The 56,629-nt window shown below is 71.3% G+C and carries 52 protein-coding genes (2 of these 52 cut by a window edge); 21 read left to right on the top strand and 31 right to left on the bottom strand.

The genetic code is table 11. The annotated features are described in order from the left end of the window. Positions 1–472, bottom strand: the 5' portion of a protein-coding gene (locus IE124_RS24860; RefSeq protein WP_189510313.1) for a hypothetical protein. Its footprint begins 287 nt before the window's first position; 472 of the gene's 759 nt are visible here — the first part of the coding sequence; its start codon is at positions 470–472; its stop codon lies beyond the left edge, outside the window. Between the two features lie 294 nt (positions 473–766). On the opposite strand from IE124_RS24860, the gene IE124_RS24855 reads away from it, so the two are divergent. From IE124_RS24855 to IE124_RS24845, 3 genes are read left to right on the top strand one after another with little or no spacing between them, the layout of a single operon-like run. Next, positions 767–2,050: a magnesium transporter MgtE N-terminal domain-containing protein gene (locus IE124_RS24855; RefSeq protein WP_189510311.1), complete on the top strand. Its 1,284-nt coding sequence runs from the start codon at positions 767–769 to the stop codon at positions 2,048–2,050. Further along, positions 2,040–2,603 carry a DUF1003 domain-containing protein gene (locus IE124_RS24850; protein WP_189510309.1) on the top strand — a complete coding sequence of 188 codons (564 nt, stop codon included), beginning with the start codon at positions 2,040–2,042 and terminating at the stop codon, positions 2,601–2,603. The genes IE124_RS24855 and IE124_RS24850 overlap by 11 nt, the downstream gene beginning before the upstream one ends. Positions 2,604–2,647: 44 nt before the next feature. Beyond that, on the top strand, positions 2,648–3,781 hold the full coding sequence (locus IE124_RS24845; protein ID WP_189510307.1) for an Mrp/NBP35 family ATP-binding protein: 1,134 nt from the start codon (positions 2,648–2,650) through the stop codon (positions 3,779–3,781). 150 nt (positions 3,782–3,931) lie between these two features. Here the strand turns inward: IE124_RS24845 and IE124_RS24840 are convergent, their stop codons facing one another. The 5 genes from IE124_RS24840 to sigE form a co-directional block, all read right to left on the bottom strand. Continuing rightward, entirely contained in the window at positions 3,932–4,558 is a 627-nt protein-coding gene (locus tag IE124_RS24840; RefSeq protein ID WP_189510305.1) for a hypothetical protein, read from the bottom strand. A gap of 74 nt (positions 4,559–4,632) precedes the next feature. Beyond that, positions 4,633–5,073 (bottom strand): sec-independent translocase, encoded by a 441-nt coding sequence (locus IE124_RS24835; RefSeq protein WP_189510302.1) that lies wholly within the window; start codon positions 5,071–5,073, stop codon positions 4,633–4,635. A 91-nt stretch (positions 5,074–5,164) separates the two neighbouring features. Further along, positions 5,165–7,003, bottom strand: a complete 1,839-nt coding sequence (locus IE124_RS24830; protein WP_189510300.1) for a S1C family serine protease — start codon at positions 7,001–7,003, stop codon at positions 5,165–5,167. Positions 7,004–7,080: 77 nt separating this feature from the next. Next, entirely contained in the window at positions 7,081–8,004 is a 924-nt protein-coding gene (locus IE124_RS24825) for an anti-sigma factor family protein (RefSeq protein WP_189510298.1), read from the bottom strand. Continuing rightward, a complete protein-coding gene (gene sigE, locus IE124_RS24820; protein WP_189510296.1) occupies positions 8,001–8,759 on the bottom strand; it encodes an RNA polymerase sigma factor SigE in 759 nt (252 codons plus the stop codon). Before sigE ends, IE124_RS24825 begins: the two co-directional genes overlap by 4 nt. A 142-nt stretch (positions 8,760–8,901) precedes the next feature. On the opposite strand from sigE, the gene IE124_RS24815 reads away from it, so the two are divergent. Then, positions 8,902–9,567 (top strand): O-methyltransferase, encoded by a 666-nt coding sequence (locus tag IE124_RS24815; protein ID WP_150266352.1) that lies wholly within the window; start codon positions 8,902–8,904, stop codon positions 9,565–9,567. Positions 9,568–9,723: 156 nt separating this feature from the next. On the opposite strand, the gene IE124_RS24810 is transcribed toward IE124_RS24815, so the two are convergent. Further along, positions 9,724–9,891 (bottom strand): DUF3117 domain-containing protein, encoded by a 168-nt coding sequence (locus tag IE124_RS24810; protein ID WP_017239934.1) that lies wholly within the window; start codon positions 9,889–9,891, stop codon positions 9,724–9,726. Between the two features lie 311 nt (positions 9,892–10,202). On the opposite strand from IE124_RS24810, the gene chcB reads away from it, so the two are divergent. Continuing rightward, entirely contained in the window at positions 10,203–11,006 is an 804-nt protein-coding gene (gene chcB / locus IE124_RS24805; protein WP_189510294.1) for a 2-cyclohexenylcarbonyl CoA isomerase, read from the top strand. A gap of 34 nt (positions 11,007–11,040) precedes the next feature. On the opposite strand, the gene IE124_RS24800 is transcribed toward chcB, so the two are convergent. Together IE124_RS24800 and IE124_RS24795 are read right to left on the bottom strand one after the other, a co-directional pair. Then, the gene (locus tag IE124_RS24800; RefSeq protein ID WP_189510291.1) at positions 11,041–11,628 is read right to left on the bottom strand and encodes a DNA-3-methyladenine glycosylase I; all 588 of its coding nucleotides are present in this window, start codon (positions 11,626–11,628) and stop codon (positions 11,041–11,043) included. After that, on the bottom strand, positions 11,625–11,951 hold the full coding sequence (locus tag IE124_RS24795) for a hypothetical protein (protein ID WP_189510290.1): 327 nt from the start codon (positions 11,949–11,951) through the stop codon (positions 11,625–11,627). The genes IE124_RS24800 and IE124_RS24795 overlap by 4 nt, the downstream gene beginning before the upstream one ends. A 102-nt stretch (positions 11,952–12,053) precedes the next feature. Here IE124_RS24795 and folP point away from each other — a divergent pair, with 102 nt between their 5' ends. Then, positions 12,054–12,914, top strand: a complete 861-nt coding sequence (gene folP, locus IE124_RS24790; RefSeq protein ID WP_189510289.1) for a dihydropteroate synthase — start codon at positions 12,054–12,056, stop codon at positions 12,912–12,914. Positions 12,915–13,024: 110 nt separating this feature from the next. Here the strand turns inward: folP and IE124_RS24785 are convergent, their stop codons facing one another. Both IE124_RS24785 and dapE read right to left on the bottom strand, forming a co-directional pair. Beyond that, complete coding sequence (locus IE124_RS24785; protein WP_189510288.1) at positions 13,025–13,774, bottom strand: LOG family protein; 750 nt, start codon at positions 13,772–13,774, stop codon at positions 13,025–13,027. An 84-nt stretch (positions 13,775–13,858) separates the two neighbouring features. Further along, on the bottom strand, positions 13,859–14,953 hold the full coding sequence (gene dapE / locus IE124_RS24780) for a succinyl-diaminopimelate desuccinylase (protein WP_189510287.1): 1,095 nt from the start codon (positions 14,951–14,953) through the stop codon (positions 13,859–13,861). Between the two features lie 29 nt (positions 14,954–14,982). Between dapE and IE124_RS24775 the strand changes: the two genes are divergently transcribed. Both IE124_RS24775 and IE124_RS24770 read left to right on the top strand, forming a co-directional pair. After that, complete coding sequence (locus IE124_RS24775; RefSeq protein ID WP_189510286.1) at positions 14,983–15,984, top strand: VldE C-terminal domain-containing protein; 1,002 nt, start codon at positions 14,983–14,985, stop codon at positions 15,982–15,984. Positions 15,985–16,286: 302 nt separating this feature from the next. After that, entirely contained in the window at positions 16,287–16,739 is a 453-nt protein-coding gene (locus IE124_RS24770; protein WP_189510285.1) for an ATP-binding protein, read from the top strand. Positions 16,740–16,842: 103 nt separating this feature from the next. Here the strand turns inward: IE124_RS24770 and IE124_RS24765 are convergent, their stop codons facing one another. Beyond that, the gene (locus tag IE124_RS24765) at positions 16,843–17,937 is read right to left on the bottom strand and encodes a bifunctional succinyldiaminopimelate transaminase/glutamate-prephenate aminotransferase (RefSeq protein ID WP_189510284.1); all 1,095 of its coding nucleotides are present in this window, start codon (positions 17,935–17,937) and stop codon (positions 16,843–16,845) included. Between the two features lie 86 nt (positions 17,938–18,023). Continuing rightward, entirely contained in the window at positions 18,024–18,344 is a 321-nt protein-coding gene (fdxA, locus tag IE124_RS24760; RefSeq protein ID WP_015035968.1) for a ferredoxin, read from the bottom strand. Between the two features lie 112 nt (positions 18,345–18,456). Between fdxA and IE124_RS24755 the strand changes: the two genes are divergently transcribed. From IE124_RS24755 to IE124_RS24730, 6 genes are all read left to right on the top strand, one after another. Continuing rightward, the gene (locus IE124_RS24755; protein ID WP_189510283.1) at positions 18,457–19,458 is read left to right on the top strand and encodes a GNAT family N-acetyltransferase; all 1,002 of its coding nucleotides are present in this window, start codon (positions 18,457–18,459) and stop codon (positions 19,456–19,458) included. Between the two features lie 7 nt (positions 19,459–19,465). Continuing rightward, positions 19,466–20,350, top strand: a complete 885-nt coding sequence (locus IE124_RS24750; RefSeq protein WP_189510281.1) for a transglutaminase-like and tetratricopeptide repeat-containing protein — start codon at positions 19,466–19,468, stop codon at positions 20,348–20,350. A gap of 123 nt (positions 20,351–20,473) precedes the next feature. Then, on the top strand, positions 20,474–22,033 hold the full coding sequence (locus IE124_RS24745; RefSeq protein WP_189510279.1) for a serine/threonine-protein kinase: 1,560 nt from the start codon (positions 20,474–20,476) through the stop codon (positions 22,031–22,033). After that, positions 22,030–23,601 (top strand): serine/threonine-protein kinase, encoded by a 1,572-nt coding sequence (locus IE124_RS24740; RefSeq protein ID WP_229832800.1) that lies wholly within the window; start codon positions 22,030–22,032, stop codon positions 23,599–23,601. Before IE124_RS24745 ends, IE124_RS24740 begins: the two co-directional genes overlap by 4 nt. 139 nt (positions 23,602–23,740) lie before the next feature. After that, positions 23,741–24,103, top strand: coding sequence for a DUF1304 domain-containing protein (locus tag IE124_RS24735; RefSeq protein ID WP_189510277.1), 363 nt, complete (start codon positions 23,741–23,743; stop codon positions 24,101–24,103). A gap of 112 nt (positions 24,104–24,215) precedes the next feature. Beyond that, positions 24,216–24,440: a hypothetical protein gene (locus IE124_RS24730; RefSeq protein ID WP_189510275.1), complete on the top strand. Its 225-nt coding sequence runs from the start codon at positions 24,216–24,218 to the stop codon at positions 24,438–24,440. A 97-nt stretch (positions 24,441–24,537) separates the two neighbouring features. Here IE124_RS24730 and IE124_RS24725 read toward each other — a convergent pair whose 3' ends face one another. The 4 genes from IE124_RS24725 to IE124_RS24710 form a co-directional block, all read right to left on the bottom strand. Further along, positions 24,538–26,754 (bottom strand): peptidoglycan binding domain-containing protein, encoded by a 2,217-nt coding sequence (locus IE124_RS24725; RefSeq protein WP_189510274.1) that lies wholly within the window; start codon positions 26,752–26,754, stop codon positions 24,538–24,540. A 175-nt stretch (positions 26,755–26,929) separates the two neighbouring features. Next, positions 26,930–27,367 carry a DUF6113 family protein gene (locus tag IE124_RS24720; protein WP_189510272.1) on the bottom strand — a complete coding sequence of 146 codons (438 nt, stop codon included), beginning with the start codon at positions 27,365–27,367 and terminating at the stop codon, positions 26,930–26,932. Further along, positions 27,364–28,254: an N-acetyl-1-D-myo-inositol-2-amino-2-deoxy-alpha-D-glucopyranoside deacetylase gene (gene mshB, locus IE124_RS24715; RefSeq protein WP_189510270.1), complete on the bottom strand. Its 891-nt coding sequence runs from the start codon at positions 28,252–28,254 to the stop codon at positions 27,364–27,366. Before mshB ends, IE124_RS24720 begins: the two co-directional genes overlap by 4 nt. Positions 28,255–28,290: 36 nt before the next feature. Next, a complete protein-coding gene (locus tag IE124_RS24710; RefSeq protein WP_046911704.1) occupies positions 28,291–28,485 on the bottom strand; it encodes a hypothetical protein in 195 nt (64 codons plus the stop codon). A 169-nt stretch (positions 28,486–28,654) separates the two neighbouring features. Between IE124_RS24710 and IE124_RS24705 the strand changes: the two genes are divergently transcribed. Next, positions 28,655–30,814 (top strand): S9 family peptidase, encoded by a 2,160-nt coding sequence (locus IE124_RS24705; protein ID WP_189510268.1) that lies wholly within the window; start codon positions 28,655–28,657, stop codon positions 30,812–30,814. A 1-nt stretch (position 30,815) separates the two neighbouring features. Here IE124_RS24705 and IE124_RS24700 read toward each other — a convergent pair whose 3' ends face one another. The 11 genes from IE124_RS24700 to IE124_RS24650 form a co-directional block, all read right to left on the bottom strand. Next, on the bottom strand, positions 30,816–31,757 hold the full coding sequence (locus tag IE124_RS24700) for a hypothetical protein (RefSeq protein WP_189510266.1): 942 nt from the start codon (positions 31,755–31,757) through the stop codon (positions 30,816–30,818). A 191-nt stretch (positions 31,758–31,948) separates the two neighbouring features. Next, positions 31,949–33,073: an ABC transporter ATP-binding protein gene (locus tag IE124_RS24695; protein WP_189510264.1), complete on the bottom strand. Its 1,125-nt coding sequence runs from the start codon at positions 33,071–33,073 to the stop codon at positions 31,949–31,951. Next, positions 33,066–34,049 (bottom strand): ABC transporter ATP-binding protein, encoded by a 984-nt coding sequence (locus IE124_RS24690; protein ID WP_189510262.1) that lies wholly within the window; start codon positions 34,047–34,049, stop codon positions 33,066–33,068. Before IE124_RS24690 ends, IE124_RS24695 begins: the two co-directional genes overlap by 8 nt. 6 nt (positions 34,050–34,055) lie before the next feature. Beyond that, on the bottom strand, positions 34,056–35,054 hold the full coding sequence (locus IE124_RS24685) for an ABC transporter permease (RefSeq protein WP_189510260.1): 999 nt from the start codon (positions 35,052–35,054) through the stop codon (positions 34,056–34,058). Further along, complete coding sequence (locus IE124_RS24680; RefSeq protein WP_189510258.1) at positions 35,047–35,970, bottom strand: ABC transporter permease; 924 nt, start codon at positions 35,968–35,970, stop codon at positions 35,047–35,049. Before IE124_RS24680 ends, IE124_RS24685 begins: the two co-directional genes overlap by 8 nt. Positions 35,971–36,126: 156 nt before the next feature. After that, positions 36,127–37,752 (bottom strand): peptide ABC transporter substrate-binding protein, encoded by a 1,626-nt coding sequence (locus tag IE124_RS24675; RefSeq protein ID WP_189510256.1) that lies wholly within the window; start codon positions 37,750–37,752, stop codon positions 36,127–36,129. Positions 37,753–37,923: 171 nt separating this feature from the next. Next, positions 37,924–39,012: an ABC transporter ATP-binding protein gene (locus IE124_RS24670; RefSeq protein WP_189510254.1), complete on the bottom strand. Its 1,089-nt coding sequence runs from the start codon at positions 39,010–39,012 to the stop codon at positions 37,924–37,926. Next, a complete protein-coding gene (locus IE124_RS24665) occupies positions 39,005–40,063 on the bottom strand; it encodes an ABC transporter ATP-binding protein (RefSeq protein ID WP_189510252.1) in 1,059 nt (352 codons plus the stop codon). The genes IE124_RS24670 and IE124_RS24665 overlap by 8 nt, the downstream gene beginning before the upstream one ends. Before the next feature lie 17 nt (positions 40,064–40,080). Next, a complete protein-coding gene (locus IE124_RS24660) occupies positions 40,081–41,031 on the bottom strand; it encodes an ABC transporter permease (RefSeq protein WP_189510251.1) in 951 nt (316 codons plus the stop codon). After that, a complete protein-coding gene (locus IE124_RS24655) occupies positions 41,024–41,950 on the bottom strand; it encodes an ABC transporter permease (protein WP_189510249.1) in 927 nt (308 codons plus the stop codon). The genes IE124_RS24660 and IE124_RS24655 overlap by 8 nt, the downstream gene beginning before the upstream one ends. A gap of 91 nt (positions 41,951–42,041) precedes the next feature. After that, positions 42,042–43,682: a peptide ABC transporter substrate-binding protein gene (locus tag IE124_RS24650; protein ID WP_189510246.1), complete on the bottom strand. Its 1,641-nt coding sequence runs from the start codon at positions 43,680–43,682 to the stop codon at positions 42,042–42,044. A gap of 599 nt (positions 43,683–44,281) precedes the next feature. Between IE124_RS24650 and IE124_RS24645 the strand changes: the two genes are divergently transcribed. Continuing rightward, positions 44,282–44,866, top strand: a complete 585-nt coding sequence (locus IE124_RS24645) for a hypothetical protein (RefSeq protein ID WP_189510244.1) — start codon at positions 44,282–44,284, stop codon at positions 44,864–44,866. Positions 44,867–45,136: 270 nt separating this feature from the next. On the opposite strand, the gene typA is transcribed toward IE124_RS24645, so the two are convergent. Next, positions 45,137–47,038 (bottom strand): translational GTPase TypA, encoded by a 1,902-nt coding sequence (gene typA, locus IE124_RS24640; RefSeq protein ID WP_189510242.1) that lies wholly within the window; start codon positions 47,036–47,038, stop codon positions 45,137–45,139. 314 nt (positions 47,039–47,352) lie between these two features. Continuing rightward, positions 47,353–49,776, bottom strand: coding sequence for an ABC transporter family substrate-binding protein (locus tag IE124_RS24635; protein WP_189510240.1), 2,424 nt, complete (start codon positions 49,774–49,776; stop codon positions 47,353–47,355). A gap of 248 nt (positions 49,777–50,024) precedes the next feature. Between IE124_RS24635 and IE124_RS24630 the strand changes: the two genes are divergently transcribed. The 4 genes from IE124_RS24630 (at position 50,025) to IE124_RS24615 (ending at position 53,852) form a co-directional block, all read left to right on the top strand. Then, a complete protein-coding gene (locus IE124_RS24630; RefSeq protein WP_189510238.1) occupies positions 50,025–50,252 on the top strand; it encodes an Rv0250c family protein in 228 nt (75 codons plus the stop codon). Between the two features lie 92 nt (positions 50,253–50,344). After that, complete coding sequence (sdhC, locus tag IE124_RS24625; protein WP_189510236.1) at positions 50,345–51,166, top strand: succinate dehydrogenase subunit SdhC; 822 nt, start codon at positions 50,345–50,347, stop codon at positions 51,164–51,166. A gap of 17 nt (positions 51,167–51,183) precedes the next feature. Then, positions 51,184–53,079, top strand: coding sequence for a fumarate reductase/succinate dehydrogenase flavoprotein subunit (locus IE124_RS24620; RefSeq protein WP_189510235.1), 1,896 nt, complete (start codon positions 51,184–51,186; stop codon positions 53,077–53,079). Then, entirely contained in the window at positions 53,076–53,852 is a 777-nt protein-coding gene (locus IE124_RS24615) for a succinate dehydrogenase/fumarate reductase iron-sulfur subunit (RefSeq protein ID WP_189510233.1), read from the top strand. Before IE124_RS24620 ends, IE124_RS24615 begins: the two co-directional genes overlap by 4 nt. Before the next feature lie 61 nt (positions 53,853–53,913). Here IE124_RS24615 and IE124_RS24610 read toward each other — a convergent pair whose 3' ends face one another. Then, entirely contained in the window at positions 53,914–54,933 is a 1,020-nt protein-coding gene (locus tag IE124_RS24610; protein ID WP_229832795.1) for a glycoside hydrolase family 18 protein, read from the bottom strand. A 183-nt stretch (positions 54,934–55,116) separates the two neighbouring features. On the opposite strand from IE124_RS24610, the gene IE124_RS24605 reads away from it, so the two are divergent. Then, positions 55,117–56,629, top strand: the 5' portion of a protein-coding gene (locus IE124_RS24605) for a TPM domain-containing protein (protein WP_189510231.1). 605 nt of this gene lie beyond the right edge of the window; only the first 1,513 of its 2,118 coding nucleotides appear in the window; its start codon is at positions 55,117–55,119; its stop codon lies off the right edge, out of view.

Below are 56,629 nucleotides of genomic sequence, written 5' to 3'. Positions count from 1 at the left end.
TGAAGCCGCGGAACTGCTTGTACGAGGGGTCGCCCTGCGGCACCTTCACGTACATGTCGTCGAGCTTGTCGGCGGCCTCGGTGTCCGCCTCGGAGGGCTCCTCGGTCGCCTTGTCGTCGTGCGCCCAGAAGTCCGCGTCCGCCTTCAGGTAGAGCGCGTCGCCGATCCGCAGCAGCTCGAAGGTGCTGTTCTTCGTCGTGACCGAGCCGGCGGCGCCCTCCTGCTTGAGCCGCATGTTGAGCTTGAAGGTGCCGCCCTTGCTGACGAGCGTCCCCGAGAGCCGTACGGCCTTCGCCGCGTCGGCGGCCGACTGCGCCTTCTGCTCGATCTCGGGCGCGGAGAGCTTCCCGACCCCGTTGGTCCCCTCGTCCGGATCGGCGCCGCAGGCGGTGAGTCCGACCGTCAGTCCGGCGCAGAGCGCCAGGGGCGCGACGGCCCTGCGGATACGCGACGACGGGGTACGAACAGCCATCTGCGCTGCCTCTCGTGTCGTGGGGGGCATGCCGGGCCATGGCCCGTACGGGGTGCCGTGGGACGGCTGCGGGCCGGATCGGCGGAATGGCCGGGTCCGGTTCCGGGCCGAGGAGGGGGGACGGCAGACCGCAGCGTACCCGGGCCGGGTGACGGGCCCCGCAGGCAGCCGTACGGAGCCCTTGCCGAAGCGGGTCGGAACGGCACGGGCTAGCCTGAACCAGGCAAAGCTCCGCGAGAACCGGCAGAGCTCTTGCCACGACTCGAATCGTGCGGCACCGAGGAGGCGCGTGGCATGGCGGCAGGCGCCCCCCGGATCTTCGTCTCCCATCTCGCGGGAGTCCCCGTCTTCGACCCGGTCGGCGACCAGGTCGGCCGGGTCAGTGACCTGGTGGCGATGCTCCGCGTCGGCCGCAGACCGCCCCGGCTGCTCGGCATGGTCGTGGAGGTGCTGAGCCGCCGCCGCGTCTTCGTCCCCATGACCCGCATCACCGGCGTCGAGTCCGGCCAGGTCATCACCACGGGCGTGGTCAACATGCGCCGCTTCGAGCAGCGGCCCACCGAGCGGCTCGTCCTCGGCGAGCTCCTCGACCGGCGCGTCCGGCTCGTGGGGGCCGACGGGCGGGAGGGCGAGGAGGTCACCGTCCTCGACGTCGCCATCCAGCAGCTGCCCGCCCGCCGCGACTGGGAGATCGACAAGGTCTTCGTCCGCAAGGGCAAGGGCGGGGTGCTGAGCCGCAAGGGCGAGACGCTGACCGTCGAGTGGTCGGCCGTCACCGGCTTCTCCCTGGAGGAGGAGGGACAGGGCGCGGAGAGCCTCGTCGCCACCTTCGAGAAGCTGCGCCCCGCCGACCTCGCCAACGTCCTGCACCACCTCTCCCCCAAGCGGCGCGCCGAGGTGGCCGCGGCCCTCGACGACGACCGGCTCGCCGACGTCCTCGAAGAGCTGCCCGAGGACGACCAGATCGAGATCCTCGGCAAGCTGAAGGAGGAGCGGGCCGCCGACGTCCTGGAGGCGATGGACCCGGACGACGCGGCCGACCTGCTGTCCGAGCTGCCCGAGGAGGACCAGGAGCGGCTCCTCACCCTGATGCAGCCGGACGAGGCCGCCGACGTGCGCCGGCTCCTGTCGTACGAGGAGCGCACGGCCGGCGGTCTGATGACGACCGAGCCGATCGTGCTGCGCCCGGACGCCACGGTCGCGGACGCGCTGGCCCGGGTGCGCCAGCAGGACCTGTCGCCGGCGCTGGCCGCGCAGGTGTACGTGTGCCGGCCGCCGGACGAGACGCCGACCGGGAAGTACCTGGGCACGGTGCACTTCCAGCGGTTGCTGCGGGACCCGCCGTTCACGCTGGTCAGTTCGCTCGTGGACAGCGATCTGCCGCCGCTGGGCCCGGACACCCCGCTGCCCGCCGTGACCAGCTATCTCGCCGCGTACAACATGGTCGCCGCGCCCGTCGTGGACGAGAGCGGTTCGCTGCTCGGCGCGGTCACCGTCGACGACGTCCTCGACCACCTGCTGCCGGACGACTGGCGGGAGACCGAGTTCCACGAGGAGGGGACCGCGCATGGCCGCTGAGCGGGGGCAGGAGCGGGAGCGGGACCGGGAGCGGCCGATGGCCCGCATCCGGCTCGACCTGCCGCGCGAGCGCCGGGCCAGGCTCCTGCCGGAGTACGACCCGGAGGCCTTCGGGCGGACGTCGGAGCGGATCGCCCGGTTCCTGGGGACGGGGCGCTTCCTGGTCTGGATGACCCTCACGGTCGTCGTCTGGATCGGGTGGAACATCTTCGCGCCCGCGTCGCTGCGGTTCGACGAGTACCCGTTCATCTTCCTGACCCTCGCCCTGTCCCTCCAGGCCTCGTACGCGGCGCCGCTGATCCTGCTCGCCCAGAACCGGCAGGACGACCGGGACCGGGTCAATCTGGAGCAGGACCGGAAGCAGAACGAGCGGTCGATCGCGGACACCGAGTACCTGACCCGCGAGGTCGCGGCGCTCCGCATGGGCCTCGGCGAGGTCGCGACGCGCGACTGGATCCGCTCGGAGCTCCAGGACCTGATCAAGGAGCTGGAGGAGCGCCGGGATCTATTCCCGTCCGGCGAAGGACACGGAAGTGACGTACCCGACCGTTGACAGCCCTTTCATGGGCCGGTGGTCGGCGCCGTACCATCGTCGGTATGGCTATGGAAGACGCGGTGCTCGAAGCACTGGCGACGGTGAACGACCCCGAGATCAACAAACCGATCACTGAGCTCGGCATGGTCAAGTCGGTGGAGATCGAACCGGACGGCAAGGTCGCCGTCACGGTCTACCTCACCGTCTCCGGCTGCCCGATGCGGGACACGATCACGCAGCGCGTGACCGAGGCCGTCTCCCGGGTGGAGGGCGTCACCGGTGTCGACGTCACGCTCGACGTGATGAGCGACGAGCAGCGCAAGGAGCTGGCCGCGGCGCTGCGCGGGACCGGTGCGGAGCGCGAGGTGCCGTTCGCGAAGCCGGGCTCGCTGACCCGGGTGTACGCGGTCGCCTCCGGCAAGGGCGGCGTCGGCAAGTCCTCCGTGACCGTGAACCTGGCCGCGGCGATGGCGGCGGACGGTCTGAAGGTCGGTGTCGTCGACGCCGACATCTACGGGCACAGCGTGCCCCGCATGCTGGGCGCGGACGGCCGTCCGACCCAGGTCGAGAACATGATCATGCCGCCGTCGGCGAACGGCGTGAAGGTCATCTCCATCGGCATGTTCACCCCGGGCAACGCCCCGGTGGTGTGGCGCGGCCCGATGCTGCACCGCGCGCTCCAGCAGTTCCTCGCGGACGTGTACTGGGGCGACCTGGACGTCCTCCTGCTCGACCTGCCCCCGGGCACCGGCGACATCGCGATCTCGGTCGCGCAGCTCGTGCCGAACGCGGAGATCCTGGTCGTCACGACCCCGCAGCAGGCCGCCGCGGAGGTCGCCGAGCGCGCCGGTTCGATCGCCGTTCAGACGCACCAGAAGATCGTCGGCGTCGTGGAGAACATGGCGGGCCTGCCGTGCCCGCACTGCGACGAGATGGTCGACGTCTTCGGCACGGGCGGCGGCCAGCGCGTCGCGGACGGCCTGACCCAGACCACCGGCGCGACCGTCCCCGTGCTCGGCTCGATCCCGATCGACGTGCGGCTGCGCGAGGGCGGCGACGAGGGCAAGCCCGTCGTCCTGTCCGACCCGGACTCCCCGGCCGGCGCGGCCCTGCGCGCCATCGCGGGCAAGCTCGGCGGCCGCCAGCGCGGCCTGTCGGGCATGAGCCTCGGCATCACCCCGCGCAACAAGTTCTGACGTAGGACACGACGAAGGGGCGTCCCTGATGGGGGCGCCCCTTCGTCATGCCGTCAGGCGTACGTCCTGCCGATTCCGTCAGGTGTACGTCTGACGGTGTGGTCAGGCGTACGTGTGACGGTGTGGTCAGGCGTACGTCTGACGGTGTGGTCAGGCGTACGTCTCCAGGTCCTTGATCTGGGAGAAGCCCAGACCGTACGCGCTCATCCCCCGCCCGTACGCCCCCAGGTGCACCCCCGCGGCCGACCCGGCGAGCACCCAGCCGAACTCCGACTCGCGGTAGTGGAAGGGCATCGGGACCCCGTCCACCGGCAGCGACAGCGTCGACCAGGCGGGCCCGTCGAGGTCGTCGGCGAGCTCGAAGGCCGTCTCGGTCTGCTGGTCCAGCCAGTTGTCCCGCAGTCCGTGGTCGAGCGAGGCGGGCCAGGTGTGGACCAGGAGACCCGAGCCGGCCAGCCAGGCCGCCGAGGAGACCGTGGTGGCGTCCAGAACGCCCGTGCCGTCCCCCGTCCGCCGGACGGGGCTCGCGGCCACGGTCACGACGACGGCGAACCGCTCCTTCTCCGCGGCGGTCGCGTCCGACTTTATGGACGGCGTGTCACCGTGCCCGGTCGACCCGTGCTGCACGCTGCCGTCCGCCGCCGTACCGACCTGCATCAGCCAGCGCGGGCCGGTGAACGCCTCGTCGAGGCCGTACCAGGCGAACGGTGCCCGCAGATATCCCTCGGGGGTACGCCGCGCCGTCGGTACGCCCTCCACCCGACTCGTGGTCTCCAACTCGGCCGCCTCCTCGTTCCGTCAACAGAGGGAGGATAGCCACCAGGACGCGTCGGGTCGGTGACAGCCCGTCGTCAGGTCGCGTCGGAGTCGTACGGCGGACGCTCTGCGGTGTCTGTTTTGTCCTGCTTCTTGAGGAGGTCCGGGGTCCCGGCAGCAGTACCGTTGACCGTCGCGGGCGCCGACTCCCGGTTGTGGACCGCGTCCGCGACCTCGTTCATCTCCTTCTTGAGGTCGAAGGTGCCCCGCAGCTCCTTGAGCTCCCTGAGGTCCTCGTTGCCCTCCATCTGCTTGCGCAGGAAGGTCTTGGGGTTGAGGTCCTCGAACTCGAAGTCCTTGAACTCCGGTCCCAGCTCGCTGCGGATGTCCTCCTTCGCGCTGTCCGAGAACTCCCGTACCTTCCGGATGAAGCGCGAGACGTCCTGGATGACCTTCGGGAGCTTGTCAGGCCCGAAGACGAGCACGGCGAGGACCACGAGGGCCACCAGCTCGAGTGCGCCTATGTCGCTGAACACCTAGTAGCTCCTTCACGCCGGTCCAGGGCCCGGTCCACGGTACCCGCCCAAACTGTCGGACGGGTACCTCCCGGTGTCCGCCATATGGCACTCAGGTGCCCTGCGACGATCCGAGTGTCAGCGTCTTGGTCAGCTCTTTGCCACCGCGGGTGAGGGTGAGCCGCAGTTTGTCACCGGGGCGGTGGGCGCGGATCTTCACGATCAACTCCTCGCCGTTGTGCACGCGCTGGCCGTCGACCTTGGTGATGACGTCGCCGGGGCGGAGGCCCGCCGCGGCGGCCGGGCCGCCGGGGGTGACGGAGGCGGCGCCGTCCTTGCCCTTCTCGCCGACGCGGGCTCCGTCGCCGTTGAACTGCATGTCGAGGCTCACACCGATGACGGGGTGGGTGGCCTTGCCGGTGTTGATGAGCTCCTCGGCCACCCGCTTGCCCTGGTTGATCGGTATGGCGAAGCCGAGGCCGATCGAGCCGGGCTGGCCGGCGCTGCCGCCGTCGCCGTCACCGGAGCCGCCGGCAGCGCGGATCGCGCTGTTGATGCCGATGACCCGGCCCTTGGAGTCGAGCAGCGGGCCGCCGGAGTTGCCGGGGTTGATGGGGGCGTCGGTCTGGAGGGCGTCGACGTAGCTGATGTCGGTGCCGTCGCCCTTCTCGCCGCCGGCGGTGATCGGGCGCTCCTTGGCGCTGATGATGCCGGAGGTCACGGTGTTGGAGAGGTCGAAGGGTGCGCCGATGGCGACGACGGGGTCGCCGACGCGGACGTTCTCGGAGTTGCCGAGGGGCAGCGCCTTGAGGCCGGAGACGCCGGTGACCTGGACGACGGCGAGGTCGTAGCCGGTGTCCTTGCCGACGATCTTCGCGCGGGCGGTCTCCCCGCTGGAGAAGGTCACGGTGATGTCCCCGGACGACTCGGCCGCGTCGACCACGTGGTTGTTGGTGAGGATGTGGCCCTTGGTGTCCAGGACGAAGCCGGTGCCGGTGCCGGAGGAGCCGCCGCCGCTGACGTGCAGGGTGACGACGCCGGGCAGCGCGGCGGCGGCGATGCCGGCCACGCTCTCGGGGGCGCGGTCGGTGTCCCCGCCGTCGGCCTGGGGCAGCTCGACCGTGGTGAGCCCGCCGTTCCGCTCGACGTAGGCGCCGATGCCGCCGCCGATGACGCCGGTGACGAGTGCGAAGACCAGGGCTCCGGTGAGCGCGAGGCCCTTCCGGGACTTCTTCACGGGCGCCGGGGCGAGCCCGACGCCGCCGACGGCCCCGCCCCAGGGGTCGTACTGCATCCACGGGGCGTTCCCCCCGTGCTGCGGCGGTACGGGGGGCACGGCGGCCTGCTGCGGGGGTACCGGGGGCACGGGGCCCTGCGGCTGGGCCTGCGGCGGTACGGGGGCCTGGGGCGGCACGGAGGCCGCCGGGTGCTGCACGGGCGGCGCGGGCGCCCACGGGCCGGGCTCGCCGTAGGGCGGCGTCCGGTACTCGTCGGGCGCGTGCAGGGGCTGGGGGGCGGGCTGGCCGACCGCTTCCGGGGCGGCCTGGGACACGTCGGCCACGGGGGCTTCGGCGACGGGGGCTTCGGCGACGGGGGCTTCGGCGACGAAGGCCTCGGTGACAGAGGCTCCGGCGACAGAGGCTCCGGTCACGGGCTCGGCGGCCGGCTCGTCCTTCGTCAGCAGGACGGTCGGCGCGGGCTCGGCGGCGGTCACGGTCCCCGGCTCCGGCACCTCGGTGCGGGGCGCGTCGGAGATCTCCGTCGTGTCGGCGCCGGCGCCGGACTCGGCTGCGGCTCTCATGACCTCGGCCTCGGCCTGCGGCTGGGGCGCGGGCAGGGGGAAGTCACCGTCGCCGTCGTCACCGCTGTCGGCCGGGGGCGGCGAGGGTATCCGCGCCGCCTCCGGTGCCGTCGAAGGCCGGCTCCACCAGTTCGGCTTCCCGTCGTTCATGCTCTCCCCGCAACCCGCTGACCCGTCCGCGCCCCTGGCTCGGGCGCCCCTGTCCCTGGATTCAACCAGGTCGCGGGTCAGCGGTGGGAGCCGAGCGGTGCGTTCGTCGGGCTCGCCGCCGGGCTGGGACCGGGGGCGACCGCCAGATCGAGGGCCGGGCCCGTCGGTCGTATGAACGGCGAGAGCGCGAAGAACGACTGCATGGCCTGGTTCTGGAGGCGCACCGCCACCAGCGGAGCCGTGCCGGGGCGGGCCGCCTCCGAGGGGACAGTGCCCGCGGGAGCCCGGTCGGCGGGGGTGGCGGTACGGGCCGCGAGCGGTGTCAGCGGCTCCCCGGCGACGGACTGGGCGCCCGACCGCTCCCCGGAGCGCGTACCGCGTGTGGCGCCGGTGGTGCCCGCGGCGCCGCCCGTGGCCGTGGCGCGCATCGGGGTGACCGCGCTGCCCGTGCCCTGGCCGCCGCGTCCGCTCGCGCTGACCGAGGTCTCGACCGGCATCGTGCCGCCGAGGGCGATCGCCGCGAACGAGACCGCGCTGGCGGCCGCGAAGGCGAAGCGCCGGCCGCGCCCGGACGTGCCGGAGGCGCGGTCGCCGACGTCGTGGATGCGGAAGCCGGTGCCGGTGTGCGGGGAGTTCGGGGTGACGACCGCCGCGGTGGCGAAGCCGTCGGACTTCAGCGCCGCCGCGTCGAGGAGCTCTTCGAGGGGCCCTCGCGGCGCTCCGGGTCCACCGGAGCCGCCCGAAGGCTCACCTGGTCCCCCGGGGAGCCCCTGGAGCCTGGCGAGGAAGCCCTCCGAGGGCGGTGGGGGCGCCGCGGAGGCGAAGACGCTCTTCACGGTGCGCTGCGCATCGGCCTCGGCCTTGCAGCGCGCGCAGGTCACGAGGTGCGCGAGCACCCGCTCCCGGGCGTCGTGGCCGAGCTCGCCGTCGACGAGCGCCGCGAGCCGGTCCCCGAGGTGGTGCTCCGCGGGGGGCTGCGACGAGGGTCGTGTGCCGCTCACGCTGTCCCCGCCTCCCAACCCACGGAGGCGAACGCACGCTCCGCCCGGGCCTCGGGCGAGCGGTGCTTGAGTGCCTTGCGCAGATGGGAGCGCCCGCGGTGGATCCGGCTGCGGACGGTGCCGAGCTTCACGCCGAGGGTCGCGGCGATCTCCTCGTACGACAGTCCTTCGATGTCGCAGAGGACGACGGCGGCGCGGAACTCGGGCGCGAGGGTGTCGAGGGCATGCTGCACGTCGGCGTCGAAGTGGGTGTCGTTGAACACCTGCTGCGGTGACGGCTCACGGCTGGGCAGCCGCTCGGCGGCGTCGTCGGCGAGCGCGTCGAATCGGATGCGCTGCTTGCGACGGACCATGTCGAGGAAGAGATTGGTGGTGATGCGGTGGAGCCAGCCCTCGAAGGTGCCCGGCGTGTAGGTCGACAGCGAGCGGAAGACGCGGACGAAGACCTCCTGGGTGAGGTCCTCGGCGTCGTGCTGGTTGCCGGTGAGGCGGTAGGCGAGGCGGTAGACCCGGCCACTGTGCGTGCTGACGATCTCCTCCCAGGTGGGCGGAGTCCACGCCTGCGATTCCGCATCCGATGCGAAGGTCGCGGTGGTGGGAGCGGAGTCGGTGGAGCGGCTTCGGTCAGCGGTGTCGGTCACGGATTTCGGCTCACCCGCCGACCTGAGAAGACGCCGAAGCACTCCTCCCCGATCCACAGGCGCAGCCGCACCTCCCCTGTCGGCTCTGGTGGTGTCCAGTGGAGCCCCTACCATAGCCACCTCGCCCGTTAGCTCCGGATAAGAATCTTTACGCGAATTTGGGACCGGCTCGCCCGGCTGCCGCCGGCCGCGTCCCACCCCTGGTGAACGCGCGGTCCCATCTGCGGGTTCCCGCTGACAGCGGATACAGTCACCGTTGCGTCAACTACGGGGACAGGAGAGGGCCATTACCGCCAACCGGCAGACGGGCTGGTCGTTCGCCGACGCCTTCGTCGCCGAGGACGAAGCTCTGCGCTGGGCCCGGGACCGGGCCCGGGAGGCAGGGCTGCCCTCGGTGTCGCCCGGCACCGGTGGCGCGCTGCGCCTGCTCGCGGCGACGGCGGACGCCAAGGCGGTGGCGGAGATCGGTACCGGCACGGGCGTGTCGGGCATCTACCTGCTGCTGGGCATGCGGCCGGACGGGGTCCTGACGACGGTGGACCTCCAGCCGGAGCGCCAGCAGCTCGCGAAGACGGCGTTCCGCGCGGCGGGCTTCGCCGGCAACCGGGCCCGGTTCATCCCCGGCCGCGCCCTCGATGTCCTGCCGCGGCTCGCGGACGGCGGATACGACCTCGTCTTCTGCGACGGCGACCGCCTGGAGTACCTGGACTACCTCGCTGAATCGTTGCGCCTGCTGCGACCTGGGGGGCTGGTCTGCTTCGAGGGCGTCTTCGCGGACGGCCGGACGGTCGACTCGGCGGCCCAGCCGGCGGAGGTCCTGCGGGTCCGCGAGCTGCTGCGCGCGGTGCGGGAGAGCCAGGAGCTGCTGCCCTCCCTGCTGCCGGTGGGCGACGGCCTGCTCTGCGCCGTACGCCGCGGCTGACGTTCGGCGTTCGTCCCCCTCGGACACATCCACCCCGGACACCCCCGGACACATCCACCCCGGACACTCCCCCGGACACACCCACCCCGGACACACCGCTGCCCCGGCACGGTCGGGACCGTCCGGGGCAGTGGCGAGGAATCGTCGAGGGTCAGGTCAGCCGACGACCTTCTTCAGGGCGTCGCCCAGCGCCTCGGCCTCACCCGGGGTCAGCTCGACGACAAGCCGACCGCCGCCTTCGAGCGGAACGCGCATGACGATGCCCCGCCCCTCCTTGGTCACCTCGAGCGGGCCGTCACCCGTCCGCGGCTTCATGGCCGCCATGCTTGTTCCCCTTCCTGAAACCAGCTCATCGTCAGCCGGGCAGCTCTTTGATGCAGAGCACGCTTCACGGCTTCGAACACATTGCTTCCAGGTCATTATCCCGCATCGCAGGACCCGATGACCAACATCGATCTGCATCGCTTCCGCAACGCGCTCTCTCAAAACCCCATATTTCGGCGATCCGGCTGCGATACTGCGCCGCTTCGGATCCCGCCGACGGTCGGATTTCTTTGACGCAGCTCACATGTGCGGTGCGGGTGATCTCCGCCATGCTGGGCAGGTCAACCACGCAAAGAGGCGAAGGGAACCCCATGGCCGACACGGTGCTGTACGAGGTGAGCGACGGGCTCGCCACCATCACGCTCAACCGGCCCGAGGCCATGAACGCGATGAATGTGGCGGCGAAGGTCGCTCTCCGGGACGCCGCGGAAACGGCCGCGGCGGACACCGCCGTACGGGCCGTCCTGCTCACGGCGGCGGGCGACCGGGCGTTCTGCGTCGGCCAGGACCTGAAGGAGCACGTCGGTCTGCTCATGGCGGACCGGGAGTCCGGCACGCGCGAGACCATGAACACGGTCCGCGACCACTACAACCCGATCGTCAGGGCCCTCACCGGCATGCGGAAGCCGGTCGTGGCGGGCGTGAACGGCGTCGCGGCGGGTGCGGGCTTCGGCTTCGCGCTCGCGGCGGACTACCGGGTCGTCGCGGACACGGCCGCCTTCAACACGTCCTTCGCGGGCGTCGCGCTCACCTCGGACTCGGGCATGTCCTGGACGCTGCCCCGGCTGATCGGCGCGAGCCGGGCGTCGGACCTGCTGCTCTTCCCGCGCTCGATCACCGCCCAGGAGGCGTACGAGCTCGGCATCGCGAACCGCCTGGTCCCGGCCGCCGACCTCGCCGCCGAGGCCGAGAAGGTGGCCCGCACCCTCGCGGAGGGCCCGACGGTGGCCTACGCGGCGCTCAAGGAGTCCCTGGCCTACGGCGCGGACCACTCCCTCGCCGAGTCCCTGGAGAAGGAGGACGAACTCCAGTCCCTCGCGGGCGCCTCGGAGGACCACACGATCGCGGTCAGCGCCTTCATCGCCAAGGAGAAGCCGAAGTACCTGGGTCGATAGGGCAGGCTCCCGGGCCTGCCCGGTGGCCCGGGGACTACTTCCCGCCCCGGGCCACGCAGCCTTCCACGTGGTCGTCGACGAGGCCGCAGGCCTGCATCAGGGCGTAGGCCGTGGTGGGGCCGACGAAGCGGATGCCGCGCTTCTTGAGGGCCTTGGCGAGGGCCGTGGACTCGTCCGTGACCGCCGGGACCTCGGAGACCGAGCGCGGGGCCGGGCGGGCCGCGGGGTCGGGGGCGTACGACCAGATCAGGGTGTCGAGCTCGCCGGGGGACCAGGTGGCGAGCAGCTTGGCGTTGGCCAGGGTCGCGTCGACCTTGGCGCGGTTGCGGATGATGCCCTCGTCGGCGAGGAGCCGCTCCCGGTCGGACTCGCCGAAGCCGGCGACGGAGGCGATGCGGAAGCCGTCGAAGGCGCGCCGGAAGCCCTCACGGCGGCGCAGGATCGTGATCCAGGACAGGCCCGACTGGAAGGCCTCCAGACAGAGCCGCTCGAAGAGCTCGTCGTCGCCGTGGACCGGGCGGCCCCACTCCTCGTCGTGGTACGCCACGTAGTCCTCGGTCGACAGGCCCCAGGGGCAGCGCGGTCGCCCGTCCGGGCCGGGGACGGCCCCGCCCGCCGTCACGACTGCTCGTCCTCTCCGTCACCGCGGCCGGCGGCGCCCGCGAGCGCGCCCTCCAGCTCGGCGATCCGCGCGTCCCGCTCGGCGAGCTCGGCGCCGAGGCGGACCAGGACGTCGTCCACGTCCGCCATCCGGTAGCCGCGGACCGCGACGGGCAGGCGGAGCGCCTCGACGTCGGCGCGGTCGACCGGGCGGGCCACCGGGAGGGGGTCGACGAGCTGCTCGGGCGCCACCTCCGGCAGCACCTCGCTGTCGCCTCCGCCGACCACCGCCAGAGTCACCGCGGCCACGACCACGACCATCGTGATGAGCAGAAACCAGAACACCTGCGCGCCTCTTCCCGGAGTGGAATTCGTCCCGTGCCGATCGTGCCATGCGCCACTGACGGTTAGGGTCGCAGCGAACGTACGCGAGGGAGGACAAAAGGGATGCTGCGCTTGGGACGGCGTGAATTCGGGCCGCACGAGCCGGTGATCATGGCGATCGTGAACCGGACCCCGGATTCTTTCTACGACCAGGGCGCCACCTTCCGCGACGAGCCGGCGCTCGACCGCGTGGAGCAGGCCGTGGCCGAGGGTGCGGCGATCATCGACATCGGCGGGGTGAAGGCGGGCCCCGGCGAGGAGGTCACGGCCGAGGAGGAGGCCCGGCGGACGGTCGGCTTCGTCGCCGAGGTCCGCAGGCGCCACCCCGACGTGGTGATCAGCGTGGACACCTGGCGGGCGGATGTCGGCGCGGCGGTCTGCGAGGCCGGGGCGGACGTCCTGAACGACGCGTGGGGCGGGGTCGACCCCGGGCTCGCGGAGGTCGCCGCGAAGTACGGCGCGGGGCTCGTCTGCACGCACGCGGGCGGCGCGGAGCCGCGGACCAGGCCGCACCGGGTCGAGTACGAGGACGTGATGGCCGACATCCTGCGCGTCACGGTCGGGCTCGCGGAGCGTGCGGCGGCGCTGGGCGTCCGGCGCGACGCGATCATGATCGACCCGGGGCACGACTTCGGGAAGAACACCCGGCACAGCCTGGAGGCGACGCGGCGGCTCGGCGAGATGGCGGAGACGGGGTGGCCGGTGCTGGTGTCCCTGTCGAACAAGGACTTCGTCGGGGAGACGCTGGACCGGCCGGTGAAGGAACGGGTCCTCGGGACGCTGGCGACGACGGCGGTCTCCGCGTGGCTGGGTGCGCAGGTGTACCGGGTGCACGAGGTCGCGGAGACCCGCCAGGTCCTGGACATGGTGGCGTCCATCGCCGGGCACCGGGCGCCTGCCGTGGCCCGGCGCGGGCTGGCGTAGTCGGGGGAGGGCGGGAGGGGGCGGGGCGCCTGCGGCGGGCCTTTCCCCCGCCCCTTCTAGGCCGGGGGCTCAGCCCCCGGCCTCCGCGCCTCACACGCCGGCGGGGCTGATCACTTCCCCGTCTCCTTCGTCACCAGGGCCACCGCCTCGTCCACGTCGTCCGTCACGTGGAAGAGGAGGAGGTCGCGCTCGCTCGCCTTCCCGCCCGCGACGACCGAGTCGCGGAGCCAGTCGACGAGCCCCTTCCAGTACTCCGTACCGAAGAGGACGATCGGGAAGCGGGTGACCTTGCGGGTCTGGACCAGGGTCAGCGCCTCGAAGAGCTCGTCGAGGGTGCCGAGTCCGCCGGGCAGGACGACGAATCCCTGCGCGTACTTCACGAACATCGTCTTGCGGACGAAGAAGTAGCGGAAGTTCACGCCGATGTCGACGTGCTGGTTGAGCCCCTGCTCGAAGGGGAGCTCGATGCCGAGGCCCACGGAGACGCCCTTGGCCTCCCTGGCGCCCTTGTTGGCCGCCTCCATGGCGCCGGGGCCGCCGCCCGTGATGACCGCGAAGCCGGCCTCGACGAGCGCCCGGCCGATCCGGACCCCCGCCTCGTACTCGGGCGAGTCCGGCTGCGTGCGGGCCGAGCCGAAGACGCTGATCGCGCTCGGCAGTTCGGCGAGGGCTCCGAAGCCCTCGACGAACTCGGACTGGATGCGCATGACCCTCCAGGGGTCCGTGTGCACCCACTCCGAGTCGCCCTCGGTGTCGAGCAGCCGCTGGTCCGTGGTGCCCGGCTGGACCTGGTCCCTGCGCCTCAGCACCGGCCCCAGACGCTGCTCCTCGGGCTTCGCCATTCCCTCGGGAATGCCCATGGCCTGCTCCCTCCGCCGATCCACTGATCTTCTGGTCCGGTCAGAGTAGGACGACAGAGGTGACGAAACGCGAAATTACGGAAGTCAGGCAGTCAGCCAGTCGCGGAGACGCGCCTCGCACTGGTGGATCTTGTCGACGACGACGTGCTCGTCGCGCTTGTGCGCGTAGAAGGCATCGCCCGGGCCGTAGTTGACGGCCGGCACGCCCAGGGCGCTGAAGCGGGACACGTCGGTCCAGCCGAACTTGGGGTGCGCGCTGCCGCCGACGGCCTTCATGAAGGCCTCGGCGGCCGGGTGGGAGAGGCCGGGCAGGGCGCCGGGGCTCTCGTCGTCGACGACGAGCTCCGCGATGTCGCAGTCGGCGAAGACCTCGCGGACGTGCGCCAGGGCCTCGGCCGGGGAGCGGTCGGGGGCGTAGCGGTAGTTGACCGTGACGGTGCAGGCGTCGGGGATGACGTTGGTGGCGACGCCGCCCTGGATCGCGACCGCGTTGAGGCCCTCGTGGTACTCCAGGCCGTCGATGACCGGCTTGCGCGGCTCGTAGGCGGCGAGGCGGGCGAGGATCGGGGCGACGGCGTGGATCGCGTTGGAGCCCATCCAGGAGCGCGCGGAGTGGGCCCGCTCGCCGGCGGTGTGCAGGATGACCCGCAGGGTGCCCTGGCAGCCGCCCTCGACCTGGCAGTCGGAGGGCTCCAGGAGGACGGCGAAGTCGCCCTCCAGCCACTCGGGGTGGGCGGCGGCGACCTTGCCGAGGCCGTTGAGGTCGGCGGCGACCTCTTCGTTGTCGTAGAAGACGAAGGTGAGGTCGCGGTTGGGCTCGGGCACGGTGGCGGCGATGCGGAGCTGGACGGCGACGCCGGACTTCATGTCCGTCGTGCCGCAGCCCCACAGGACGCCGTTCTCGTCGAGCCGCGAGGGGAGGTTGTCGGCGATCGGCACGGTGTCGATGTGGCCGGCGAGGATGATCCGCTCGCCGCGGCCGAGGTTCGTGCGGGCGACGACGTTGTTGCCGATGCGGTCGACGGTGAGGTGCGGCAGGGCACGCAGGGTCTGCTCGATGACGTCCGCGAGCGGCTGCTCCGTCCCGCTGACGGACGGGAAGTCGACGAGGGTGGCGGTGAGCGCGGCCCCGTCCTGGGAGAGGTCCAGCCGGGTCTCATGCGGAGTGATGTCAGCCATGTGCCGACCCTAACCCGGCCTCCAGTACGGTGGGCCCCGTGTCCGAGCCCACCCGCACCGTCCGTCGCGGCCGCCCCGCCCGCCGCGGCCGTCTCGCCCGCTCCGCGGCCGCCTTCGCCGCGCTCCTCGGCCTGGCCTCGTACGTGACCTTCCACCAGGTGACCGGGAGCCGGGGCACGCCGCGGTGCAGTGTCGGCAGTGGCGAGAACCGGTACGAGTTCACACCGGACCAGGCGTCGAACGCGGCGACGATCTCGGCGGTCGGCACCGCCCGGGGGCTCCCGGAGCGCGCGGTGACGATCGCGCTCGCGACGGCGCTCCAGGAGTCGGCGCTGCGGAACATCGAGCACGGCGACCGGGACTCGCTCGGCCTGTTCCAGCAGCGGCCCTCGATGGGCTGGGGAACGCCGGCGCAGATCATGGACCCGGTGTACTCGGCGGGGAAGTTCTACGAGGGCCTGGAGAAGGTCCCGGGCTACTCGCGGCTGCCGCTGACGGTGGCGGCGCAGAAGGTGCAGAAGAGCGGTTTCCCGACGGCGTACGCGAAGCACGAGCCGGACGCGACCCTGCTCTCGGCGGCGCTGACCGGCCGGGCGCCGGCGGCGCTGATCTGTACGGCGAGCGACGTGGAGGGCCTGCCGCCGGGCGATCCGGTGAAGGTGCGTACGGAGCTGGTGCGGGCCTTCGGCGAGGCGGCGGCGCCGAAGGTGGTCACGGGCGGGTCGAGCGCGGGCCGGTCGGCCACGGAGCCGCCGGTGCTCGTCGTGCCGGTCCGGGCGACGGCCGACGGGGGCGCGGCGCCCGGGGCCGGCGCGGACGAGCGGCGCGGCTGGGAGCTGGCGCAGTGGGCGGTGGCGCGGGCGGACGAGCTGCGCGTCGCGGAGGTCGCGTACGGGGGCCGCGTCTGGCGCGCGAGCGAACCGTCGGGCGGCTGGGAGAAGTCCTCGACGGCCTTGGCCGGCGCGGCTTCCGAGGCCGGCTCGGGCGCGGCCGCGGAGGCGGAACCGGTCCGCATCCGGCTCGCGCGGTAGCGATCACCCGTACGGTCGTTCACCCTCCCGTGGCATGCACCCGGAGGAAATTCCGGGAAATTCGCGCGCTCTTCGAGCGGGTATTTCCCTGCCCTTCACCGACACCTCAACTCCCTTGCAGGGCAAGGGAAGTGACGGTTCAGCAGGCACCCTCACAATGACGCGTTCGTCCGTTTTCCTCCCCACCCGACAATACGACGCATTACCAATCCTTTACCTTCGACCGCCGCAACCTCTCCCACCCCGGGGCCGGTTGTCACTGCGTCCGAACACCACTCGTCGCACCACGTCGAAGGAGCACCATGTCCCTCCCCCTGACCCGTCGGATCGCCCGCGCCGCCCTCCTCATCGCGGCCGGCGCAGCCCCCGTGGTCGGTGCGGCCGGTTCCGCGAGCGCCCTGGACCACGGCATCGCGCCGACCAACGCCCTCGGCGGCGTCACCGCCCTGGACGCCGCCGGTGCGGGCACGGCCGTCGACGGCGCCTCGCAGGCCACCACCGGCGTCGTCGGCGCGACCGGCAGCGAGGCCGTCGGCACGGCCGTCCCGGCCGCCGGGAAGACCGTCGGCGCGGCCGGCAAGACCGCCACCCCGGCCGCCCAGAAGGTCACCGGCGACGCCGCCGGCAGCGCGGGCGAGGTCGTCGGCAAGACCGCCGGCGCCGCCGGCGAGAGCGCCCAGGGCCCGGCCGCCGGCGCCCTGGGCGGCGGCCTCCCGGCCGCCCCGTCCCTGGGCGGCCTGCCGCTCGGCGGCTGACCTCCGCACGGAGACACACGGAAGGGCCCGGGGAGCTTCACCGCTCCCCGGGCCCTTCCACGTGCACGCCCTTCGGGCGACGACGGGAATGTGACGACACCCCCTAGCCGAGGCGCTTGACCGCCGCCTCGACGCGCTCGTCCGTCGCCGTGAAGGCCACCCGCACGAACCGCTCCCCGGCCTCGCCGTAGAAGTCACCGGGAGCCACCAGGATGCCCTTGTCCGCCAGGTAGGCCACGGTCTCCCAGCACGGCTCGTCCCGGGTCACCCACAGGTACAGGCTCGCCTCGCTGTGCTCGACCCGGAAACCGTGCGCCTCCAGGGCCGCCCGCAGCGCCGCCCGCCGGGCCGCGTACCGCTCACGCTGCTCGGCCACGTGCGCGTCGTCGCCGAGCGCCGCGACCGTCGCCGCCTGCACCGGGGCCGCGGTCATCATGCCGCCGTGCTTGCGGATCAGCAGCAGCTCGCCGAGGACCGCCGGGTCGCCCGCGATGAACGCGGCGCGGTAGCCGGCCAGGTTGGAGCGCTTGGAGAGGGAGTGGACGGCGACGACCCCCTCGTACGAACCCCCGCAGACGTCCGGGTGCAGGACGGAGACCGGCTCGGCCTCCCAGCCCAGCTCCAGGTAGCACTCGTCGGAGAAGACGAGGACGCCGTGCTCGCGCGCCCAGGCCACGATCCGGGTCAGCTCGTCCTTGCCCAGGACCTTGCCGGTCGGGTTGGACGGGGAGTTCAGCCAGAGCAGCTTCAGACCCGCCGGGTCGAGCTCCGTCGGGTCGTCGTAGACGACCGGCTCGGCGCCGCAGAGCCGCGCGCCGACCTCGTACGTCGGGTAGGCCAGGCGGGGGTACGCCACCTTGTCCCCGGCGCCGAGACCCAGCTGCGTCGGCAGCCAGGCGACGAGCTCCTTGGAGCCGACCACCGGCAGCACGTTCTCGTGGGCGAAGTCCACCGCTCCGAGACGCCGTTCGCACCAGTCGGTGAGCGCGTCCCGCAGCTCCTTCGTCCCCCACACCGTGGGATAGCCCGGCGAGTCCGCCGCCGCGACCAGGGCGTCCTGGATCAGCGCGGGGACCGGGTCGACGGGCGTGCCGACCGAGAGGTCCACGATTCCGTCCGGGTGCGCCAGGGCCGTCTTCTTGTACGGCTCCAGCTTGTCCCAGGGGAAGACGGGCAGGCGCGAAGAGACTGCGCTCACGGGTTGGCTCTCACTTCCTCGTACGTACGGGAAAACGCCTCGGTCCCGTACAGCGACCGACGCCGTACGGGACCGGAAGCGGTCGATCAGCCGTTCTGCGGCGGCAGGGCGGCGATGAAGGGGTGGTCACGCTCGATCTCGCCGAGCTTGGAGGCACCACCGGGCGAACCGAGCTCGTCGAAGAACTCGACGTTCGCCTTGTAGTAGTCCTTCCACTCCTCCGGAGTGTCGTCCTCGTAGAAGATCGCCTCAACCGGGCAGACCGGCTCACAGGCCCCGCAGTCGACGCATTCGTCCGGGTGGATGTACAAGGACCGCTTGCCCTCGTAGATGCAGTCGACGGGGCACTCCTCGATGCACGCCTTGTCCTTCACGTCGACACAAGGCTGCGCGATGACGTAGGTCACGCTGTCGTTCCTCCTCGATAGGGCTGGTCTGCGCGGGAGCGCGGCGTCGTCGATGCCCGCACCTAGTATCTCCGTTCTTGGGGGCGATCCGAACAGGAGGGGCGGAGAAGCTGTGGAAATGACCGGCGGAGGACTTCTCGAGGTCCGAATCACCAGCGCTGACGTGGGAAAACGTGTCTCCGTTCGGTACGTGACAGACTCGAGCGCCGGTGGAGCGACATTCACCGACGCGGTCGGAGTGCTCACATCGTGGCACTCCGGTGTGGCGGTGATCACACGAAAGAGCGGGGAAACCGTCCGGATCGCGGAAACCTCGCTCGTCGCGGGGAAGGTCGTGCCCCCCGCACCGGCCCGCCGCAGGGGCCCCTCCGCCACCTTCCCCGAGCTGGCCCGGGCCACCGCCCGCGCCTGGCAACCGGTCGAGAGCGAGCCGCTCGGCGAGTGGACCCTGCGGGCCGCCGGCGGCTTCACCCGCCGCGCCAACTCCGCGCTGCCGCTCGGCGATCCCGGACTCCCCGTGGCGGACGCCCTGACCCGCGTACGCGAGTGGTACGCGGCCCGGAACCTCCCCGCGTACGTCCAGACGGCGACCGGCGCCGAGGGCACGCAGGAGCTGCTGGGCGCGGCGCTCGACCGGCACGGCTGGCGGCGCGAGGTCTCCGCGGAGGTCCGGATCGCGGCGCTCGCCCCGATCGGCGACCAGGACGCCGACGTCTCCGCCGTACGCCTGTCCCGCACGCTCGACGAGCCGTGGCTCGGCCGCTACCAGCGCACCGGAGAGCCGAACCCGGCGGTACGGCCCGTCCTCACCTCCGGCCCGAGTGTGTGGTTCGCGTCCGTGGCGGGCACGGGAGAGGTACCGGCGGCCATCGGGCGCTGCGTCGTCGACGGCCGCTGGGCGGGCTTCATGGCCGTCGAGGTCGACCCCGCCCTCCGACGGCAGGGCCTGGCGACGACCGTCATGACGGCACTCGCCCGGCAGGCGCTCGACGAGGGCGCGTCGGCGGCCTGGCTCCAGGTGGAGGCGGACAACGACGGCGCCCGGGCGTTGTACGACGGGATGGGCTTCGCGGTCCACCACCACTACCACCACTACCGATGGGCGGAGGCGTGACGGAGGCGTGACCGAGCACGGAGCCGGGTCCGACGGACCGGACGCACGGGCGGGCGACGAACCGCCGGAGGACGAACCCGACTGGCGTCGGGAGTTCGCGGAAGAGGCCCGGGCCGAGCGGCCCGACCTCGCCCGGCTCTGTCTGCTCGTCGGAGCGGTGGCCGACCCGACCGTCACCCGGCACGTCATCGACGAGGCCGAGATCGAACTCGACCGGCTCGCCGGACTCATCCCCTACGCCACCCGCAGCACCGGCGCCTGGGCCGTCGAGCTCGCCGCGCTCCTCGGCCACCGCGAGGGCTTCGAGGGTGTGCCCGCCGACTACCAGCGCCTGGAGTCCTCGCTCCTGCACGAGGTGCTGCGTCGCCGCCGGGGCCTGCCGATCCTGCTCTCCGTCGTCTGGATGGAGGTCGCCCGCCGGGCCGGTGCCCCCGTGTACGGGCTCGGTCTCCCGGGCCACTTCGTCGTCGGCTTCGGCGACCCCGCCGACCTGAACCTCGCCGACCCCTTCTCCGGCGGCCGGCCCCTGACGGGCGCGGACGCGGAGCTGCTCGTGGCGAGCGCGACGGGCGAGTCCTTCGACCGCTCCATGCTCCGGCCGGCCGAGCCCGGCGCGATCGTGCTGCGCGTCCTCAACAACATCCGCGCCTGGGCGGCCCCCCGCCCCGAGCGCTCCGACGTGGGCCTGTGGGCCGTGGAGCTCGCGCTGCTGCTCCCCTCCCACCCGGCGCGCCTGCGCTACGAGCGCGCGGAGCTGCTCGTCCAGCGCGGCGAGTTCCTCGCGGGGGCGGCGGAGATGGAGGCGTACGCGCGGGTGATGGACGCGGTGGACCCGGAGTCGGCGACGACGATCCGCCGGCGGGCCCAGGCGGCGAGGGCCCGACTGAACTGAACACGGACCCCCGGTGCCGAACGGGCCCCGCCCGCAGGTGTCTTGCGGATCACGCCGGGATTCCGGAGTGATCCACGGCCACCCCGACTAGGATCCCTTCCCGTTCACGGGGGAGGTGATCACGTGCGTCCGTCGACGCCGAACGACCCGCCACGGGTGGGGCCGTTCCGTACGGTCGCGGTGCTCGGGCAGGGCGGCATGGGCCGGGTCCTGCTCGGGGTCGCGGCGAACGGCAGCCTCGTCGCCGTCAAGCAGGTGCACGCCGAGCTGGCCGACGACGAGGGCTTCCGGTCCCGGTTCCGCCGCGAGGTCGACGCCTCGCGGCGGGTGTCCGGCGCCTACACGGCGCCCGTGGTCGACGCCGACCCGGACGCCCCGACGCCCTGGCTCGCCTCGCTCTTCCTCCCCGGGCTGCCGCTGAGCGACGTCCTCGCGGACGGCTCCCTGCCCGAGGAGGCCGTACGGCAGCTGGCCGCCGGCCTCACCCAGGCGCTCGCCGACATCCACCGCGTGGGCCTCGTCCACCGGGACCTCAAGCCGTCGAACGTGATGCTCACCGACGACGGCGTCCGCGTCATCGACTTCGGCATCGCGCGGGCCGGCGACCACCTGACGAAGCTCACGCACACGGGCGCGTTGATCGGCTCCCCCGCGTTCATGGCTCCCGAGCAGATCACCGGCGGGACGCCGACGCCCGCCGCCGACGTCTTCGCGCTCGGCGCCACGCTCGTCGTGGCCTGTACGGGGAGGACGCCGTTCCACGGCACCTCGGCCCCCGCCCTGATGTACAGCATCGCCCACGAGGATCCCGACCTCGACGCCGTACCGCCGGGGCTGCGCGAGCTCCTCGGGGCGTGCCTCGCCAAGGACCCGGCGGCCCGCCCCTCTCCACAGGACCTGCTCGCCCTCATCGGCCCGGTGGCGCCGTCGGCCCGCCCTTGGCCGGAGGCCGTACACCGCCGGATCGCGGACCGGTCGGCGGAGCTCAACCGTCTGGTGGGCGAGGCGCCGGCGCCGCCGCCCCCTCCGTCTCCCCTTCCGCGGGTACGGAGCCGGGGCCGCCGGCGCTGGACGGTCGCGGCCGTGACCGCCGGGGTGCTCGCGGTCACCGGGGCGCTGTTCGCGGTGAACGGCTGGGCGGCCGACGTGTATTACGCGTTCGTCGACGAGCCCGTGCCGACGCCGGGGAACGTCCCGCTGAGCCAGGTGGCGGACGCGTACACGGGGACCATCCCCTCCTGCGAGGACATGCTCCCGAAGATGAGGACGCCGACCGGATTCACCCAGCAGCCGGTCCAGGACGGGGGTCCCGCCGCCACCCGGGACGACGGCAGCAGGCGGAACCAGTGCACCTGGCACACCCGCTCCGGCGACCAGATCGTCGTGGTCTGGGAGGTCTACCGGAGCAAGCCCGGCGGCCCCACCGGAGCCGAGCTCGCGAAGGAGCACTACGAGGGCATGTACATGCGCGGCTCGACCCACCGGGTCTCCACGCTCGACTTCGTCGAGGAGGCCCTCTGGTACAAGCCCGACGGCCACTGCGTGCTGTACGCCCGGGACGTCAACCTGGAGCTCTTCGTCCAGGTCAAGGGCCCGAACTACCCCTTGGGCACATGTGAGGCCCTGACCGAGACGAGCGCGGGACAGGCCGTCGCGCTGATGAAGCCCGAGGTGGCACGGTGACCAGGCGACTGAGCTCCACCGACCCCCGCGAGGCCGGTCCCTACCGGCTCCTCGCCGAACTCGGCCGGGGCGGCATGGGCCGCGTCTACCTCGGCGCCGCGCCCGACGGGCGGCTCGCCGCCGTGAAGCAGGTGCACGCCCGGTTCGCCCACGACGAGGGCTTCCGCGCCCGGTTCCGGCGCGAGGTCGACGCCTCGCGGAAGGTGTCCGGCGCCTGTACGGCGGCCGTGCTGGCCGCCGACGCCGACGCGCCCGTCCCCTGGCTCGCCTCCGTCTTCGTCGCCGGACCCTCGCTCGGGGCCGCGGTGGAACGGTCCGGCAGCCTGCCCGTCGAGACGGTGCGGCGCCTCGCCGTTCAGCTCGCGACGGCCCTGGACGAGATCCACCGGGCCGGGGTCGTCCACCGCGACCTGAAGCCGGAGAACGTCCTGCTCTCGGGGGACGGCGCCCGGGTCATCGACTTCGGGATCGCCCGGATCGCCGAGGCGGGGAACGTCACCGAGCTCACGGGTACCGGCCTGGTGGTGGGCTCCCCCGCCTTCATGTCGCCCGAGCAGGCCGAGGGGAAGGAGCTCACCCCGGCGAGCGACGTGTTCTCGCTCGGCTCGGTGCTGGCTCTCGCGGCGACGGGTACGAGCCCGTTCGCGGCCCCCTCGACCCTCCAGGCCCTCTACAACGTCGTCCACACGGAACCCGACCTCGCCGCCGTACCGCCGGAACTGGTCGGCCTGCTGGCCCGGTGCCTTTCCAAGGATCCGACGGCCCGCCCCGCCCCCGCCGAACTCCTCGCCGCGCTCGGCCCGGCGGCCCCGACCACCCGGCCGTGGCCGCCCGCCGTCCACGCGATGATCGACGACCAGCAGCGCTCCGTCGACCACCTGCTGGCCGGCCACGGAGACGACCCCGAACGCACGGTGGTCGTCCCGCCCGGCAGGGGCAGGGCCGCGACCCCGACGGCGGTCGTCACCCGCGTCACCCCCACCGCGCCCGGGCGGCGCCGCCGGGGCCCGATCGCCGTGGCCGCAGCAGTCGCCCTGTGCGTCCTCGGCGCCGGCGCGTGGTGGTCCCTGAAGGACAGCGAGCTGGTGACCGGCCCCCCGGACGCCTACCTGGCCATGCCGGTCTGCGCGGAGGTCGCCCCGAAGATCGCGCTCCCGGGACGGAACCCGACCCGGGACACGTACACCGAGTACTCGGACTCGGCGACGACCAGCTGCTCCTGGAACGACAAGGACGAGACCCAGCGGGACGGCTGGAGCTTCTACTCCCACGCCATGATCCGCTGGGAACTGCGCCGCAGCGCGGGCACGGACGAGAACGCGACGGAACGCCAGGAGGACGAGTTCGCGGACGACGCGGAGGGCGGACGCGAGACGAGCCTCCCCTTCGCCGACGAGGCCTTCTGGAGCGGCCCGAGCAGCAGCGACACGAACTGCGTGCTCAACGCCCGCAAGGGGAACCTGATCGTGGCCGTGGTCCTGGGCGGCGAGCGCCACCCGGCCGACACGTGCGAACAGGAGGCACGGACGATCGCCCGGGCAGCCTTCACGGCGATGCCGAACGCGTGAGCGCCGGGCGGGGCGGCCAGGGCGGGCGTCTCCCGCCACCGCGTCGCGGGCCGTCTTCTCCGCCACCGCGTCGCGGGTCGCCTCGCCCCGCCTCCGCGTCGCGCGCCGCCGCCCGCCGTTCCCGCGACACAATGCGCCCATGGAACTGACCGCCGACATCCTCGTCGCTCTGATCGCCCTCCTCCACCTCTACATCCTGGTGATGGAGATGTTCCTTTGGGAGAAGGAGACCGGGCGCGGCTTCTCCGGCTTCGATGCCGAGATGGCCCGCGCCACCGCCCCCATGGCCGCCAACCAGGGTCTCTACAACGGCTTTCTCGCCGCCGGGCTCGTCTGGGGGCTCATCGCCGACGACCCCACCGGCTACCGCGTCAAGATCTTCTTCCTGTCCTGCGTCGTCATCGCGGGCATCTACGGCGCCGCCACCGCCAACCGCCGCATCCTCTTCGCCCAGGCCCTGCCCGGCGCGCTCGCCCTCTCCGCCGTCGTCGTCGCGGGCTGACACCGCCACCTCCCTGCGTGCCGGTCGCGTCGTCGCGTGTGGCCCCCCGTCGGGGTTAACGTGATCCACTCCGCTGTGTGACCGACACCACACACAGAGCGAAAGGTTGGCGATGCACACCCCTCACGGCCCCGGCGCCTTCGTCGCCCACAAGGGCACCGACGTCTACGGCCCCGGCAAGGTCATCGGCGTGGACGGCGCGCACCGGCGGGTGCGGTTCACGCGCTTCGTGGCGACGGTCCTCGCGGGCGACCTCCGCTCGGCGTCCCCCGCCGAGACTCAGGAGATCCAGGCCTGGCTGCGGGCCAGGAAGCAGCGGTACGGGGGCGACTGGTGATCACGCCGGGCGTCTCCCGCGCCGGCGGGCCGGATGCGTGACACCCCCGCCCGACGGTCGTCGGACGGGGGTGTGGTGACACGGTCGCGCGGTGGCGTCAGCCGTTGCCGGACAGGTCGATCGTCTTCGTGCGCTCGGCCTTCGTCTTGCCCAGCAGGGCGTCGCGCATCACGAAGGCCACGTCGTCGGCGGAGACCTGGTGCTTCGTGCCGTCGCCCTTGGTGATCATGATGCCGTCGAAGGCTCCGTCGAGGAGCCGCTCGATCGCCTTCTTGTCGTAGACCTCGACCAGACGGCCGTCGATGGCCTTCATGGAGAGGATCTGCGGCAGCGACCTCGCGGGGCCGAACTGGATCTCCTTGCCGCCCGCCTTGATGGTGATGCGGTCGGACATCGCCGGCTGGGCGAACTCCCTCATCGCCCGGTCCAGCTCGGCCTTCGAGACCGAGGGCTTGAGCGAGGTGACGGGGAGTTCGACGACCTTGCCCTGGCCCGTCTCGACCTGGGCGCGGAAGGCGTCCCGCACGGAGATCATCGAGCGCTGGATGTCCATGCCGTTGCCGGGCTTGCCCTCGATGGGGGTGACCTTGTTCGGCGCGAAGCGGATCGTCGCCTCGGTCGCGGAGGCGGAGGCGCCCGCCAGGTCCCGGAGGGCGACGGCGAGCTTCTCCTCGTCGACCGGGAAGACCGGCTTGGCGACCCGCTGCTCGCCGAAGAGGGAGCCGATGACGGAGACCGGGTTGTAGTCGCTGCCGGCGGCGGCGCGGACGGTCTCCTGGCTGTCGAGGGCCAGGCCCGCCTTCTCGGGCGGCATCTGGACCTTCTTGCCGCCGACGCTGAGCTGGAGCGGCGCGGCGGCGCGCTTGCCGAGGGTGGCCTCCAGCTTGTTGACGGCCTCCTCCTTCGTGCCGCCGCCGATGTCCACGCCGAGCACCGTGGTGCCCTTGGGGACGTCGGAGTGGTTGAGGAGCAGTCCGGCGCCGTAGGCGATGCCCGCGAGGCCGACGACGCCCACGGCGGCGAGGACCAGCTTGGAGCGGCCCTTCTTCGCCTGGGCGCGGCTCGGCGCGGGGGCGGGGCGGGGAGCGGCGGGCGCGGGGGCCGGGGTCTCCTCGATGCGCGGCGTGAGGTTCGGGCGGGCCGCCGACGGCGGGACGACCGGGATGCCGCTCGTGAGGGTGTCGCCGGACACGTGGCCACCGCCGTCGGCTGCCACGCCCTGACCGGGTGCCATGCCCTGGCCGCCGGGGGTCTGCGGGCGCATCGGTCCCGGCGCGGGGCGCTGCCCCGGCCCCTGCCTCGGCCCCTGGGCGGGGTTCGGGGCGGGCGGCTGCGGGGTCAGGATCGCCGTGTCGTCCGACATGCGCGGGGCGCCGCCGGGGACTCCGGGCGTCCCGGGTACGCGAGGTGCGCCCGGGAAGGGCGTGGCCGGCGGGGTCGGCGCCGGGCCGCCCAGCGAGGCGGTGCCGGTGACGGGGCCGGTGGTGGGGCCGGACGGGCCGCCGTACGCGGGCGCGCCCCCCGAGGGCGTCCCGTCGTACAGGGGCGTGCCCGCCGCCGGGGTCCCGTCGTACATCGGGGTCCCGGCCGCGGGCGTGCCGTCGTAGATCGGCATGCCGCCCGTGGGCGGGCCGTCGTAGCCGGGCGTTCCCTCGTACCTGGGCGTACCGCCGACCGGGGTGCCGCTCTCGTACAGCGGGTTGCCTGCGCCGGGGTGCGCCGTCACCGGGCGGCTCGACGGGGTCGCGCCGACCGTCGGGACACCGGAGGTGGCGGAGCCGGCGAAGCCCGTGCCGGGGGCCTCCGGCGCCGGGGTGAGCGGGCCGGGGGTCGCCGCCGGGGCGGCGGGCGGGGCCGGGGCCGGCGCGGGGGCGGGGGACGCCTTGCGCGGGGCGAACCAGTCGCTCGTCTCCTTGCCCTTCGGCGCCTCCTCGGCGCTCACCGGCTCCGGAGCGGCGACCGGCTCGGGCGTCGGCGTCGGCACCGGCTCGGCGACGGGCACGGGCGCGGCCACGGGCTCCGGTGCCTTCTCCGCCGCGGGCGCCTCGGTGACCGGCTTGCGGACGACGACCGGCGGGATCGGACGCGAACCCGGGATGTTGATCCGGATCCGGGTCGTCAGCGTCGTCTCGGTCTTGGGCTCCTCCGGCGGCGCGGGCGCGGCGGGGCTGTCCTCCGACGCGTCCTGCGAGGGGTGGAGCGACGGATACTGGCGGGATCCGTACGGCGGTGTACCCGACGGGTACGCGGCTCCACCGCGCCCCTGGGCGCCGGAGGACGAACTGTCAGTCTCTCGACCAGTTTCACGACTCAAAGCAGGATCTCCCGGTTGGCTCCACCGCCCGCTCTTGCAGATGCTCGTGTAACCCGGGCGGTTCGGCGGCGCGCACCACCATACTGGGCAGCGCCGCCGCATACCCGACCCCTGGGTGACGGACGACGGGCAATCCGGCCGAAGTCAGGGCGTCCGCGGTCTCAAGTCGTCCTGTTCACGGGGTCGGTCGCGGGAGCCGGGACAACGTGGCGCAGATCACAGCGATCGCCATGCCGCCGAAGAGGAACAGCAGCTCTCCGCCGCCTCCGCCGAACACCCCGTCACCCTCCGGGCGTCCGAAGCTGAGCACGATGACGGCGACGAGCCAGCCGACGCCCGCGGCGACGACGCCGACCTGGGTGCCGGTGGCGCGGAGCCCTCCGTAGAAGACGGCGGCGGTGGCGAGGAGCGCGAGGAGCAGGCCCGCGGGGAACCACGCGGCCTGGACGAGGCCTCCGGCGGTGCCGACGAGGGCCCCGAGGACCACCAGGGCGCCGTACCAGGCGTATCGGGCGCCTCGGGAGGTCGGGAGGGCGGCCGGCGCCGGAACGGGGGCGGGAGTCCGGGGGGAGCCGCCCGAGGAGGCCCGGGAGGCGCGGGAGGCGGCGCTCACGCGGTCACCCCCGCGAAGAGGTCCGTCTCACGGACGCCGGCGGGGGCGCCCGGGGTGCCCTGGACGAGCTCGTAGTACTCGGTGGTGAAGATCGGCTGACCGAGGTCGTTGGAGAGCGCGAAGAACGGGCCGTCGACCGCGACTTGGGTGGCGTGTGCGGCCATCGCCGCGCTCTTGCGGGCCGTGTGCTCCGGGCCGGCGTCGATCTCGGTGGTGATCCGGTCCTCGTCGACGACTCCGGGCACGTCGTCGATCTCGGCGACGGCGGGGAAGGCGGAGCCCTCGGCGCGCAGGCGGGCGAAGCCGGCCTCGGCGACGGGGCGGGGAACGCGGTTCCAGTAGATCTTGGCGATCGTGTGGGCGGGTCCGAGGTCGGGGCGGTAGCCCGGGTCGGCGGCGAGTTCGGCGGCGCGGGTGGCGACCCGGTGGGCCTGGATGTGGTCGGGGTGGCCGTAGCCGCCGTCGGGGTCGTAGGTGACGAGGACCTGGGGGCGGGTCTCGCGGATCACCTCGACGAGGTGGGGGGCGGCGGTGTCGACGTCCGTGTTCCAGAACGCGTTCTCGCGCTTGTTCTGCTCGGCGCCCATCATTCCGGAGTCGCGGAAGCGGCCGGGGCCACCGAGGAAGCGGTGGTCGGTGACGCCCAGCTCGCTCATCGCGGCGGCGAGTTCGCCGACGCGGTGGGGGCCGAGCCGGTCCTCGCGGTCGGGGGCCAGGTGGGCGAGGGCGGGCGGGATGACCTCGCCCTCCTCGCCGAGCGTGCAGGTGACCAGCGTGACAAGGGCGCCCTCGGCCGCGTACCTGGCCATGGTGGCGCCGTTGTTGATCGACTCGTCGTCCGGGTGCGCGTGCACGAGGAGCAGACGACGGGCGGGAAGATCGGTCATGGCCCCAGCCTACGAGACCCGTCGCGACCTACGGGGTCAGAACTTCAGGCCGCCGATCATGCTCGCCACGTTCGTCGTGAGCGTGCTGATGGACGGGGCGATGGAGGAGCTCGCCAGATAGAAGCCGAGGAGTGCGCAGATCGCCGCGTGCCCTGCCTTCAGTCCTGATTTCCGGATCAGCAGGAAGACGACGATCGCCAGCAGCACCACCACCGAAATCGAGAGTGCCACGGCGGTCCACCTCCACACTTCTTCGGTCGGATATTCGAACGGTTCGGTCCATGAGCATGTGCCAGTCGGGTACATACCCACCTAGCGCTACGGATCATAACTATCCGTGCCATCGCATCGATCGGCGGACAGGGGCACGAGGGGGGCGCACGGCGCTAGTTTCAGCCGCATGACCTCGCCTCGACAGCAGCCGGCCGCACCCCGGGCCGCGCTCTCCTTCCCCCGCCAGCAGGCCCGGACCCAGCGCTTCACGCTGGGTGTTCCGCGCGGTTTCTCGGTCTCCCCCGACGGGGCGCGCGTGGTGTTCGTGAGATCCGCCTCCGGGGCCGACCGCTCGCACAAGCTGTGGGTTCTGGACCTTCCTCCGGACGGCGCGCCGGTGGAGCGGGTGGCCGCCGATCCCGGGACGCTGCTCGCGGGAGCGGCGGAGGAGCTGTCTCCGGAGGAGCGGGCTCGGCGGGAGCGGAGCCGTGAGGGCTCGGGCGGGATCGTGACGTACGCGGTGGACGCGGCCGTGGAACTGGCGGCGTTCGCCCTGTCGGGGCGGCTCTTCACGGCGGAGCTGCGGGCGGGGACGGCGCGGGAGCTTCCGGTGCCGGGGCCGGTGATCGACCCCCGTCCCTCGCCGGACGGGCGGCTCGTCGCGTACGTGGCGGAGGGTGCGCTGCGGGTGGTCGGAGCGGATGGTTCCGCTGATCGGGAGCTCGCCGTTCCGGAAGACGGGCACGTCTCCTACGGATTGGCCGAATTCATCGCATCGGAGGAGATGGGAAGGGACCGCGGTTTCTGGTGGTCCCCCGACTCGGACCGGCTGCTCGTCGCCCGCGCGGACGACCGGGCCGTACGCCGCTGGTGGATCGCCGACCCGGCGCACCCGGAGCGGGCTCCGCAGGAGGTCGCGTACCCGGGGACGGGGACGGACAACGCCGAGGTGCGGCTCTTCCTCGTCGGTCTCGACGGGGCGCGTACGGAGGTGACGTGGGACCGGGAGCGGTATCCGTACCTCGCGCGCGTGCACTGGTCGGCGGCCGGGGCTCCGCTGCTCCTCGTCCAGGCGCGGGACCAGCGGTCCCAGCGGAACCTGGCGGTGGACACGGAGTCCGGGGAGACCTCGACCGTGCGGGCGGAGAAGGACCCGGCGTGGCTGGAACTGCTGCCCGGGGTCCCTGCATGGGCTCCGGACGGGCGGCTCGTCCGGGTCACGGACGAGAGCGGGGCGCGGGCCCTCGCCGTCGGGGAGCGGCTCCTCACGGACGGGACGCTGCACGTCAGGGCGGTGCTCGGCTTCGGGGAGGACGAGGTCCTCGTATCGGCTTCGGCGGGTGCGACGGCGGAGGCGCCGGAGACGGGCGAGATCCATGTGTACCGGGTGACCGACGGGGGCGTGGAGCGGCTCTCCGAGGGTGCCGGGGTGCACCGGGCGGTGCGTTCGGGTCCGGTGACGGTGCTGGTCTCGGCGCGGCCGGACGCGCCCGGGAGCGTGGCGCGGGTGCTGCGGGACGGCGAGGAAGTCGCCGTGGTGGGCTCGTACGCGCAGGAGCCCGTGATCTCCGCCCGGGTGCGGCTGATGGAGGCGGGTGCCCGGCGGATCCCGTGCGCGGTGCTGCTGCCCACGGGGTACGCGGAGGGGGACGGGCCGCTTCCGGTGCTGCTCGATCCGTACGGCGGTCCGCACGGGCAGCGCGTGCTCGCCGCGCAGCAGGCCCATCTGACGTCCCAGTGGTTCGCCGACCAGGGCTTCGCGGTGATCGTGGCGGACGGGCGCGGGATGCCCGGCCGCTCCCCCGCCTGGGAGAAGGCGCTCCTGCGCGACCTGTCGCCGACGCTCGACGACCAGGTGGAGGCGCTGCACGCGCTGGCCGGGCAATTCCCGCTGGACCTGGACCGGGTGGCGATCCGCGGCTGGTCCTACGGCGGCTACCTCGCCGCCCGGGCGGTGCTCCAGCGGCCGGACGTCTTCCACGCGGCGGTCGCCGGGGCGCCGGTGACGGACTGGCGGCTGTACGACACGCACTACACGGAGCGGTACCTCGGCACTCCGCAGGACGATCCGGAGGTGTACGCGGCGCAGTCGCTGCTCGGCGACGACGGCCTGACGGAGCCGGAGGAGCCGGCGCGTCCGATGATGGTCGTCCACGGTCTCGCCGACGACAACGTGGTGTTCGCGCACGCGTTGCGGCTCTCCTCGGCGCTGCTCGCGGCGGGCCGGCCGCACGAGGTGCTGCCGCTGTCCGGGGTCACGCACATGACACCGCAGGAGCAGGTGGCGGAGAACCTGCTCCTGCTCCAGGTGGACTTCCTGAAGAGGGCGCTCGGCATGGTGCCGTGAGTCACCAGCCGGGCGGCGGCGGGTACGGCGGGGCCGGGGGCGGACCGTACGAACCGTAGGGGGCGGGCGCGGCGACCGGGACGCCGCGCCCGGCGAGGAGGGCGAGCACCGTGAGACCGCCGAGCACCCCGAAGACGGCGGTGAGGACGTACATCTGCTCGACGGTGCGGGCCTCCGCGAGGTGCTGGATCAACTCGAAGCGGAGGACCCTCGCGAGGAGGGCGACGCCGGTCGCCGTCAGGAACGCCCCGGCGAGCAGTCCGAAGGCCCGGGTGTGGCGGGCGCGGGCGAAGGCGGAGACGGCGGCGGTGCCGTAGAGCGCGACGAGGATCACCGCCACCCAGCCGGGCGGGGGTGCGAGGGCCGGTCCCATGAGGGACCGGCCGCCGAGGAACCGGTCGACGGTGATCTCCGGGGGCAGTTGGACGGCCGTGTCCGCCTCCCACAGGACGACGCCGACGGCGCCGACGAGGAGCAGGACCCCGGCGGTGACGGCCGGGCCCGTGCGCGGAGGGGTGGGGAGCTGCTCGTGCGGGCCGTCGGCCCGGCGGCGGCCCGCGGCGGCGGTGGCGACGAGCCCGACGGCGAGGGCCAGGTCGAGGAGGGCGGTGACGAGCGCGCCGCTTCCCGGTGCCCAGAGACCAGGCAGGCGCAGGGCGAGCGTGACGGCGCCGGTGGCGACGAGCGCGGAGGCCGCGTGGCGGGAGCGCAGGGCGGCGACGGCGGTGGCGACGGAGACGACGAGGAGCAGGGGGTCGGCCAGGGAGGTGGCGACCCGTCCCCTCAGGAAGTACTGGGAGCCCGGGTCCCCGGTCCAGGACCACGCGAGGTCGGCGGGTGAGCCGAGCGCGGCGAGGTCCTCCAGGATCCACACGGCGGCTATGAGGGCGAGCGCGGCGCAGAGCGCGGCGCCCGTGAGTCGTGCCGGTCGTGTCACAGTCACGGACCCGATACTCACGGTCGCGGCCGAACGAAACAAGCGGTTCCGCATGGGCGGGGGTGACGGGGGGTGCGTGACGAGCCGGCCGGGGCGGCATGGTGCGCCCCGGCCGGCTCACGGCACCCGCACGGCCGTACGTGGACGATCGTGCCGTGTCCGCATATCGGCGCCGAGTCGGCCGGATTGCCCGGGGGTTAAAGCGACTTGGGACCTGCTCCGCCGTTCGCCTCCATGCCTTCCCCGCCGTTGCCTCCGTTGCCGCCCGGGCCTTCCCCGCCGTTCCCGGTGTCCTCCTCCGTGGGGACCACGTGCTTCTCCTCGGCGAAGTGGCAGGCCGAGTCGTGCTTGGCCGGGCTGTCCGTGAGCCGGTAGACCGCGGGGACGGCCAGCAGGGGGACCTCCAGGGTGCAGCGCTCCTGTGCCTTCCAGCAGCGGGTGCGGAAGCGGCAACCGGAGGGGATGTTGGCCGGGGAGGGGACGTCGCCGGTGAGGATGATGCGCTCACGGTGGGCGCGCGCCTCCGGGTCGGGGACGGGGACGGCCGAGAGCAGGGCCTGTGTGTAGGGGTGGGTGGGGTGGTCGTAGATCTGGGCGTCGGTGCCGATCTCGACGATCCGGCCGAGGTACATGACGCCGACCCGGTCGGAGATGTGCCGCACGATCGAGAGGTCGTGGGCGATGAACACGTACGAGAGGGAGAACTCGGTCTGGAGGTTCTCCAGGAGGTTGACGACCTGGGCCTGGACGGAGACGTCGAGGGCGGAGACGGGCTCGTCGGCGACGATGATCTCGGGCTGGAGCGCGAGGCCGCGGGCGATGCCGATGCGCTGGCGCTGGCCGCCCGAGAACTGGTGCGGATAACGGTTGATGTACTCGGGGTTGAGGCCGACGACGTCCAGGAGGTCCTGGACCTTGCGGCGCCGGTCGCCCTTGGGCGCGACCTCGGGGTGGATCTCGTACGGCTCGCCGATGATGTCGCCGACCGTCATGCGCGGGTTGAGCGAGGTGTACGGGTCCTGGAAGACCATCTGGATGTTGCGGCGGACGGCCTTGAGGGCGCGCGGGGACAGCTTGGTGATGTCGTCGCCCTTGTAGCGGATCGATCCGGACGTCGGCCGCTCCAGGTTGACCAGCATCTTCGCGACGGTCGACTTGCCGCAGCCGGACTCGCCGACGATGCCGAGGGTCTCGCCGGCGGCGAGGTCGAAGTCGACGCCGTCGACGGCCTTGACCGCGCCGACCTGCTTCTTGAAGAGGATGCCCTGGGTCAGCGGGTAGTGCTTGTGGAGGTCCCGGACTTCGAGAATCGCCTCAGCCATGGAGGCACTCCTTCCAGAAGTGGCAGGCGCTGGAGCGCTTCACCGGGGACTCGGTCACGTCGTACAGCGGGGGCTCCTCGATGCGGCACCGGTCCCGGGCGAGCGGGCAGCGCGGGTTGAAGGCGCAGCCGGGCGGGATGGCCAGGAGGTTGGGCGGGAGGCCCTTGATCGCGTAGAGCTCCTGGCCCTTCTGGTCGAGGCGCGGGATGGAGTCGAGCAGGCCTCGGGTGTAGGGGTGGGCGGGCGCCTTGTAGATCTCGTGGACGGGGGCCTGTTCGACGATCTTGCCCGCGTACATGACGGCGATCTTGTCGGCGACGTCGGCGACGACTCCGAGGTCGTGGGTGATGAGGATGAGCCCCATGTTGAGCTCGCGCTGGAGCTCGGCGAGGAGGTCCATGACCTGGGCCTGGACGGTGACGTCCAGGGCGGTGGTGGGCTCGTCGGCGATGATCAGTTCGGGTTCGAGGGCGAGCGCCATCGCGATCATGATGCGCTGGCGCATGCCGCCGGAGAACTGGTGGGGGTACTGGCCGACGCGTTCCTTGGCGGCGGGGATGCGGACCCGGTCCATCAGCTCGACGGCCTTGGCCCGGGCGTCCTTGCGGGACATGCCCTTGTGGACCCGGAACATCTCGCCGAGCTGGTCGCCGACGCTGACGACGGGGTTGAGGGAGGACAGGGCGTCCTGGAAGACCATCGCCATCTTGGCGCCGCGGATCTTGCGCCGCTCGTCCTCCTTGAGCTTCAGGAGGTCCCGGCCCTGGAAGAGGATCTCGCCGCCGCTGATCTTGCCCGGTGGGATGTCGAGGATGCCCATGATGGCCTGGGCGGTCACGGACTTGCCGGAGCCGGACTCGCCGAGGACGGCGAGGGTCTCCCCCGCGTCGACGGAGTAGTTGACGCCGTTGACCGCCTTCGCCACCCCGTCGCGGGTGTGGAACTCCACGTGCAGGTCGCGCACTTCGAGCAGCATGGGTCCCTACCTCAGCTTCGGGTCGAGGGCGTCGCGGACGGCGTCGCCGAGCATGATGAAGGCGAGCACCGTGATGGCGAGCGCGCCGGAGGGCCAGAGGAGCATCTGCGGTGCGTTGCGCACGTAGGGGGCGGCCGAGGAGATGTCGATGCCCCAGGAGACGGTGGGGGGCTTGAGGCCGACGCCGAGGAAGGAGAGCGTCGCCTCGAGGGAGATGTACGTGCCGAGGGCGATGGTCGCGACGACGATGACGGGCGCGAGGGCGTTGGGCGCGATGTGGCGGAGCAGCATGCGGTTGTTGGAGGCGCCGAGCGCGCGGGCGGCCTGCACGTAGTCGTTCTGTTTGGCGGTGATGACGGAGCCGCGGGCGATGCGGGAGAGCTGCGGCCAGCCGAGGAGCACCATGAAGCCGATGACGGGCCAGACGGTGTTGCTGCTGACGACGGAGAGCAGGACGAGGCCGCCGAGGACGACGGGGATGGCGAAGAACACGTCGGTGATGCGGGAGAGGACGCCGTCCCAGGCTCCGCCGTAGAAGCCGGCGAGCCCGCCGAGGATGGAGCCGAGGATCGTCACGCCGAGGGTGGCGAAGACGCCGACCTGGACGGAGGCCCTGGCCCCGTAGACCGTACGGGTGTAGACGTCGCAGCCCTGGCCGTTGAAGCCGAAGGGGTGGCCGGGCTGGGGGCCCTCCTGGGCCTTGGAGAGGTCACAGTCGAGGGGGTTGCCGCTGGCGATGAGCTGCGGCCAGATCGAGATGATCACGAGAAAGACGATGATCAGGCCGGAGATGATGAAGATCGGGTTCCGGCGCAGGTCGTGCCAGGCGTCGGACCAGAGGGAGCGGGGCTTCTTGTCGGGGCCGGTGCCGAGGGGGCCGCCGGGGGTCTTCTCCAGGGTCTCGCCCTCGGCGGTGGCGAGGTCGGACGCGCCTCCGGCGCCGGTGGGGGCGATGGCCTGGCCCTCCTCGAACGACTCCAGGGGCTCGGGCAGCTGCTCAGGCATAGCGAATCCTCGGGTCAAGGACGGCGTACAGGAGGTCGACGAGCAGGTTCGCCACCAGGAACACGATGACCAGGACGGTCACGAAGCCGACCACGGTCTGGGTGTTCTGGCGGAGGATGCCCTGGTAGAGCTGGTAGCCGACGCCGTGGATGTTGAAGATCCGCTCGGTGACGATAGCCCCGCCCATCAGCGCGCCGATGTCGGTCCCGATGAACGTCACGACGGGGATGAGGCTGTTGCGCAGCAGGTGGCGGGTGATGACCCGGTGGCGGGGCAGGCCCTTGGCGACGGCGGTGCGGACGTAGTCGGCCCGCTTGTTCTCGGCGATCGAGGTCCGGGTGAGCCGGGTGACGTACGCGAGGGAGACCGAGGCGAGGACGAGGCCCGGGACGATCAGTTCGTTGAACGGTGCGTCGCTGGAGACGGCCGGCTTGATCCAGCCCCACTCCACTCCGAGGAGGAGCTGGAGGATGAGGCCGGTGACGAAGGTCGGGATGGAGATGACGACCAGGGTCAGCAGCAGCACGGACGTGTCGACGGGGTGGCCGCGCTTGAGGCCGGTGAGGACGCCGAGGCTGATGCCGATGACGATCTCGAAGAAGATGGCGACGATGGTGAGGCGGATGGTGACCGGGAAGGCGCTGGCCATCAGCTCGGTGACTTCCTGGCCGTTGAAGGCGGTGCCGAAGTCGCCGGTGAAGACGTTGCCCATGTAGGTCAGGTATTGCTGCCAGACGGGCTTGTCGAGCCCGAACTCCTTCTCCAGCTGCGCCGCGGTCGCCGGGTCGCACTGGCGGTCGCCGCACAGACCGGCGATGGGGTCGCCCATCACGTTCACCATCAGGAAGATCAGCAGCGTGGCGCCGAAGAAGACCGGGATCATCTGCAGCAGTCGCCGGATCACATAACGACCCATGGGGGGCTCCGGGGGTTGGCTCCGGGTAGGGGTTGACTCCGTGGAGGAGGTGCTCCGGGAGGAGGCCGGCTCCGGGGAGGGCCGGATGGCGAAGGCGTACGGCCCGGCGCGGTGGTCTCCGCTGGCCGGGCCGTACGCCGCCGACCTCCTACGGCGTCAGTTGACCTTGATCTGGTCGTAGACCGGGACGCTGAACGGGTTCAGCGTCACGTTGGAGACGCGCTCCGAGTAGCCGGCGCTGCCGTTCTGGTACCAGAGCGGCACGGCGCCCATGTCGTCGCGGAGGATGCCCTCGGCCTGCTGGAAGAGTCCGACGGCCTTGGCGATGTCGGACTCGGCGTTGGCCTGGTTGACCAGCTTGTCGAACTCGGGGTCGCTGTACTTGCCGTCGTTGGACGAGGCGTTCGTGTAGTACAGCGGCTGCAGGAAGTTCTGGATGAGCGGGTAGTCCATCTGCCAGCCGGCACGGAACGGGCCCTTGAGCTTCTGCGTGGTGACCTGGTTGCGGTAGTCGGCGAAGGTGCCGATCGGGTTGCCGACGCAGGCGTTGTCGTTGCCGAGGGCGCGGTTGATGGAGTTGCAGACCGCGTCGACCCATTCCTTGTGGGAGCCCGTGTCGGCGTTGTACGAGATCTTCATCGTGCCGCCCGGGATGCCGCCGCCCTCTGCGACGAGCTTCTTCGCCTCGGCCGCGTCGTACTTGCAGAAGTCGCCGCAGATGTCCTTGAAGCCGCCCTCCTCACCGAGGACCGGGGAGGTCCAGTCGACGGCGGGGGTGCGGGTCTTCTGGAAGATCGTCTCGGTGATCTGGTTCCGGTCGATCGCCATGGAGATGCCCTGGCGGAGCTTCTCCTGCCCGGGCTTGTTCCAGGCCGGGTCGTAGAACGGGAAGGACAGGGTCTGGATGATGCCGGCGGGGACGTTGATGTACCGGTCGCCGAGGTCGGCGGAGACGTTCTTGAGCTGGGCGGCGGGGACGTCGTCGACGAGGTCGAGGTTTCCGGCCGTCAGGTCGGTGTAGGCGGTGTTGTTGTCGGTGTAGACCTTGAGGGTGATGCCGCCGTTCTGCGCCTTGTCGGTGCCGGGGTAGCCGTCCCACCGCTTGAGGGCCATCTCGGAGCCCTTGGTGTACGAGTCGACGGTGTACGGGCCGTTGCCGATGGGCTTCGACAGCCAGGCCTGGCGGTCGTCGAAGAAGGCCTGGGGCAGCGGCGAGAAGGCCGCGTAGCCGAGGGTGATGGGCCAGGTGGAGAACTTCTGGGTGAGCTTGACCGTGAAGGTCTGGGGGCCGGTGACCTTGAGGCCGGACATGGACGTGGCGGACGGCTCGCCCTTCTCGGGGTGGACCTTGTCGTAGCCCTCGATCTGGCCGAAGAAGTAGGCGTTCTTCTGGTTGTTCTTCAGATCGGCGCCGTAGTTCCAGGCGTCGACGAAGGACTCGGCGGTCACCTTCTCGCCGTTGGAGAAGGTCCAGCCGTCCTTGACCGTGATGGTGAAGTTGATCGAGTCGGTGGTCTCGATCTTCTCGGCGAGCATGTCCTTGGCCTCGCCGGTCTTCGGGTCGTACTGCTTGAGCCCCCGGAAGATCATGGACAGGACCTTGCCGCCCTGCACCTCGTTGGTGTTGGCGGGCTCCAGCGGGTTCTGCGGGTCTCCCCACGAGGAGGTCACGATGCCGTCGGCCCCTCCGCCGCCGCTGTCGTCGCCACCACCACAGGCGGTCGCCGCTAGGGCGACTGCGGTGGCCAGAGCGGCCCACTTGGCGTGCGTGGCTCCACGCATGGAGTGCCTCCCATATGTCCCTAAGTGTGACTTAGGGCTCAATATGACCCGAATTCAGGAGGCGTGCATGTTCTCGGCACCCATCGGTGCGCCGACCGCTTGAGGCGCGGGCGCGCGAAGAGGGGCCCGGCCGAACCGGCCGGGCCCCTCTCGTGCGCGTCTAGCAGAGCGTCATCCGGCGTGGACGACGTTCTTCTCCTCGGCGAAGTGGCACGCCGAGAAGTGCGCGGCCTGGATGTCCTGCCCCTGGAAGACCTCCGGGATCGCGAGGACCGGAACCTCCGTGGAGCACTTCTCCTGCGCCTTCCAGCAGCGGGTGCGGAAGCTGCAGCCCGACGGCGGGTTGGCCGGCGAGGGGACGTCGCCGGTGAGGATGATCCGCTCGCGGTGCGCGCGGGCCTCCGGGTCCGGCACCGGCACCGCGGAGAGCAGCGCCTGCGTGTACGGGTGCGTCGGGTGCTCGTAGATCTGCTCGTCCGTACCGATCTCGGCCATCTTGCCGAGGTACATGACGCCGACGCGGTCCGAGATGTGCCGAACGATCGACAGGTCGTGCGCGATGAAGACGTAGGACAGGTTGTACTCGTCCTGGAGCTTCTCCATCAGGTTGATGACCTGCGCCTGGACGGAGACGTCCAGGGCCGAGACCGGCTCGTCGCAGATGATGATCTCCGGGTTGAGCGCGAGGCCCCGGGCGATGCCGATGCGCTGGCGCTGACCGCCGGAGAACTGGTGCGGGTACCGGTTGATGTACTCGGGGTTCAGACCGACGACATCGAGGAGCTCCTGCACCTTGCGGCGACGGTCGCCCTTCGGAGCCACCTCGGGGTGGATGTCGAAGGGTTCGCCGATGATGTCGCCGACCGTCATGCGCGGGTTGAGCGAGGTGTACGGGTCCTGGAACACCATCTGGATGTTGCGGCGGACGGCCTTCAGCGCGCGCCCGGACAGCTTGGTGATGTCCTGGCCCTTGTAGAAGACCTCGCCGGCGGTGGCCTTCTCCAGGTTCATCAGGAGCTTGGCGACCGTGGACTTGCCACAGCCGGACTCGCCCACGATGCCGAGGGTCTCGCCCTGGTGGAGGTCGAAGGAGACCCCGTCCACGGCCTTGACCGCGCCGACCTGGCGCTTGAACAGGATGCCCTGCGTCAGCGGGAAGTGCTTCTTCAGGTTGCGCACCTGGAGGATCGGCTCGCCGCGGCCGACAGGGGCCTCGACAGCGGCGGCCACGGCCTCGTCGTTCTTGCTGAGCTCAGCCATGGATCGTCTCCTTCCAGAAGTGGCAGGCGCTACCGCGACCCGGGAGATCCGTGCCGTCCTGCTCGGTGACCGGCACGAGGACCGGAATGTCCGTACGGCAGACGTCGTCCGCCTTCGGGCAGCGCGGGTTGAAGGCGCAGCCCGACGGGATCTTCAGCAGGTTCGGCGGCAGACCCTTGATCGCGTACAGTTCCTGGCCCTTCTGGTCCAGGCGCGGGATCGACTCGAGGAGCCCCTTGGTGTAGGGGTGGGCCGGGCGCTTGTACAGCTCGTGCACCGGCGCCTGCTCGACGATCCGGCCCGCGTACATCACGGCGATCTTGTCCGCGACGTCGGCGACGACGCCGAGGTCGTGGGTGATCAGGATCAGACCCATGTTGTACTCGCGCTGGAGCTCCGCGAGGAGGTCCATCACCTGGGCCTGAACGGTCACGTCGAGCGCCGTGGTGGGCTCGTCCGCGATGATCAGGTCCGGCTCCAGGGCGAGCGCCATCGCGATCATGATGCGCTGGCGCATACCGCCCGAGAACTGGTGCGGGTAGTCGTTGACGCGAGCCGCGGCGGCCGGGATCTTCACCCGGTCCATCAGCTCGATCGCCTTGACCTTGGCCTCCTTCTTGGAGAGGCCCTGGTGCACCCGGAACATCTCGCCGAGCTGGTAGCCGACGCTGAGCACGGGGTTGAGCGAGGAGAGCGCGTCCTGGAAGATCATCGCGATCTTGCTGCCGCGCACCTTGCGGTGCTCCTCGTCGGACATCTTGAGCATGTCCTGACCACGGAAGACGATCTCTCCCTTGGTCACGAAACCCGGCGGGGTGTCGAGGATGCCCATGATGGCCTGAGCGGTCACGGACTTGCCGGAACCGGACTCGCCGAGGACGGCGAGGGTCTCGCCGGCCTTCACGGAGTACGAGACACCGTTCACGGCCTTCGCGACGCCCTCACGGGTGCGGAACTCCACGTGGAGGTCGCGCACGTCGAGGAGCGGACCGTCGAAGGTCGCGCCGTCACGCGGCGCGGGAACGCTCGCGGTCTTGTCGATGGTGGTCACTGCGTTCGTCCTTACTCTCAGCGCAGCTTCGGGTCGAAGGCGTCACGGACCGCGTCGCCGAGCATGATGAAGGCGAGGACCGTGATGGTGAGCATTCCGGACGGGAACAGCAGCGGGTGCAGTCCCTGCGAGATACGTCCCTGCGCCTCGGAGATCATCACGCCCCAGGAGATGGCCGGGGGCCTGATGCCGATACCCAGGAAGCTCAGGGTTGCTTCGGCGCCGATGACGGCACCCAGCGAGATCGTGGCGACCACGATGAGCGGGGTGATCGAGTTCGGCAGTACGTGACGGAACATCATCCGCGAGGTGGAGGCACCGAGCGAGCGAGCGGCGGCCACGTAGTCGGCCTGCTTGACCTGCATGACGGCGCCTCGCATGACGCGGGCCATGGACATCCAGCCGACCACGCTCAGCGTCAGGACCACGGCCATCACGCCGGCGTTGCGCATGCCCTTCTCGTCACGGAAGTTGTTCAGGATGACGATCGCGGCGAGCAGCAGCGGCAGTCCGAAGAAGACGTTGGTGACGAACGAGAGGAGGGCGTCCGTCCACTTGCCGAAGAAGCCACCGAGAACACCGACGAGGCCGCCGATGATCAGGGAGAAGATGGTCGTCAGCACACCCACGATGATCGAGTTGCGGGTGCCGTAGATGGTCTGCGAATAGACGTCGCAGCCCTGGAAGTTGTAGCCGAACCAGGCGCTTCCGCTCGGCCCCTCCATCGAGTGCTTCAGGTCGCACGCGAGCGGGTCGACACTCGTGAAGAGGGTCGGGAAGGACGCGATGATCAGGATCGCGACGATCAGGATGCCCGAGACGATGAACATCGGACGGCGGATCAGGTCCCGGAGGGCGTCTTGGGCAAGACTGCGCGTCTTGTCCTGCTTGGAGGACACGTCGGGCACGACGGTCCCGGCCATGCCCTCGGCGAAGGCCTCTTCGGGCGACTTGGTCGTGTTACTCATAGCGAATCCTCGGGTCCAGCACGGCGTACAGCATGTCCACGACGAGTGCGGTGATCAGGTAGACCAGCACCAGCAGGCTGACGAATCCGACGACGGCCGGCCCGTCCTCCACGTTCAGCGAGCTGAACAGCTGGAAGCCCACGCCGGGGATGTTGAAGATGCCCTCGGTGACGATCGCGCCGCCCATGAGGGAGCCGAGGTCGGCGCCCAGGTAGGTGACGACGGGGATCAGCGAGTTGCGCAGCACGTGGATGCCGATGACCCGGCTCTTCGGCAGGCCCTTTGCCTTCGCGGTCCGGATGTAGTCGGCGCGGAGGTTCTCCGCGACCGAGGCCCGTGCGAGGCGCGCGATATAGGCGAGCGACACCGAGCCGAGCACCATACCCGGGAGCAGATAGCTGATGAATCCGTCGTCGGTACCGGCGACGGGGAACAGTCCCCATTCCTGTCCCAGGAAGGTCTGGCCGACATTGCCGAGCACGAAGATCGGGATGGCGATGACGGTCAGGGTGGAGACGAGCACCAGGTTGTCGATGAAGCTGCCGCGGCGCATGCCCGCGAGCACACCGGCGACGACGCCGATGACGAGCTCGAAGACGAAGGCCACACCGGCGACCTTCAGCGTCTCCGGCCAGGCCTCGACGAGGAGCTCGGCGATGGGCCGGCCTTGGGCGATGGACTCGCCGAAGTCGCCCTGGAGCAGCCCACTGAAGTAGTACCAGTACCGGACGAAGAACGGGTCGTCCAGGTGGTACTGAGCGGTGAGCGTCGCTCTGATGTTGTCGGGTACGGGCTTCTCGCCGTACAGGTTCTGGATGGGATCGCCACCCATCTGCGTGACGAGAAAGTAGACGATCAACGTGGTGCCGATGAAGACGGGCACCATCTGAAGGATTCGTCGGATGACGAACCGGCCCATGGATCCTCCTCGCGAGAAGCGGCGGGGGCTGGTGTTGCCGGCCCCCGCCGCCGTTCTCGACTCTTAAAAGTGGGTCAGATGCCTGAGGCCGTTAGGCCTTGGAGATCTTGGTGACGTCGACCCGGTTGAAGAGGTCCATCTCGACGTTCGACACGTTCTTGCTGTGCGCGAACACGTTCTTGCCGAAGCGGAGCGGGATCACCGGCATGTCCTGGACGAGGACGTCCTCGGCCTGCTGCCACAGCTTGATGGCCTCGGCGGACGTCTTCGCGGCGCGGCCGTCCTCGACCAGCTTGTCGAACTTCTTGTTGCTGTAGCCGTAGTAGTTCGAGGAACCACCGGTGGTGAACAGCGGGCCGAGGTAGTTCTCCATGGACGGGTAGTCCATGATCCAGCCCATGCGGAACATGCCGGAGAACTTCTTCTGCTCGACCTGGGTCAGCAGCTCGGCGAACTGCGGGACGGCCTGGCCGACACACTCGACGCCGAGGTTCTTCTTGATCTGGTTGCAGGTGGCGTCCACCCACTCCTTGTGACCGCCATCGCCGTTGTAGCCGATGTTGATCTTGTTGCCCTCGATGCCGCCGGCCTTCGCGAGGAGAGCCTTGGCAGCCGCCGGGTCGAACTTGCAGGAGTCACCGCAGGTGTTGTCGCGGTAGCCGCCGACGACCGGGGAGACGAACGAACGGGCCGGGGACTGCGAGTCGTTGAGGATCACCTTGGTGATCTCTTCGCGGTCGATGGCCATCGAGATGGCCTTGCGCACGTCCGGCTTCGAGTACTTCTTGTCGTACGTCGGGAACGACACGAACTGGAAGGTCGAGGCGGGCGACGACTTGAAGCGCTCACCGAACTGCTTCGGGGCGTTCGCGAGCTCCGAGCTCGGGACCTGCGGGATGACGTCCAGGGCGCCGGCGACGACGTCCTTATACATCGTCTCCTGCTTCTGGTAGATCTTGTAGGTCACCGAGTCCACGTTGGGCTTGTTGGTGCCCGTGTAGTCAGGGTTCTTGACGACCTTGATCGACTTGTTGTGGTCCCACTTGCCCTCGATCTTGAAGGCACCCTGGCCGATCGGAGCCTGCTCGTAGGCCTTGATGTTCGCGATCGCGGCGTCCGGCAGCGGGTAGAACACCGTGTAGCCGAGGACGGTCTTGTAGTCGGCGAAGGGCTTCGCCAGCTTGACCGTGAAGGTGGTCTCGTCGACGACCTTCAGACCCGACAGCTCCTTGGCGGTCGGCTCGGGGGCCTTCTTCGGGCCCTCCTCGCCGTCCGGGTCGGCCGGGTTGAGGGCGTCGTAGCCCTCGATGGTGGCGAAGAAGTAGTTGCCGTCGGCCGCGTTCGGGCCGTAGGCGCCCCAGTTCCAGCCCTGGACGTAGCTCTTGGCGGTCACCGGGGTGCCGTCGTGGAACTTCTGGCCCGGCTTGATCTTGACGGTCCACAGCGAGTTGTCGGTCGTGGTGACCGACTCCGCCGCGTCCTCGACCGGCTGGTTCTTGGCGTCGTAGCTGACGAGCGGACGGAACAGCGCGTCCAGCACCTGCGAGCCCTCGGACTCGGTCGTCGTCTGCGGGACGAGGCGCTTCGGCTCGGAGATGCCGACGCTCACCGCGCCGCCCGCCTTGCCCTTGCCCTCACCCTCCTCCGCCTTGTCCTTGCCGCCACAGGCGGTTGCTGCCAGGGCGACGACGATCGCGCCCGCTACCCACTTGGCGCTCTTGGCACCACGCATGGGTTCCTCCTCATGAGTCCACTTGTCACTACGAGAGGGGCTTTCGGAGCGGACCGACACCCCTGACGGTCCGGAACTCCATGTGCCCCGAGTGTGCTCGTGAGTCGGCACTCCCCACAGTGCGTGACCCATTGACCCGAGCTCAATGGAGCCAACTATTAAGTACGTCCGGGCTGTAAACCACACTTAAGTGGTCTCGGTTTGACAACATCACCAAGCCCTGGGTGACCGAAATCCGGACAAAGCGAGCACAGACAGACACACCCGAAACGGACTGTTAACACACGTACCGGAGAGCGACGTTCGAAATCCGGACGTCTCGCAGGGAAATCGGTTTGACTCGGCCCGGCGATCGATCCCGGCCTCCCGGGGGCTCGATCCCGGCCTCCCGGGGGCTCGATCCCGGCTCCCCGGCCCCTCGTTCCCGGCTCCGCAGGCCCCTCACGGGACCGCGGCAACTCCCCAACGAGCCTGCCAAGCTCAGAAGTTGCTCAAAACTGTGTCCTATGTCTCCGTCGAGCCGCAAGACTCCCATCCGACCCGCTGACCACGGGTCGCACAGCCGCTCCGACGGGGCGGCATAACACGAGGGGAACATCATGCGCAACAAGCTCACGGCGGGCCTCGTCACCACCTGTCTGTCGGCGGCCACGCTGGCTCTCCTGCCCGCCACCAGCGCGCAGGCCGCCGACCCGATGTGCAGCTCGGGGTCCATCAAGTACACCTGGTCCACCGTCAGCAAGTCGCCGGTCGTCACCCACCGCAAGGCGATCGAGCACTACACCGGCGGCATCGTGACCAAGACCGTCAGCGCCTCGTCCGTCACCAGCATCACGGCCTCCGTCACCGCCACCTCCGGTGTCGAGGTCAGCGGCGGCGTCGCGCTGGCCAGCCTCAGCGGCAAGGTCGGTCTGGAGCTGAAGGCCGAGGGCTCGAGGACCAAGACCACGGCCGAGTCGATCACTCACCGGCTGTCCTCCCGCGGCAAGTACGTCCTGTACGCGGGCACCGTCAAGACCCAGGGCTACTACACCCAGTTCCGCTGCGACCGCGGCACCCGCTGGATCAACACCGGTAACTACGGCAAGGCCATCAGCTTCACCGTGGCCACCGAGGGCGGCCTCAAGTGCGGCACGACCGTGCCGGCCGGCAGCCTCGCCGCGTACGCCAAGCGCTACTGCTGACCCCGGCGCGCCGGGCCGACCACCCGGCGTGTGGGCGCCGGGCCGACCACCCGGGCGTCGAGCCGGACCGACCGTCCGGCGACAGGGGATGCGTAGTTCGGGGGAAGCGTCACAAGTAGGGGGACGCGGTATCAGGTGGGGGACGCCTCACCGCACGTACGACGAACGCCCGGCCGGAGACTTCCGGCCGGGCGTTCGTCGTGTGGACGCTGCGGGCGCCGCCCCTACGGGAGATCCCGCGGGGGCGGCTTCACCGGCTGGTGGGCCGGATCAGGCGTTCTTCGCGCGGGAGGACGCACGACCACGGGCGTTCTGGTCCAGGATGACCTTGCGGATGCGCACGGCCTCCGGGGTCACCTCGACGCACTCGTCGTCGCGGCAGAACTCCAGGGACTGCTCCAGGGAGAGCTTCCGCGGCGGGACGATCGCCTCGAAGGAGTCGGCGGAGGCGGAGCGCATGTTGGTGAGCTTCTTCTCCTTGGTGATGTTCACGTCCATGTCGTCGGAGCGGGAGTTCTCGCCGACGATCATGCCCTCGTACACCTCGGTGCCGGGGTCGGTGAACAGGACACCGCGCTCCTGGAGGTTCGTCATCGCGAAGGCGGTGACGGCGCCGGCGCGGTCGGCGACCAGCGAACCGTTGTTACGGGTCGTCAGCGTGCCGAACCACGGCTCGTGGCCCTCGTGGATCGAGTGGGCGATACCCGTACCGCGGGTGTTGGTGAGGAACTCCGTACGGAAGCCGATGAGGCCACGGGACGGAACGACGAACTCCATGCGGACCCAGCCGGAGCCGTGGTTCGACATGTTGTCCATGCGGCCCTTGCGGACACCCATGAGCTGCGTGACCGCGCCCATGTGCTCCTCGGGGACGTCGACCGTGAGGCGCTCGACGGGCTCGTGGACCTTGCCGTCGACGAGCTTGGTGACGACCTGCGGCTTGCCGATGGTCAGCTCGAAGCCCTCACGGCGCATCTGCTCGACCAGGATGGCGAGCGCGAGCTCACCGCGGCCCTGAACCTCCCAGGCGTCGGGACGCTCGGTGTCGAGGACGCGGAGCGAGACGTTACCGATCAGCTCGCGGTCCAGACGGTCCTTGACCTGGCGGGCGGTGACCTTGCGCTGCTTGACCGCGGACTTGGCGTCCGCGCCCTTGCCCGTGCCACCGCGGCCGACGAGCGGCGAGGTGTTGGTGCCGATGGTCATGGAGATGGCCGGCTGGTCGACCGTGATCAGCGGAAGCGCGATCGGGTTCTCCGGGTCGGCCAGGGTCTCGCCGATCATGATGTCGGGGATACCGGCGACGGCGCAGATGTCACCGGGGCCCGCGACCTCGGCCGGCTTGCGGGTGAGCGCCTCGGTCATCATCAGCTCGGTGATGCGGACGTTGGAGATCGTGCCGTCACGCTTGATCCACGCGACCGTCTGGCCCTTGCGCAGCTCGCCCTGCTCGACGCGGAGGAGCGCGATACGGCCGAGGAAGTTGTCGGCGTCCAGGTTGGTGACGTGGGCCTGGAGCGGCGCCTCCTCGTCGTACACCGGGGCCGGGACGTGCTCCAGGATGGCGGAGAAGAACGGCTCCAGGTTGTCGCTGTCCGCGGGAACGGTGCCGTTCTCCGGCTTGGTCAGCGAGGCGATGCCGTCACGGCCGCAGGCGTAAACGATCGGGAACTCGATCTGGTCCTCGTCCGCGTCCAGGTCGAGGAAGAGGTCGTAGGTCTCGTTGACGACCTCGTCGATCCGGGAGTCCGGGCGGTCCGTCTTGTTGATGCAGAGGATGACGGGCTTGCGCTGCTGGAGCGCCTTGCGCAGCACGAAGCGGGTCTGCGGAAGCGGACCCTCGGAGGCGTCCACGAGGAGGACGACCGCGTCGACCATCGACAGACCGCGCTCGACCTCGCCACCGAAGTCGGCGTGACCGGGGGTGTCGATGATGTTGATCGTGATCGGGGCCCCGCCGTCCTTGGGGTGATACTTCACCGCCGTGTTCTTGGCGAGGATCGTGATGCCCTTCTCACGCTCCAGGTCGTTCGAGTCCATCATGCGGTCGTCGAGCTGCTGGTGGGCGGCGAAGGCACCGGCCTGCTTGAGCATGGCGTCGACGATGGTCGTCTTGCCATGGTCGACGTGGGCGACGATGGCGACGTTACGGATGTCGTGGCGCGTGGGCATGGGTGCTTGCGCTTCTCTCGGATCGTGGGATGCGGCGTCAATTCCTCTTACGCCCGCCGGGCGGACGCGCCACGGCTATGTCCTATGGTACGGGGCAGCCGCGCAAGGGGCTTCCCCGCCCGGATCCGAGAGGGTCTACTAGGAGCTTTCGGCGTGTGCCCGGTGGCGTGGGGGACGCCCCGGGCACCTCGTTGCGACAGTGGACTGGCCGGGTCACGCGGCCGACGCGATCCTGCCCGCCGGGATCACCGGCGGGCAAGGAAATTGAGCTGCTTCTGAGGTTGTGACCAGCGGTTTCGGTGACTTCGGAGCTTTCAGCGGTTTCGCTCTGCTCCGTTGGAGGGTGCGGGCTTCTTGAAGCCGATGTCCTGGTAGCGGGGGGCGGCGAGGCCCCAGGCTCCCGCGTTCACGATCTCCGCCTTCGCCGCGACGAGCTGCGGACGCTGGTAGAGGGGGATGGAACCGGCCGCGGCCCAGATCCGGGCGTCGGCCTGGCGGACGAGATCGCGGGCCTCCTCCTCGTCGAGCGTCCCGGCCGCCTGGTCGAAGAGCTGGTCGATGCGGTCGGTGCCGACCCGCGAGTAGTTCTGCTCGACGAGGAGCGAGCCGTCCGAGGCGGGCTCGGGCTTGGCGAAGATGGGCCGGGCGTCGGTCGCCGGGAAGGCGGAGGCCGGCCAGGAGTAGAGCGCCAGGTCGTAGTCGCCCGCGGCGACGTGGTCCTTGAAGAAGCTGTCGTCCGCGACCTTGGTGACCTGGGTGCGGATCCCCACCGCGTCGAGCATCCGGACGATCCGGTCGCCGACCGCGCGCAGCGACTCCGAGCCGGGACCGGAGGGGAGGACGAAGCGGAGGCTGAGCGCCTTGCCGTCCTTGCCGAGGACCTGGGCCGCCTCGGGCGCGGTGACGGGGGCGGCGGTGCCGCGCGGGGCGTAGGCCCCGGCCACTCCCCGGTCCGGCTTGGTGACCGACTGGGCGGCGCGGCCGGGGCCGGTGCCGGTGTCGAGCGCCTCGGCGCGGGCGAGGAGCGCGGCGCTCTGGCGGGCGGCGGCGGGGGCCGGGGCGAGGATGCTGGTGCCGTTCTCGGGGCCAGCCGCGCCGATGACGGGGGCGGGGAGGGCCCTGCGGGCGCCCGGCTTGTCGTCGCCGACGATGTAGAGGCCTTCGTCGGACGCGGTGTCCGCCTTCTTCTTGGCGTCGGTGGAGGAGCCGTCGGCCTTCGCGCCGGACTGCGCCTTCTCCTTGTTGTCCGTGTTCTCCTTCTCGGCCTTCTCGGCCTTCTCGGCCTTCTCGGCCTCGCTTCCGGCCTCGGTGCCGTCCTTCGCGCCGGCGGGCTTCTTGACCGCCCCGCCCGGGACCCAGCCCGCGTCGGCGAGGAGTGCCCGCGCTTCCTTGGTGTCCTGGTCGCCGAGCGCGTCGCTGCTGTCCGCGTACGCCGCCTGCCCGGCGAGGGCCAGGTGGCTGCCGGGGGGCGTCGCCGGGAGGCCGAGGGGCTTGAGTACGGATTCGGCCAGTTCCTGGCGGTCGATGGCTCGGGCCACCGCCCGGCGTACCCGCTCGTCGGCGAGCGCGCCGGACTCGCCGTTGAGCGAGAGCTGGGTGTAGGCGGGCTCCAGGGACTTGCGGACGACGAAGCGGGCGAGGGTGTTCTGCTCGTTCGCGTAGCGGGTGACGGCCTTCTGGTTCTTCTGGCGGGCGGCCTGGACCTCCTCCGCCTTCTCCTCGTCGGAGCCGTGGGCGAGGGACCAGGACTTCAGGGCGTTGGAGGGGGTGATCGCCGAGCCGGGGCCGTGGGCGAGGGCCGCCTGGGCGCCGTTCCTGCCCGCGCCGGCGTCCTTGAGCGCGAGGGTGATCCGCTCGGCCGTGGAGCGGTCGATCTCGGCCAGGTCGAGCTTGTCCGCGGAGAGGGCGGCGGCCCGGTCGGCGCGGGGGACGGCCTTGAGGACGAGGCTGTCGAGCTTGGCGGACTGCCCCCACCAGCGGGGGTTGCGGGTCAGGGTGACGTCGCCGCTCTTGCGGTCGATCGACTTCAGCAGGAACGGTCCTGCAGTGGCCTTGAGGGTGGTGCGCGCCCCGTCGTTGAAGGAGTTCGGGGACCCCATGACCTGCTTGGGGTAGAGCGGGGTGAAGAGGGACTTCCAGTCGGCGTAGGGCTTGGAGAAGGTGACCCGTACCTCCAGGTCGGTCTTGCCCCGCTCGATCTTCTCGATCCGCTCGTAGCCGGAGTTGCGGGCGGTCCAGTACGCGGTGTCGCGGCCGCTCAGCGCCCGCCACTGGGCCACGAAGTCGGGGGCCCCGATCTCGCGCCCGTCGCTCCACACCGCCTGCTGGTGGAGCTTGTAGAGGACGACCTGCTTGGGCTCGGTCTCGACGACCTGCGCGGACTCCAGGTAGTCCGGGTTCAGCTGCGGCCGGCCCCGCCCGTCGATCGTGTAGAGGGAGGGGAGCACGGCCCCGGCGATCCGGGACGTGGTGCCGTCGGCGTCGGCCTGGAAGCTGTTCAGGGTGGTGGGCAGCGCGTCGACGGCCCAGCGGAGGGTGCCGCCGTCGGCCACCTTGTCGCGGGCCGCGGGAGCGTTGTCCTGCGCCGCGGCCGGGGCCTCGTCGGTCCCGTCGGAGCTGCAGCCGGCGAGCACGGTGACGGCGAGGACCGCACTGGTGAGGGTGGCGACGGAGCGGAGCGTGCGGGAGCGGGGGCTCCTGGAGCATGTCCTCCCGCGAGGGGCGCCGAACTGGGACATGACTTGTACCCCTTCGTCCAGATTTATTCCATTTGGAGATGATCAGACCTATTGCTCATACACTGAAAAGGACGGATCGGATCCGGCCACGGCGACACGGCGGCACGTCCGGGAAACCCCACTCGTGCGGCCCAACGGCCCCGGCCCCGGCCGCTCCGGACGAGTGGAATCCCGTGCACATGGCTTCCCAAGCGGGTTGTGACGCGCGACACTCCTGCGGAAGCCGCTCGCGGAAGTGAGGGCAACCCATGTCCGTTCAGGACGATCTGGCGGCCGTCAAGAGCTGCCTCGAAGAGCTGGTCCGCACCGTCGGCCGGCTGGAGCGATCCGTCGCGGCGGAGCGGGGCGTGGCCCCGGCACCGGCCGCCGGACGCGCCGAAAGCCTGGTGACCATCCCCGATGCCCCGTACGACAGCGGGCTGTGGACGGACACGGACGACGAGGGACTGGGAGCACGCGACCGCCACGCTCCCTAGACCGCCGAGCGCCTCGTGCCGCGCGCTCGGGCCACGCGTCCGGCGCCCCGCGGGCCTGAGGACGTACCGGCAACCGACCGCAGGAGGGCCTGTTGGCCACAGGTACGGAACCGCCCGGATCCGCGACGGGGGTGCGCTCCCCGGGGCGCGCCGCCATCGCCGCCCGCCATCTACGGACCGACCGGTGGTGGCTCTCGCCGGCCGCCACCGCCGCCGGACTGCTCGCCTTCGTCGCGTACTCGACCTGGCGGGCCTTCGCCGCCACCGACTACTACGCGGCCCCCTACGTCTCGCCGTTCTACTCGCCCTGTCTGGCGTCGAACTGCGTCCCCATGCAAGGCGGCCCGAACTGGGAGATCTTCGGCAGCTGGTGGGGCCTCTCCCCCGCCCTGCTGATCCTGATCTTCCCGCTCGGCTTCCGGCTGACCTGCTACTACTACCGCAAGGCGTACTACCGGGGCTTCTGGGCGTCTCCCCCGGCCTGCGCGGTCGCCGAGCCCCACCGGACGTACACGGGCGAGACCCGCTTCCCGCTGCTCCTGCAGAACCTCCACCGGTACTTCTTCTACGCGGCGCTCCCGGTCGCCGGCATCCTCACGTACGACACCGTCCTGACCTTCCGCGACTCCTCGTACGCCTGGGGGCACGCCGGTCTCGGGACGCTGATCTTCCTCGTGAACATCGCGCTGATCTGGGCGTACACCCTCTCCTGCCACTCCTGCCGGCACATCGTCGGCGGCCGGCTGCGGCACTTCTCGAAGCACCCCGTCCGGTACCGGCTGTGGACCTGGACCGGACGGCTGAACCGGCGGCACATGCAGCTCGCGTGGGCCTCCCTGATCAGCGTCGCCGTGTGTGACCTGTACGTGTACCTGCTCGCGACCGGCACCTTCGACGACCCGAGGTTCTTCTGACGTGAGGTTCTTCTGAGATGGCAGTGGTGGAACGACAGCAGTGGGACGTGGTCGTGGTCGGCGCCGGCGGGGCCGGGCTGCGGGCCGCGATCGAGGCGCGCCGGGCGGGCGCCCGTACCGCCGTGATCTGCAAATCCCTCTTCGGCAAGGCCCACACCGTCATGGCCGAGGGCGGAATCGCCGCCTCCATGGCCAACGCCAACGAGCACGACGACTGGAAGACGCACTTCCGCGACACCATGCGCGGCGGGAAGTTCCTCAACCAGTGGCGGATGGCCGAGCTGCACGCCCAGGAAGCCCCGGACCGGGTCTGGGAGCTGGAGACCTGGGGTGCGCTCTTCGACCGGACCGCGGACGGCCGGATCTCGCAGCGCAACTTCGGCGGGCACGAGTACCCGCGGCTCGCGCACGTCGGCGACCGGACCGGCCTCGAACTGATCCGGACCCTCCAGCAGCGGATCGTCGGCCTCCAGCAGGAGGACCACCGCGAGACCGGCGACCACGAGGGACGGCTGAAGGTCTTCCAGGAGTTCACCGTCACCCGGATCCTGAAGGGCACGGACGGCCAGGTCGCCGGGGTCTTCTGCTACGAGCGCGAGAGCGGCCGCTTCCTCGTCCTGGAGGCGCCCTCGGTCGTCCTCGCGACCGGCGGCATCGGCAAGTCCTTCAAGGTCACCTCGAACTCCTGGGAGTACACGGGCGACGGCCACGCGCTGGCCCTGCTCGCGGGCGCGCCGCTGGTGAACATGGAGTTCGTGCAGTTCCATCCGACCGGGATGGTCTGGCCGCCCTCGGTGAAGGGGATCCTCGTCACCGAGTCCGTACGCGGCGACGGCGGGGTGCTGCGGAACTCCGAGGGGCGGCGGTTCATGTTCGACTACGTCCCCGACGTCTTCAAGGAGAAGTACGCGCAGACCGAGGAGGAGGGCGACCGCTGGTACGAGGACCCGGACAACAACCGGCGCCCGCCCGAGCTGCTGCCCCGTGACGAGGTGGCACGGGCCATCAACTCCGAGGTGAAGGCGGGCCGCGGCTCGCCGCACGGCGGGGTGTTCCTCGACGTGTCGACCCGGATGCCGGCCGAGGTGATCCGACGGAGGCTCCCCTCGATGTACCACCAGTTCAAGGAGCTGGCCGACGTCGACATCACGGCGGAGGCCATGGAGGTCGGGCCGACCTGCCACTACGTGATGGGCGGCGTGGCCGTCGACTCCGAGACGGCGGCCACGGTCGGCGTGCCGGGGCTCTTCGCGGCCGGCGAGGTGGCGGGGGGCATGCACGGCTCCAACCGGCTCGGCGGCAACTCGCTCTCCGACCTCCTCGTCTTCGGCCGCCGCGCCGGGCTCTACGCGGCGCAGTACGCGGTGTCCGGTGCCGGCTCCACGGTCGTGGCGGACGACATCGAGGCCGCGGCGGCGGAGGCGCTCGCGCCCTTCGGAGGACCGTCGGGCGGCGCGCCGGAGAACCCGTACACGCTCCACCAGGAGCTCCAGCAGACGATGAACGACCTCGTCGGGATCATCCGGCGGGAGGGCGAGATGGCCGAGGCCCTGGAGCGGATCGCCGCCCTGCGGGAGCGGGCCCGCCGGATCGCCGTCGAGGGACACCGGCAGTTCAACCCGGGCTGGCACCTCGCCCTGGACCTGCGGAACATGCTCCTCGTCGGCGAGTGCGTGGCCCGGGCCGCCCTGGAGCGCACCGAGTCCCGGGGCGGGCACACCCGGGAGGACCACCCGGCGATGGTGCGGGAGTGGCGCCCGGTGAACCTGCTGTGTCACGCCGAGGGCGAGGGCATCGGGCTCGAACGCGTCCGTACCGAGCCGATCCGGGCGGACCTGCTCGCCCTCTTCGAGCAGGAGGAGCTGGCCAAGTACCTCGCGGACGCGGAGCTGGAAGGGGAGCTGGGCCGATGACGACGAGTACGTACGACGCGCGGTTCAGGGTGTGGCGGGGCGACACCGACGGCGGAGAGCTGACCGACTACACGGTCGAGGTGCACGACGGGGAGGTCGTGCTCGACGTCGTCCACCGCCTCCAGGCCACCCAGGCGCCGGACCTCGCCGTGCGCTGGAACTGCAAGGCGGGCAAGTGCGGTTCGTGCTCGGCCGAGATCAACGGCCGGCCCCGGCTGCTCTGCATGACCCGGATGTCGGTCTTCGCGCGGGACGAGGTGATCACCGTGACCCCGATGCGCGCCTTCCCGATCGTCCGCGACCTGGTCACGGACGTCTCCTTCAACTACGCGAAGGCCCGGGAGATCCCGGCCTTCGTGCCGCCGCCCGGGGTCGGACCCGGCGAGTACCGGATGCGGCAGGAGGACGTGGACCGCTCACAGGAGTTCAGGAAGTGCATCGAGTGCTTCCTGTGCCAGGACACCTGCCATGTGGTGCGTGACCACGAGGAGAACAAGGAGGCCTTCGCCGGGCCCCGCTTCCTCATGCGGGTCGCGGAGCTCGACATGCACCCCCTGGACGCGGCGGAGGAGGCGGGGATCGACCGGCGGCGGAGCGCGCAGGAGGAGCACGGGCTCGGCTACTGCAACATCACCAAGTGCTGTACGGAGGTGTGCCCGGAGTCCATCCGGATCACCGACAACGCGCTGATCCCGCTGAAGGAGCGGGTCGTGGACCGGAAGTACGACCCGCTGGTGTGGCTCGGCAACACGATCAGGCGGCGGAAGGGGTAGGGGCGTCCTGAGGCGCGGCGGGCGCCTCAGGACGGCGCGGCGGGCGCCGCGGGGGCGCGGGTCAGTGCCAGCCCTCGCGGTACGCCGCCCAGTCCCCTTCCTCCGCGGCGAAGTCGACGTACAGCGCGACACCGAACTGCCGGCGGTCGTGGTCCGTGCGCCCGAGGCCGAGTCTCGTGCCGCGGATCGCGGCGGCGACGGTCTCCGCGTTCTCGTGGTGGCCGAGGTCGTCCTCGTGGAAGAAGGGGAGCCCCATCAGCAGGTCGGTCGATTCGGGTGTCACCTCAAGGGCGAGGCTCGTCTGCTGGGCGACGTAGCCGCCGTACAGGCCCTCCAGCGGCATCCAGGTGTCGTACGACATGACGGCGATCTGGTCGACGCGCCGCGCGACCTGGCCGAAGAACTCCTGCGACCACCACTTCTCCTTGCCGGTGAGCACGCTGTTCACCGAGTGTGCGGCGGGCACCGGGTCGATCTGGTGGGCGGCCACCGAGAGCGGCACCTTCCGGGCGCGGGTCAGCTCCCCCAGGTCGTCGAGGAGCGACAGGTAGTTCGCGTCGTCGGAGAGCAGCGGCTCCAGGTCGAAGTGGACCCCGTCGAAGCCGGCGTCCAGGATCTGCCGGGCCGAGGTGACCACGGCCTCGCGGGACCCGGCCTTGTCCAGACGCAGTCCGTTCGACCCCTCGGTCACGAGGACGTCGCCCAGCCACGCCTGCACGCGAATTCCGGGCATCGTGCGGTGCACCTCGTCTATCAGCCACTTCGCCCGGGGGTACTTGGCCGCCGGGAGGGTGCCGTCATGCCGCAGCGGTCCGGCGTGGACGTAGAGGTCGCGGATGCCGGTGCCCTTGATCCGGGCCGCGAAGGCCGCGAGGTCGGCGTCCTTCTTGCGCCCGTCGACCCAGGCGTGGCCGAGCCAGATGGCGTCCTTGCCCCGGGTCCGCGCGTCCTCCCTGACGTCACCCGTGAAGTTGAGGCGCAGCGCGACCGCTCCGGTGAGCAAGGGCACGACGAGCAGCAGGACCAGCCCGAGGGCGAACCAGCGCCCCCGCCTCCAGATGCCCTTCAACCGTCCGTTCACACGAGCCCCCAAGAGCCGTCGTATCACTCATGCCGCTGTTGCCACCGTAGAGGCGACCACAGACAGTGACGCCGAACGGCTTCGAACGGTTTCCGGAGGGCATCGGTCCGCTCGGCCGGGTCGGTCCGGTCGGTCCGGTCGGTCCGGTCGCGGGGCCGTATATGCGGACATAACCTCCCTCTTGTGACGCGAATAGCCACCCGAGCCCTTCTCGCGGTACTGGTGGCGGCGTGGTGGCTCCTCGTGCCCGCCGTTCACGGTGCCCACGCCGACGACCCGGTCGTCCTGTCCCGCGAGGGGCAGATCACCGACCGTGTGGATGCCCTCGGCGACCGCCGCGCCTCCGTGGTCGAGGCCCTCGACCGCCTCTACGACGACCGGCGGGTGCAGCTCTTCGTCGTGTACGTACGGGACTTCTCCGGGAGCCCGGCGCAGAGCTGGGCCGACGCCACCGCGGAGCGCAACGGCCTCGGCGTCGAGGACCTGCTGCTCGCCGTCGCCACCCACGACCGGCAGTACGGCTACTCGGTCGACCCGGCCTCACGCTTCACCCAGGAGCAGCTGGACGACGTGGCCAGGACCGCGATCGAACCGGCCCTGCGGCAGAACGACTGGGCGGGCGCCGCCATCGGCGCGGCGAACGGCTACGACGCCGTCCTCGCCGGCCTGCCCGTCCCCGTTCCGGCCATCACTCCCGGGCCCGCCGACCCCGGCGGCCCGGCCGACGAGGGCACCTCGGCCACCGACCTGGTCCTGCCGGTGGTGCTGGTCGGCGGCGCGGGGGCCGTGGCGGCCTACGCGTACGCCAAGCGGCGCAAGCGGGCCGAGACCCGTACCACCCCGCGGGGCGGCCAGGGCTGGGGCCCGCCGAAGGAGCCCGCGCCGCCGTCCCTGGAGGAACTCGACGGGCAGGCGCAGCAGACACTGGTCGCCACCGACGACGCGGTCCGCACCAGCCAGGAGGAGCTCGGCTTCGCGACCGCCCAGTTCGGCGAGGAGGCGGTACGGCCCTTCACCGAGGCGGTCGCCTTCGCCAAGGAGCAGCTGACGGCTTCGTTCCGGCTGCGGCAGAAGCTCGACGACTCCTTTCCCGAGGACGACCAGACCCGCCGGGGCATGCTCGACGAGATCCTCCGGCGCTGCGGCGAGGCGGACGCCCGGCTCGACGCCGAGAGCGAGGCCTTCGACCGGCTCCGGGCCCTGGAGCGGAACGCTGCCGAGGCGCTGGCCACGGTCGAGGCCGCCTTCCGCGAGCGGACCGGGCACATGGGCCTGGCCGAGGCGGCGCTGACCGCGATGCGCGAGCGGTACGCGGACTCGGCCGCGGCCCCGGTCGCGGGCGACATCGAACAGGCGAAGGACCGGCTCGTCTTCGCGACGACCCACATCAACCAGGCGCGCCAACAGATCGACGCCGGGGACAACGGCGGGGCCGCGGTGCACATCCGAGCGGCCGAGAGCGCGGTGGACCAGGCGGCCCGGCTCGTCGAGGCCGTGGACCGCCGGGCGCAGGAGCTGGCCGAGGCGGTGGGCAAGCTGCCGGTCGCGCTGTCCGAGACGGACGCGGATCTCGCGGATGCCCGCGGCCTGTTGAAGGGGACCGCCGAAGGGGTCTCCACCGCCGACCTCCAGGGCCGGATCGCCCGGGCCGAGTCGGTGGTCGCCGAGGTGCGGCGCGGGGTGGAGGCCGGGCGGT

It is taken from the genome of Streptomyces narbonensis (assembly GCF_014649015.1).
Classification (GTDB): Bacteria; Actinomycetota; Actinomycetes; order Streptomycetales; family Streptomycetaceae; genus Streptomyces; species Streptomyces narbonensis.
Note: the sequence above shows the minus strand (reverse complement) of the source record. Positions and strands in the feature narration are given on the sequence as shown.

Excerpts from the sequence above, each read along its gene's own strand:
- IE124_RS24855 (WP_189510311.1), top strand. The coding sequence starts at position 767 with ATGGCGGCAGGCGCCCCCCGGATCTTCGTCTCCCATCTCGCGGGAGTC.
- IE124_RS24850 (WP_189510309.1), top strand. The coding sequence starts at position 2,040 with ATGGCCGCTGAGCGGGGGCAGGAGCGGGAGCGGGACCGGGAGCGGCCG.
- IE124_RS24845 (WP_189510307.1), top strand. The coding sequence starts at position 2,648 with ATGGCTATGGAAGACGCGGTGCTCGAAGCACTGGCGACGGTGAACGAC.
- IE124_RS24830 (WP_189510300.1), bottom strand. The coding sequence starts at position 7,003 with ATGAACGACGGGAAGCCGAACTGGTGGAGCCGGCCTTCGACGGCACCG.
- sigE (WP_189510296.1), bottom strand. The coding sequence starts at position 8,759 with ATGGTAGGGGCTCCACTGGACACCACCAGAGCCGACAGGGGAGGTGCG.
- IE124_RS24810 (WP_017239934.1), bottom strand. The coding sequence starts at position 9,891 with ATGGCGGCCATGAAGCCGCGGACGGGTGACGGCCCGCTCGAGGTGACC.
- chcB (WP_189510294.1), top strand. The coding sequence starts at position 10,203 with ATGGCCGACACGGTGCTGTACGAGGTGAGCGACGGGCTCGCCACCATC.
- folP (WP_189510289.1), top strand. The coding sequence starts at position 12,054 with ATGCTGCGCTTGGGACGGCGTGAATTCGGGCCGCACGAGCCGGTGATC.
- IE124_RS24785 (WP_189510288.1), bottom strand. The coding sequence starts at position 13,774 with ATGGGCATTCCCGAGGGAATGGCGAAGCCCGAGGAGCAGCGTCTGGGG.
- dapE (WP_189510287.1), bottom strand. The coding sequence starts at position 14,953 with ATGGCTGACATCACTCCGCATGAGACCCGGCTGGACCTCTCCCAGGAC.
- IE124_RS24770 (WP_189510285.1), top strand. The coding sequence starts at position 16,287 with ATGTCCCTCCCCCTGACCCGTCGGATCGCCCGCGCCGCCCTCCTCATC.
- IE124_RS24735 (WP_189510277.1), top strand. The coding sequence starts at position 23,741 with ATGGAACTGACCGCCGACATCCTCGTCGCTCTGATCGCCCTCCTCCAC.
- IE124_RS24730 (WP_189510275.1), top strand. The coding sequence starts at position 24,216 with ATGCACACCCCTCACGGCCCCGGCGCCTTCGTCGCCCACAAGGGCACC.
- mshB (WP_189510270.1), bottom strand. The coding sequence starts at position 28,254 with ATGACCGATCTTCCCGCCCGTCGTCTGCTCCTCGTGCACGCGCACCCG.
- IE124_RS24705 (WP_189510268.1), top strand. The coding sequence starts at position 28,655 with ATGACCTCGCCTCGACAGCAGCCGGCCGCACCCCGGGCCGCGCTCTCC.
- IE124_RS24695 (WP_189510264.1), bottom strand. The coding sequence starts at position 33,073 with ATGGCTGAGGCGATTCTCGAAGTCCGGGACCTCCACAAGCACTACCCG.
- IE124_RS24690 (WP_189510262.1), bottom strand. The coding sequence starts at position 34,049 with ATGCTGCTCGAAGTGCGCGACCTGCACGTGGAGTTCCACACCCGCGAC.
- IE124_RS24685 (WP_189510260.1), bottom strand. The coding sequence starts at position 35,054 with ATGCCTGAGCAGCTGCCCGAGCCCCTGGAGTCGTTCGAGGAGGGCCAG.
- IE124_RS24680 (WP_189510258.1), bottom strand. The coding sequence starts at position 35,970 with ATGGGTCGTTATGTGATCCGGCGACTGCTGCAGATGATCCCGGTCTTC.
- IE124_RS24675 (WP_189510256.1), bottom strand. The coding sequence starts at position 37,752 with ATGCGTGGAGCCACGCACGCCAAGTGGGCCGCTCTGGCCACCGCAGTC.
- IE124_RS24670 (WP_189510254.1), bottom strand. The coding sequence starts at position 39,012 with ATGGCTGAGCTCAGCAAGAACGACGAGGCCGTGGCCGCCGCTGTCGAG.
- IE124_RS24660 (WP_189510251.1), bottom strand. The coding sequence starts at position 41,031 with ATGAGTAACACGACCAAGTCGCCCGAAGAGGCCTTCGCCGAGGGCATG.
- IE124_RS24655 (WP_189510249.1), bottom strand. The coding sequence starts at position 41,950 with ATGGGCCGGTTCGTCATCCGACGAATCCTTCAGATGGTGCCCGTCTTC.
- IE124_RS24650 (WP_189510246.1), bottom strand. The coding sequence starts at position 43,682 with ATGCGTGGTGCCAAGAGCGCCAAGTGGGTAGCGGGCGCGATCGTCGTC.
- IE124_RS24645 (WP_189510244.1), top strand. The coding sequence starts at position 44,282 with ATGCGCAACAAGCTCACGGCGGGCCTCGTCACCACCTGTCTGTCGGCG.
- typA (WP_189510242.1), bottom strand. The coding sequence starts at position 47,038 with ATGCCCACGCGCCACGACATCCGTAACGTCGCCATCGTCGCCCACGTC.
- IE124_RS24635 (WP_189510240.1), bottom strand. The coding sequence starts at position 49,776 with ATGTCCCAGTTCGGCGCCCCTCGCGGGAGGACATGCTCCAGGAGCCCC.
- IE124_RS24630 (WP_189510238.1), top strand. The coding sequence starts at position 50,025 with ATGTCCGTTCAGGACGATCTGGCGGCCGTCAAGAGCTGCCTCGAAGAG.
- IE124_RS24620 (WP_189510235.1), top strand. The coding sequence starts at position 51,184 with ATGGCAGTGGTGGAACGACAGCAGTGGGACGTGGTCGTGGTCGGCGCC.
- IE124_RS24615 (WP_189510233.1), top strand. The coding sequence starts at position 53,076 with ATGACGACGAGTACGTACGACGCGCGGTTCAGGGTGTGGCGGGGCGAC.